The organism is Paraburkholderia sp. J11-2, assembly GCF_905220185.1.
Lineage (GTDB): Bacteria > Pseudomonadota > Gammaproteobacteria > Burkholderiales > Burkholderiaceae > Paraburkholderia.
The window spans coordinates 115,148-170,065 of record NZ_CAJMYY010000018.1 but is presented as its reverse complement, the minus strand read 5'-3'; the positions used below and the strand labels follow the sequence as shown (position 1 = coordinate 170,065).

Here is a 54,918-nt window from a genome sequence, read left to right as displayed (position 1 = left end):
GGCACAGCCGCCAGAAGCTGCGCGACACCGATCACGCCGGCCTGGTAGCCCGCCGTGTTCGCTGCGTCCGCAGCGGAGCCCGCGATCGTGCCGCCCGTGGCGAGCACGGCGATACGCGGCAGCGCCTTGGGCGCCGCCGCGGAAGAGGAAGTGGATGTAGTCATGGCGGCGATTTTAAGCGATCCGCCGCCCGCCGAGAAAATCAGGCCGCTTTTCAGGTTGCCTCACGCAACTGGCTCGCGATCTGCTGTTCTGTGAGTTGCGGCGCGAACATTTCGATGAGCCGGTACGCATACTGGCGCAGGAACGCGCCCTTGCGCAGGCCCACTCGCGTCGTGCTCGCTTCGAACAGATGCTCCGTGTCGAGCGCGACGAGTTCGCTGTCGCGCTTCGGGTCGTAGGCCATTGCCGCGACGATGCCCACACCCATGCCGAGCTCGACATAGGTCTTGATCACGTCCGCGTCGATGGCGGTCAGCACCACGTCGGGCACCACGCCCGCCTTCGCGAACGCCTGGTCGATATGCGAGCGGCCCGTGAAGTCCTGGTCGTAGGTGATGATCGGATATTCGGCCACGTCTTCGAGCGTGAGGTTTTCGCGGCCCACGAGCGGATGCGTCTTCGGCACGACCACCACGTGATGCCACGAGTAGCACGGGAACGTGACGATATCGGGGAAGCGGTCGAGCGCTTCGGTCGAGATGCCGATGTCGGCCTCGCCGTTGATGATCATCTGCGCGATCTGCTGCGGATTGCCCTGGCGCAGCGCGAGGTGGACTTTCGGAAACACTTCGCGGAACTGGTGCACGACCTTCGGCAGCGCGTAACGCGCCTGCGTGTGCGTCGTCGCGACCACGAGGTGACCGCTGTCCTGGTCGGCGAACTGGCGCGCCACGCGGCGCAGGTTCTCGGCGTCGAGCAGCATGCGCTCGATCAGTTGATGCACCGCCTTGCCCGGCTCCGTGAGGCCCGTCAAGCGCTTGCCGCGACGAATGAAGATGTCCACGCCGAGCTCGTCTTCGAGATCCTTGATCTGCTTGGAGACGCCCGACTGCGACGTGTACAGCACGTTCGCCACTTCGGTCAGGTTCATGTTCTGCCGCACGGCTTCGCGCACGAAACGCAACTGCTGAAAATTCATGGTCTTCTCTCCGGGACTGCTGACCGATTGTTCGTTTTTGTCGATGTGAGCACTGTAACGCGCATTGCGCCGCGATTTAAGCCGCGAGTCTAAGCCGGGAATCTAAGCCGGGAAAACGCGCAGCCCGCGCGGCACCGCCGTCACGCCCTGACCCACCGTCAGCCCGAGCGCGCGCCACGACTCGCGGTCGAGCTCGGCTTCGAGCGCGCCGCCGGTGCGGCTTTCCAGCTCCACGCGCACCGAGCCGCCCAGCGTCACCACGCGGCGCACGTCGACGACAATGCCGTCGCGATGCTCGCTCGCTTCGCGGTGCAGCACGAGGTCGTGCGGACGCACGTAGGCGAGCGCCGGGCCTTCGAAGCTCGCGTGCACCGAGATCGGCTGCGCCGCGCCTTCGGCCACGAAGCCGCGTGCATCCACACTGCCGCGCAGCCGGTTCGCGGCGCCGAGAAACTCGTAGACGAAAGCCGTCTGTGGATGATCATAGACGTCCTGCGGGCTGCCCACCTGCTCCACATGCCCATGATTCATCACCACGATGCGATCGGCCACTTCGAGCGCCTCTTCCTGGTCGTGCGTGACGAAGATCGTAGAGATGTGCAGGTCGTCGTGCAGGCGGCGCAGCCATGAGCGCAATTCCTTGCGCACCTTGGCGTCGAGCGCGCCGAACGGCTCGTCGAGCAGCAGCACCTTCGGCTCCACGGCGAGCGCGCGCGCGAGCGCGATGCGCTGACGCTGGCCGCCCGACAGTTCGGACGGGTAACGCTGAGCAAGCCAGTCGAGCTGTACGAGCTTGAGCAGCTCATGCACCTTTTCGCGGATCACAGCCTCCGAGGGCCGCTCGCCGCGCGGCTTCACGCGCAGGCCGAACGCCACGTTCTCGAACACCGTCATATGGCGGAACAGCGCGTAATGCTGGAACACGAAGCCCACCTGGCGCTCGCGCGCGCCCACCTCGCCCACGTCCTGGCCTTGCAGCACGACCTGGCCCGCGTCGGCGTATTCAAGGCCCGCGATCACGCGCAGCAGCGTGGTCTTGCCACAACCGGAAGGTCCGAGCAGCGCAACCAGTTCGCCCGGCGGAAAGTCGAGCGAGACGTTGTCGAGGGCGGTGAAGTCGCCGAAGCGCTTGTGCAGATTGCTGACGGTGATGCCCATGGTTACTGCTCCCCTACTTGAATCGGTTGGCGCACGGCGCGCGCCGTTGCGTGATCTGTCGCGTGTTGTGAAACGGGTTGTGCGGCCACCGGCTGCGGGCCTGCGTAGGCGGGAATGTCATCGGCGCTGCGCAGTTGCGCCGAAAGACGGCGCTCCGCGAGCAGCTTCAGGCCCAGCGTGACGAGTGCGAGCAACGCGAGCAGCGATGCCACGGCAAACGCCGCCGCGAAGTTGTACTCGTTGTAAAGGATCTCGACGTGCAGCGGCATCGTATCGGTCTGGCCGCGAATATGGCCCGACACCACCGAAACCGCACCGAACTCGCCCATCGCGCGCGCATTGCAAAGAATCACGCCGTACAGCAAGCCCCAGCGGATATTGGGCAGCGTCACGCGGCGAAACATCTGCCAGCCCGAGGCGCCCAGCACGTGCGCGGCCTCTTCTTCATCGTTGCCTTGCGCCTGCATCAGCGGAATCAGCTCGCGCGCAACGAACGGGAATGTCACGAAGATCGTGGCCAGCACGATGCCCGGCACCGCGAAGATGATCTGCACGTTATGGTCTTCGAGCCACGGCCCAAGCCACCCCTGCGCGCCGAACAGCAGCACATAGATGAGACCCGAGATCACGGGCGAGACCGAAAACGGCAGGTCGATCAGCGTGGTGAGCAGCGCCTTGCCGCGAAACTCGAACTTCGCGATCGCCCACGAAGCCGCGAGACCGAAGGCCAGATTCAGCGGCACCGCGATCGCCGCGGTGATCAGCGTGAGCTTGATCGCGGAGAGTGCGTCGGGGTCGACGAGCGACGTGAAGTAGAAGCCAATGCCCTTCGAAAGCGCCTGCCAGAACACGGCAACGAGCGGCACCACGAGAAACAGCGCGAGAAACGCGAGCGCGATGCCGGTCAGGAGCCAGCGCACCCACGGCGCTTCGGTGACCGGATCCGGCCGGCGCGTGCTGCGTTGTTGCGGCAGCGTGCTCATTGCGCACCTCCCGCGACGGTTGCGCCCACCACGGCATTCGGCGCGCTGCCGGCCGAAACGCCCCGGCTCGTACGGCGTTGCAAATACCACTGCAGCGAGTTGATGAGAAGCAGCATGACGAACGAAACGCAGAGCATCATCACGGCAAGCGCGGTCGCGCCGGCGTAGTCGTATTGTTCGAGCTTCGTGATGATGAGAAGCGACGTGATCTCCGACTTCATCGGCACGTTGCCGGCGATGAAGATGACCGAGCCATACTCGCCCAGCGCGCGCGCGAACGCGAGCGCGAAGCCGGTGAGCAGCGCCGGCAGCACCGCGGGCAGCACGACGCGGCGGAACGTGAGCCAGCGCGAGGCGCCAAGGCACGCTGCGGCCTCCTCCTGCTCGCGCTCGAAGTCCTCGAGCACCGGCTGCACCGTGCGCACGACGAACGGCAAGCCGATGAAGGTCAGCGCGACGAGCACGCCAAGCGGCGTGAACGCGATCTTCAGACCGAGCGGTTCCAGGAACTGGCCGATCCAGCCATTGCCAGCGTACACGGCGGCGAGCGAGATGCCCGCGACGGACGTCGGCAGCGCGAACGGCAGATCGACGAGCGCATCGATCACGCGTTTGAACGGGAACGGATAGCGCACGAGCACCCACGCGAGCAGGAACCCGAACACCGCGTTGATGAGCGCCCCGCCGAGCGCAGCCGTGAACGTGAGCCGGTACGACGCGATCACGCGCGGCGACCACACGGCGCGCACGAACTGGCTCCAGTCGAGCGTCGCCGTCTTGAGGAAGGTGGCGGCAAGCGGAATGAGCACCACGAGGCTCAGGTAAGCCACCGTGATGCCGAGCGTCACGCCGAAGCCCGGCAGCGCACTGGGCTTGCGCAATCGAAACGTTGTCATGCTCATCGTCCAGACATGGGTTGCGCGCTTGCCGGGTTCGCCGGCGGCGCCGAAAAGCGCGCCCGTGGGCGCGCTTCTTTGTTATGCGGTCGCGTCGCGATCGACTGCCAACCGGTACTGCGGTACAGCGGTGTTGCGTGACTTACTGCGGCTGGTAGATCGAATCGAACACGCCGCCATCTGCGAAATGCGTCTTCTGCGCGTTGGTCCAGCCGCCGAACGTGTCGTCGACCGTGTAAAGCTTCAGCTTCGGAAACTTCGCCGTGAGCGCCGCCGGGACCTTGTCCGAACGCGGACGGTAGAAGTTCTTCGCGGCGATCTCCTGGCCCTCTTCGCTATAGAGGAACTGCAGGTAGGCCTCGGCCTCCTTGCGCGTGCCCTTCTTTTCGACGACCTTGTCCACCACCGCAACCGGCGGCTCAGCCAGAATGCTCACCGAAGGGACCACGATCTCGAACTTGTCCGGGCCGAATTCCTTGAGCGAAAGGAATGCTTCGTTCTCCCATGCGATCAGCACATCGCCGATACCGCGCTGCACGAAGCTCGTCGTCGCACCTCGCGCGCCCGAGTCGAGCACGCCTGCATTCTTGTAGAGCTTCGAGACGAAGTCCTTGGCCTTCTGCTCGTTGCCGCCCGGCTGGTGCAGCGCATAGGCCCACGCCGCGAGATAGTTCCAGCGCGCGCCGCCCGAGGTCTTCGGATTCGGCGTGACGATCGACACGCCCGGCTTCGTCAGATCGTCCCAGTCCTTGATGTGCTTGGGGTTGCCCTTGCGCACGAGAAACACGATCGTCGACGTGTACGGCGAGGCGTTGTCGGGCAAGCGCTTTTGCCAGTCCTTCGCAACGATGCCCTTGTTGGCGAGCGCGTCGATGTCCCATGCGAGCGCCAGCGTCACAACGTCGGCCTGCAGGCCGTCGAGCACCGAGCGCGCCTGCGCACCCGAGCCGCCGTGCGACTGCTTGATGGTGAGCGTTTCGCCCGTCTTCGCCTTCCACTGCTTGATGAAGGCCTCGTTAATGTCCTGATACAGCTCGCGCGTCGGATCGTAGGAGACGTTGAGCAGCGACGTGTCCGCGTGAGCGGCCACGGGCGCCATCGCCGTAACTGCGACGAGCGGCGCAACGCCGATAACCAGTTTTGCCGCCAGTGATTTCAGCCAGCCTGCGCGCCCCGTATGTGTCGTGCCCATCTATCTGTTCTCCGTTTTCGTGTGTGCTCGTTCGCGCTCATCCGTGCGCATCTGCGAATTGCAGCTAACGATGGAGGCCAGTCTAGCGATCCGCTTACATTATTAAAAATGATGTTTTCTCATTTTTTAATACGCAAAAGTGGTAAGGACAGAGGAAGTCGCTGCTAGAGCGCGATTTCGTCCGCACAAACGCGGGAAAACGGCCTGATAGCAATGCTCAGTTGACGAACTTCAAGTAACACTTGAAAAGTGGCGAGTACTGTATAAAAATACAGTTACCTGTTCAAACATACAGTGGCGCCATGACCAAACTCACCGCACGACAGCAGCAGGTTTTCGATCTGGTTCGCCGGGCGATCGAACGCACGGGCTTCCCGCCCACGCGCGCCGAGATCGCGGCGGAACTCGGCTTCAGCTCGGCCAACTCCGCGGAGGAGCATCTGCGCGCGCTGGCGCGCAAGGGCGTGATCGAACTGGCTGCGGGCGCCTCGCGCGGCATCCGCCTCATGCCGGGGCCCGACGACCTGCCGCACCAGTTCACGCTCCCGCACCCGAGCATCATGCAGCTCTCACTGCCGCTCGTTGGCCGCGTCGCAGCGGGTAGCCCGATCCTCGCGCAGGAGCACATCTCGCAGAACTACATGTGCGACCCGGCACTGTTCTCGAGCCGCCCTGACTATCTGCTGAAAGTGCGCGGCCTTTCCATGCGCGACGCCGGCATTCTCGACGGCGACCTGCTCGCCGTGCAGAAGAAGGCCGAAGCGAAAGACGGGCAAATCATCGTGGCGCGCCTTGGCGACGACGTCACCGTGAAGCGGCTGAAGCGCCGTTCGAACGGGCTCGAACTGATCGCCGAGAACCCCGATTACGACAATATTTTTGTCGAGGCTGGCAGCGCGGAATTCGCGCTGGAAGGCATCGCGGTTGGCCTGATCCGCCCCACCGAATTCTAAGCAATCCGTCTGCGCGCGTTGTGCGCTGAGTTTACGCACTACCTGGAGAGAGTCATGGAACGCCTTGCCCGCTTGCTGCCCTTCCGTCAATTCGGCCGTCTTCGCCACCTCCGTGGAATCGCCTCTTGCGCGGTGCGCGAGGTGCGCGACTCGGCCGCCGCACTGAGCGGCTCGCTCTTCGAAGACTCGCCAGAGATGGTGGCCGCCAGCACGGCCGACCTGCCGGCGCTGCCCTCGGCCCAGCCGGCGTTTGCGCGCGTGTCGCTCAACAGCACGCTCAACACCGAGCAGCCCATGCGCCGCGCGCCGGTGCGGGTCTATCAAGGTCAGTCGCGGCTCATTCTCGTCGGCACGGTTGACGCGGTCTGCCGTGCGATCGACCGCTGCATCGCGGAGCAGCACAGCGACCTGCCTGCAGCGCTGGCGAAGTAAGGTCGAATCGAGCGCGAATTCGCCAATACGCGGCTCAAATGTGAGAAGAGGTTACGGTCGGGATCGTTTAATCAAGTTTGCGGTCAACACCCTGTTTGAACGATTTGTCCTATGCCGATGACGGAATCTCCCTCAACCCCTCGTAAAACCCAAGGCTGGAAGAAGCCCGTAGCGATCACCGTTGCGCTCGCCATGATTGTTGGCGCGCTTGGCTACGCGTATGCGTCGCCCTATATCGCGGTGAAACACATGAAAGCCGCCGCCGACGCTCGCGACGCCGCCACGCTCAACGAGTACGTCGATTACCCTGCGCTGCGCCTGAGCCTCAAACAGCAGGTTGGCGAGATGCTGCATCGGCGCATCGAAGGGCAACACAGCAGCAATCCGCTGCTGATCCTCGGCGCCGTAATTGGTGCGGCACTGATCAGTCCGCTCGTGGATGCCTACGCAACGCCAGAAGGCGTGGCCGCCCTGCTGAGCGGCATGCCGCCGACAGGCAAGCCTGGCGACCGGCCGCACGCGCCGCCGCCGACGGAGTCCAGCGAGCAATCGGCGCAATCGGCGCCGTCACCGGCCCCAGCGGCGTCGGGCAATCCCACGCCCGAGGCTCGGCCGGTCACCACGGCCGGCTATCGCGGCCTCAATGAATTCGCGCTCACGTGGGAGCGCGGCAATACGGGCGAGCACTATGCCGCCATCCTGCAGCGTCACGGGCTCTTCTCGTGGAAGCTCGCAGCGGTCGAGCTAGACGAAGGAAACGTCTCGAACTGAGGCAGATTGGGAGCGAACGCGGAAACAGGCCGGTTCCGTGCGAACCGGCCCGCTTGGTCCTGCTTGATCCCGCTCGATCAACTAAGCGGCGGCTTGCTGCTGTTTTTCCTCAGCCGCCGACGAACACGCCACGAGAATGCTGCACGACACGCGGTCGAGCAGCGGCGTATTGCCCGCGCCCATCCACCAGCGCGAAAGCCCCGTGCGGCAGCGGTGACCCACCACCACGAGGTCGGCATTCAGTTCGTTGGCCAGATTTGCGATTTCGTCGATCGGATGCCCGAACGCGAAGTGCCCCTGGGCGCGCACGCCACGCTCGGTTAGCCAGTCCACGCCTTCCTGAAGGATTTCGCGCGCCGTTTCCTCGAAGCGGCCGCAGGCCACATCGGTCAGCAGGCCCGCGCTCTGCGCGATCGTCGAGCGCATGTCGACAACCGAGAGCAGATGCGTTTCCGCCTGCAGATCGAGCGCAAGGTCGGCGCCGCAACGCAGTGCCTTGCGGCCTTCGCGCGAGCCGTCGTAACAGAGCAGAATTTTTTTGTAGCTCGCCATGATCGCTTCTCCCCGCCCGCGTGATTTGCAGGCTGTGCGATTCTCATGATGGTGCGCCGCAATTCCACACGCAAGGGCTGGAAAACGCCAGGTGGGCATCGAAAACCGCCAGATGCGTCTTAGGCAACGCACACCTCTTGTGCATGGCCTGATGCTTGCCGCGACATGCATTCGCCTCGTGCCACGTCGAACGGCCTGGAAGCGCCGCCCAACCCGCCACGCAGCAATGCACTAAAATGGGCCGCCTTGTTTCGCGCGATTGTTCGTTTGCTTTTGCGTTCGCTCTTGCGTGCGCCTCGCGCGACACCCGTTCGACTCACGTTCAACTGGTCCATGTCCGCACCCGCCATCGAATTCGAGCAGGTCATCAAACATTACGGAGACAGGACGGTCGTCAACGGCCTGTCGTTCAACGTCCTCCCCGGTGAATGCTTCGGGCTGCTCGGCCCCAATGGCGCTGGGAAAACCACGACGCTGCGCATGCTGCTCGGCATCGTTTCGCCCGATGCGGGCCGCATCAGCCTGTGTGGCGAGCCGGTGCCCGCTCGCGCGCGTTACGCCCGCCAGCGCGTGGGTGTCGTGCCGCAGTTCGACAATCTCGACCCCGACTTCACCGTGCGCGAGAACTTGCTCGTGTTCGGCCGTTACTTCGGCTTGTCCGCGCGTGAAACGCGTGACCTCGTCGCGCCGCTGCTCGAATTCGCGCGCCTCGAAAGCAAAGCCGATGCGCGCGTAGGTGAGCTCTCGGGCGGCATGCGCCGCCGTCTCACACTGGCGCGCGCGCTCGTGAACGACCCCGACGTGCTCGTGATGGACGAGCCCACGACAGGCCTCGACCCGCAGGCGCGGCATCTGATCTGGGAGCGGCTGCGCTCGCTGCTCGCGCGCGGCAAGACGATTCTCCTCACCACGCATTTCATGGAGGAGGCCGAACGACTTTGCAATCGCGTCTGCGTGATCGAGGAGGGCCGCAAGATCGCCGAGGGTGCGCCCAAGGCGCTGATCGAATCGGAGATCGGCTGCGATGTGATCGAGGTGTACGGCCCGGACCCGGTCTCGCTGCGCGACGAGCTTGCAGCCGATGCGAAGCGTACGGAGATCAGCGGCGAGACGCTATTCTGCTATGTCGACGACCCCGCGCCCGTGCATGCGAAGCTGCGCCACCGCTCGGATCTACGCTACCTGCACCGGCCCGCGAATCTCGAAGACGTGTTCCTGCGGCTCACAGGCCGCGAGATGCAGGATTAATGCGCCAGGATTAATGCGGCAGGATTGACGGCGGCATACGAATCGCCAAGGACACCATGCAGACACGCACCAACAACCCGACGCCCTCGCGCCCCACCCAGGCGCCCATGCGCGAGCCGCGCGCCGCGCTGCCTTCGAACGCCACGCACTGGATCGCCGTGTGGCGGCGCAATTATCTGGTCTGGCGCAAGCTCGCCCTTGCGTCGATGTTCGGCAATCTCGCCGACCCGATGATCTATCTCTTCGGTCTCGGCTTCGGGCTTGGGCTGATGGTGGGGCACGTCGACGGCGTCTCGTACATCGCGTTTCTCGCGGCGGGGACGGTGTCGTCCTCGGTCATGATGTCGGCGAGCTTCGAGTCAATGTACTCGGGCTTCTCGCGCATGCACGTGCAGCGCACGTGGGAGGCGATCATGCACACGCCGCTCACGCTTGGCGACGTCGTGCTAGGCGAAGTCATGTGGGCCGCGAGCAAGTCGATGCTCTCGGGCGCGGCGATCATGGTGGTGGCCGGTTTGCTCGGCTACGCGAGTTTTCCTTCCATGCTGCTCGCGCTGCCCGTGATCGCGCTTGCGGGCCTCGCGTTCGCGAGCTGCGCGATGATCGTCACCGCGCTCGCGCCGTCCTACGACTTCTTCATGTTCTATCAAACGCTCGTGCTCACGCCCATGCTGCTGCTCTCGGGCGTGTTCTTCCCGATCGCACAGTTGCCCGCGGCCGCGCAGCACATCACGCTGATGCTGCCGCTCGCGCACGCCGTCGCGTTGATCCGCCCCGCCATGCTCGACCGGCCTGTCGAGCAGGCCGGGCTGCACCTGCTCGTGCTCGCGATTTACGTGGTGGTGCCGTTCGCGATCGCTTCGGTGCTGTTTCGCCGGCGCATGATGCGTTGAAGGACGTTTAAGCACATTAAGGCACGCCAAGGCATCGCGAGGCACTCAGTCCTCGTCGTCTCCCCAGGGAATATCGACGTCCGAAATAAACGCGACCGTCGCGAACGGGCCGCCTTCCTGGCGGCCGATCTTGCCGTCGGCGCGATGCCATTCCACGCGAAACATCGTCGATTGGGTCTGGGCGAGCAAACGCACCGTGCGGATCTCTTCCGGGTCCGACTCCTCCACCGGGCCATCGAGCGAAACCAGCAGCGACTGCGGCCACAGACCGTCTGCCGGGTCGTAAATGCGATCGCCGTCAGGAATCGAGGTGTCCGCTTCGACGCCGATGGTGGCCGAAGCCTCGACGATCATCTTGCCGAGCGCGCGCAGCACCGCCGTGGCGCGGGCCGAATTGGCCTGGCGGATGGCGAGGTCGCCGCGCGTGAGCGCCTGCTCGAGTTTCGGATTGGTTTTCTGCTTTGCCATGCTGGTTTTCGGGCCGAGGCCCGCTCCGTGGCGGACGGCGAACCGCCCGCGTATTACAAGAATGCCGACGCGGGACGCATGGCGCTTGCCTCGTCCCGGCGTCGCTAGAAGCCCAGGGTCACCGCCGCGAGCCCCGCGACGATGCCGAAGAACACCACCGTCGTGCCGACGATTGCCAGCATGCGCGGCCGGAACGAGCCCGCCAGCATCGCGAACGACGGCACGCTCACGGGCGGCAGCGTCATCAGGAGCGCGCCCGCGGGCCCCACGCCCATGCCGAGTGCGAGCATCGCCTGGATGATGGGGACTTCGCCGGCCGTGGGGATCACGAACAGCATGCCGACCACGGCGAAGGTGACGATCCAGCCAAGGCTGCTCGTCACTTCCGGGCCGATATGCGGAAAGAGCCACGCGCGCGCGGCGCCGAGCAGCAGCACGAGCACGATGTACTCCGGCACGAGACGCACGGCCATGCGCGCGAAGATGCGCACCCAGCGCACGAAGACGTTGCCGCCTTGCGCCTGTTGCTCAGTGAGAAGCGCCAGGCGGTCTTCGGCGGCACGCGACTCTTCAGGCGTGACGAGCCGGTTGCAAACCCAGCCAAGGCCGAACACCATCAACAGGCCCAGCGCGAGGCGCAGCGCGCTCCACTGCCAGCCCAGCACGAAGCCCATGAACACGAGCGTGGCGGGGTTGAGCACGGAGTTGCCGAGCCAGAATGCAATCGCGCCGCCTGCCGACGCATTGCGTGCGCGCAGGCCCACGACCACGGGCGCGGCGCAGCAGGTGCACATCATGCCGGGCACCGCGAGCAGGCCTCCCGCCGCCACGCTGCCAAAGCCGCGCCGGCCGAGTACGCGCGCGACCCATTGCACGGGCAGGAGCGCCTGCACGCCGGAGCCGAGCAGCAAACCGAGCACCATGGCCTGCCAGATCGCCTTGCCATAGGCGAAGGCGTAATCGAGCGCGGCGGAGAACGAGGGATCCGGCGCTGTGGACGCGCCGCCCATCAGGATCGATTTGCCGATGGAGTGGGTTTCCTCGGCGGTGAATGCGCGGTGATAGTACGGGAACCACTTCACGTAGAAGAGACCGGCCACCGCAAGCAAAATAAAAATGGGCCAGCCATAGGACGGAGGTGATTGCGCTGGACGTGCGCTCGTCATTTTGAATTCTCCGGGCTTGAGCGTATGGACGGCCGGTCGGGGCGCCGTCACACGAAGCGTGATGGTGCCCCAACCAGCGCATGCTGGATCGTAGTGTATGCCTTGCGAATCGCCAACGACTTTGCCGAGTTAGCCGCTAACGCGGCGCAGCGCAGCGCGGCCCGGAAGGGACCGCGCTGCGCCCTGCTATTCCGCTTAAGGGGCAGGATTAGGCTGCTGCTCGTGCAGCACGTCGATCTGCGCGAGCAATTCGGGGGTGAGCTTGACGTTGGCGCTGGCGATGTTTTCCTTCAACTGCTCGAGCGAGGTCGCGCCGATCAGATTGCTGGTGAGGAACGGCCGGCTGTTGACGAAAGCGAGCGCGAACTGCGCGGGCGTATAGCCGTGCGCCCGGGCGAGTTCCACGTAGCGCGTGGTCGCGGCCACCGATTCCGGCTTGCTGTAGCGCTTGAAACGCTCAAACCGCGTGATGCGCGCGCCTTCCGGACGCGCCCCGCCCTCGTACTTGCCCGACAGCCAGCCAAACGCGAGCGGCGAATACGCGAGCAGGCCCACGCCTTCGCGATGTGCGAATTCGGACAGGCCGCTTTCGAACGTGCGATTGAGCAGGCTATACGGATTCTGAATGCTGACGATGCGCGGCAGCCCCAGCTTTTCGGAGGCGCGCAGGAACTGCGCAACACCCCACGGCGTTTCGTTCGACACGCCGATATGGCGGACCTTCCCGGCCTTCACGAAATCGGCGAGCACGCTGAGCGTTTCCTCGATCGGCACCGTGTACGCGTCGTCGAGATACGGATACATGTTGCGGCCGAACGTCATCGTGCTGCGGTCGGGCCAGTGCAGCTGATACAGATCGACGTAATCGGTCTGCAGGCGCTTCAGGCTGCCATCGAGCGCCTCGGTCAGATTCTTGCGGTCGAACTGGTTCTGCGGCCCGCGAATGTGCTGCGGATTGTGCGGCTGGCGAGCCGGGCCCGCAATTTTGGTGGCGAGCACGATGCGCTCGCGTGCCGCGCGATGCTGCGCGAGCCAGGTCCCGATGAAACGCTCGGTCTGCCCTTGCGTCTCCGGGCGCGGCGGCACGGGGTACATTTCAGCCGCGTCGATCAGCGTGACGCCCTGGTCGAGCGCGTAGTCGATCTGTTCGTGCGCCTCGCGCTCCGTGTTCTGCTCGCCCCACGTCATCGTGCCGAGCCCGATCAGGCTCACCTTGACGTCGGTATCGCCGAGTGTGCGGTATTCCATGGAAACGTTATCCGTCAGTTCGGTTGGGGAAACGCTGACGCTATCACGCCGCGGGAATTTTTTCAGGGAATGCTGAATGCGGCCAGAATCCGCTGAATGTGCTGCGGCCGGCCGCTTCCCGAACCAGGACAACGCCTTCGACGCCGCTTTCGACCGCATTCGCGAGGCCATCGACCAGCGTGTTCGCGGCGCCTCCTGAGAAGGCGCTCGCCTCAAAAGCAAAAAAGCCGGACGTCGAAACGACATCCGGCTTCTTCAGGCCGCCCGACTGGCGAGCGGCCCGGCAACTTCAGTGCGGCTTACTGGCCGAAGAAGACCGATTGCGGGCCCGTGGCCTTCGCGTGGCTGCCCGACTGCGAAGCCGAACCGGCGACGCCGCCGTATGCCGTTTGGGCGCCTTGTTCCTGGACGCGCTCGGCGGCCACGGTCTGAACGCTCTGGCCACGCTGCGAAGCCGGCGCGCCAACGTCCGGGCGATAGAACGGTGCCGGACCATAGCCGCTGGCGAACGCCGGAGCGGCAACAGAAGCGGTAGCTGCGACCAGCAGCGCTGCGATGAGTTTGGTCTTCATGGTGGACTCCAATATCAGGTTCAATTGCGGATCGGGAAGGCGCCGCGCCTGGGAGGTCAGTGCCCACGAGCTGCGTCAACGAAACTCAGTGTATACACCTACTATCAGAAAATAATCGCGATACTCCGAATTTACTATTCTCCATTCCACAACAATCGCGTCAGGCAATTCTGACAAGGCTGAGCGACGAACAGACCCTAAAAACACGCTCAAAAAAATTTGCGCGACGCAGCAAATTGCTTGGGAATTACATAATTGAAGTAGGGTTTTTCGGCCGAAAATGGCCATCAGGCGCGCTTCCTGCATGGGCATTTGGCAAATTGGCGCAGTGCGCAAAGGGTACGAAGAGCCGCGCCCGTATGCGTTAAAATGCAAGGTTGATCCACGCCAGCCGTTACTCACCGGTTTCCCATCGCCATGTCCGCCAACCGTCAAGCCAGCCCCCGCCGCGTTTCCGTCGCGCCGATGATGGACTGGACCGATCGCCACTGCCGCTCGCTGCATCGCTTCATCTCCCGGCACGCGTGGCTGTATACGGAGATGGTGACGACGGGCGCCCTTCTCCACGGCGACGTGCCGCGCCATCTCGCGTTCACGCCGGCCGAAGCGCCGGTCGCGCTCCAGCTGGGCGGCAGCGAACCCGACGACCTCGCGCGCGCCGCGAAGCTCGGCGAACAGTGGGGTTACGACGAAATCAACCTGAACTGCGGCTGCCCGTCCGAGCGCGTGCAGCGCGGCGCATTCGGCGCGTGCCTGATGAACGAACCGCGACTCGTGGCGGACTGCGTGAAGGCGATGCGCGACGTCGTCTCCGTGCCCGTGACGGTCAAGCACCGCATTGGCGTGGATGCGGTCGAGGACTATGCGTTCGTGCGCGACTTTGTCGGCACGATTGCCGAAGCGGGCTGCGACGTTTTCATCGTCCACGCGCGCAACGCGATTCTGAAGGGCTTGAGCCCGAAGGAAAATCGCGAGATCCCGCCGCTCAAGTACGACTACGCGTACCGGCTCAAGCGCGACTTCCCGCAGCTCGAAATCATCATCAACGGCGGCATCAAAACGCTCGACGAAGTCGAGCAGCACTTACAGCATGTCGATGGCGTGATGCTCGGCCGCGAGGCTTATCACAACCCCTATGTGCTCGCCGACGTCGATGCGCGCTTCTATGGCGCAACCGAAGTCGCGCTCACGCGCGAGGAAGTGGAAGCGAAGCTCATCGAGTACTGCGCAAGCGAGATCGCGCGCGGCACTTACCTCGGCTCGATCGTGCGCCATGCGCTGGGTCTCTATCGCGGCGTGGCAGGCGCGCGCGGATGGCGCCGCATCCTCTCGGACAACCGCAAGCTCGCGAAGGCAGATCTCGCGATCTTCGACGAGGCGCGAGAATATTTGCGCGTTGCGGATGAAATTCTTGAATAAAGGGCTAGGCAAGTCTGCTTTGGTGTGTATATAATCTTGCTTCTTGATTGACGCCGCTTCCAAAGCAGCGCTGATTGAGAAAAAACAGCGGTGGCTGTAGCTCAGTTGGTAGAGTCCAGGATTGTGATTCCTGTTGTCGTGGGTTCGAGTCCCATCAGCCACCCCAAAGAATTCAAGCACTTATAAGTGCTCGCAGCGCAGAAACTGAATTTTTGGAAGATGTCATTTCAGATTCTGGAAGATGCGATGCAAAATGAAGCCCGCTTTATGCGGGCTTTTTTGCATTTGCGCTTGTGAATTCGAGCTCGCAAATCGCGGGGAAGAAAATGAAAAACGGGTAAAGCCGACTTTCGATTGGCTGATGACGCCGGTTTTTTGGATGAGGCGCGCCAAGCCCCTCTTTCCGCCACCCGCTGCATAAGGCTTTGAGCGATTGAGTCTGGCACAGTGCTGCCCCAACCCGTAGTCGAGCAGCACGACGACCATCGCTTAGGGAGCGCAGCCTACGCTAGCGCGAATGACAAGGAAGTCTCTATGCGCGGCGACTTCCTCAGCAATCAGAGCGCGTATTAAATCGTCGTCTGGCAATTCAAGGATCAGGCGCGGGAGTTCTCTGGCAACCTTTTCGCGAGCGATAACCCACGCCTCGTGGGCGGCTCCCACCTTATCCCTTGTATCCATTGTCTGTCCCCGGCGATTGGCAAAGTTTCTTCTGACTATCCGGCCGACATCGCTTGTCGTGCCTGCTTTTCGAGTGAAATCCGGAAGGAGTTAACCACAGACCGGCAACAAAACCGCACCCGAAACCTAGAGGCAGCGTTCAATTCATCCTCGGATCCCTATGGCGCCCACCACTGGACGCCTTGGTGCACGTCGAGCACATCGTAACGGCCACGCGGGTTAATGAATGCTCCTTCCCACGAAGCGATCGCCGACGACTTTCATGTCCGCTTGACGTGCTGATCGAGGAATGGCCGTGGCGCTTCCGTGGGTCGGCACGCCGGTCTGGCACCTGCACGAATCACTCAGCCGCCTGGAACGTCTAGCCCTGGCGTGACCGAGCGTCTGCCTTGGCAGCCCCGGAGAGTACGCCGCAGTCGGCACGGAGCTGTGGCATCGGCGCATGGCCGAGGTGGTGGGCGTCGTATGCGATCGCGGCGGACGCCCCGTCTGCAAGCTCCACGACCTGCGCACGCTCAACCCAAACGTGTTCACGCGCTTCCCGTTCACCAGCGCCGACAGCACGAACGTCGGCCAGAACGTCGGCATCGACAGCAAAAGGCGCAGCCCATACTGGCCGCCCACGAAAGAGGCGTGCGCCTGTCACGCCGCTCCCGTGGCCCCCTGCTGCGACCCAGCGAGCGAACAGGTTTGGAAACCGCCGTGGGCTTATCCACAGATTCGGTCGCACGGTTGTCCACAAAAACGGTGGACAAACCTGTGCAAAGGGCTAGCGACGCGGAGCGCGCTAGAGGCAGCCAATGCGCGCGACGCGCCTAGCCCATCAAGATTTCATCGACCTTCGCGCGCCCCCAAGCGAACCCGGCGCTTTCCGCATCGTCCCGAGTCCTGTGGCCCGTCTCCAGGTCTTGCGTCGAAGCAATGTCGCGTTCTGTGCCCCTGCTCACTTTCGCGCGCCAAACCCACATTTCATTGGGGCACTCAATGGTTTCCGAATGAAGGTCATAACCACGGTAGTCGGCAAAGCGCATGTTCCAACCCATCAGCAGTCTCCTTTCAAATTGAAAGGAAATAGTAGCATGGCCGACGCTCTCGTTCCGCGACGTGAAGCCGGGACTCAGCACCGACACCACAGCAACGAAATATGACAATGGGCCGAACCTCCAGGCATTCGCCTAAAACCGCGGGCAAAAGCGAGCCAAGCGGATTCGAAATCCGTCCTTGCGGTGGCTGGCGCGAGATAAGCAAACCTTGGATTAGGCTTCCACGGCAGCTAAGCTTCACCTCGTCTGACGAAATGTCGACTTGTCCCGCACAGAAAGAGACAAAGCTGGTCAACCCATTGGCGGAGCGCTCAGCGCCAAGCCGAACTTCGCGACTCGCCTTGCAGCGGCACCTCGGCTTTCAGACTTTCATCCGGTTGTGCGGTCCGCCAACGAGTCTGTTCATTCTCTCGTGGAGGCACCATGCACCGCCGTGAACTTTTGGCTCTGGTAGCCGCGGGGGCGCTCGTTGAGGGGGGAACCCGCCACGCGCAGGCGAGCCAGGCTAAATACACCAATGAAATCGCACTGCCCAAGCCCACCTTCGCGGGCACCGTTTCCCTGGAAGAAGCCATTTCGCGACGCAGATCCGTGCGCACCTTCGGCACAGAACCGTTGCCAGTCGAGACGGTCGGCCAGTTGCTGTGGGCTGGACAGGGCATCACCAGCCCAGACGGCAAGCGTGCGTCTCCTTCGGCAGGCGCTTTGTACGCGCTTGAGCTCTACGCGGTGAGCGCCACTGAGGTCATGCACTACCTGCCACAGGGCCACCGGGCCGAGACGCGCACCACGCCCGACCTGCGACCCAAGTTGAAAGCCGTTGCACTCGGGCAAGCGTCTGTCGGGGCAGCGCCGCTCGTCATCGCGGTGGCCGCCGACCCCAGTCGGCTTTCCCAGCGGTATGGCGCCCGGGACCTTCCCTACTCCCAGCAAGAGGCCGCGCATGCCGTCCAGAACATGCTGCTTCAGGCCGCCGTCCTTAAGCTTGCCGCCGTGCCCGTTGGGTCCGTCGACGGGTACAAAGCCGCGCAAGCGCTTGCCCTGCCTGCTGGCCAGACTGTCGTCTATCTCATCCCGGTAGGCCCTCCCGCCTGAACACAGCGAAAGACGCCAGTACAACGAGGCGTCATGCTGAGCTGCGCATCGGACAGCTTCCGCAGCTTTTCTCGAAGCTGTAGCGCTGGCGCTACGTCTACGATGCCGGCTAAAATGCATCGGAATTTCGGAACACGTCGCTGCAAACGCGCGCCAGTGTTGGGTCGACAAAGTGCGATATATTCCGAAATCGAAATCCTAGGGCTTGGATTTTTAACCTGAATTGGCTGTTCGGCGACTCGATTCTGAATCCTGTTGTCGTGGGTTCGAGTCCCATCAGCCCCCCAAAGAATTCAGCAGTGAACAAATGAGCCCGCACTGGTTGCGGGCTTTTTTGCGTCTGTGCACGAGAGACACCCGGGAACGCCCTTGAGCTTCGAGGAATATTACAGGCGGCTGCAGCTGCCGGAGACTGCGTCGCCGGCGGAGATCAAGCGCGCGTACCGTCATTTGCGCGCGAAGTACCACCCCGACCGCAACAAGGGACGCGAGGCGACGGTCGAGCCGGTGTTCAAGCTCATTCAGGAAGCCTTCGAGATTCTGAGCGGCAGGCGCGTCGCGCCAACAGACAGGACAACTGGCGCCGCAAACCCGGCCAGCAAAACCCGCACCGGAGAAGCATCGACGCGACACCGCCGTGCGACGCCGCCCATGCGCGGCGCGAACTGTCTCGTCGAGCTATTCGTGCCGCTCGAAGTCGCACTCGACGGCGGCGGCGTTCAAGCCCACTACCCTGTCAAAGGTCCCTGTCCGGCGTGTGAGCAGGAAGATCGCGGCGCGCTTTGCGAGCAGTGTCACGGCACAGGCGTGAAAACGTGGCGCAAATCGCAAGCTGTCGAGATTCCTCGCGGAGCATGGGACGGTCAGCGTCTGGTGGTGCCAGGCGGCGGCCATCCCGGCGTGAATGGCGGGCCGCCCGGCGACGCCACGTTTTCCGTTTCCATCGTTTGCGCCCCGGGCTTCACGCGCAACGGGCTCGACCTTGCCTGCGACCTGCAGATCGACTTCGTGACTGCCATGCTGGGCGGCGGCCTCCAGGCGAAGGTCCTCGGCCGCACGTTCGAGGTGAAGATTCCAGCGAACGCAAATGCGCGCACGGCAATCCGTCTGCCCGGCCAGGGGCTCGCGGACCGCAACGGCACGCGCGGCATCCTCACGCTGCACCTCGTGCTCACCATGCCGGCCGCCGCCGCACATCTGAGCGGCGCCGAGCGCCAGCAACTCCGCGACATGTTCGCCGCTGCCGAGCGCCGGGCCAGCCAGTCGCCTGCCTCGGGCTCGCAAGGCAAACGCTAGCCAGCTTGCGCGCCGCGCGCATCGATCCACGCGCGCGCGGCGTCGAAGCCCGCCTGGGCCGCCGCGTGCTCAGTGGACCAGAGTCGCGTGATATGCACGAGCTGCCAGTCCTCTACAACGGTATCGCCCTTCAGCACGCGAAAGTGCGCCTTCACACCCGTGAGCACCTGCTCGACCGCGACTTCGATGTCGTAGTCCTTGTAGCGCTCCTGGTAGTCGCCCATGTCGTTGCCCTTCGGCTCCATGATCGCCTCTCCGTCTTCTGCTGACGGTTCATGCTAGCACTTCGCCCCTGTGCGGCTCGCAGGCGGGCCCGACGCGCGATCCGCTTCACAGGCGCGCGATCGACACCTCCGTGGACTTCACCAGCGCGACCACTTCCGATCCTACTTTCAACTCGAGTTCGTCGATCGAGCGCGTGGTAATCACCGAAGTCACGATGCCGAACGCCGTGTCGACATCGACTTCCGAAACGACGGGCCCGCGAATGATCTCCTTGATCTTGCCGCGAAACTGGTTGCGCACGTTGATGGCGGTAATGCTCATAAGTTAGGCTCCGGGAGTTCGAGTATAAAAAGAGGATTCCTGATAAACGATTCAAGCCGCCGCGCCCGAAGGCCGCCCGGTGGCTGGCTGCGCGCCGTGGCCGAGCACGCGCTGCAGAACGCTCTCCTCGAGCGCAGCGAAGCGCGCGTCCACTCGCGCACGCGGGCGTTCGAGCGGCACGGTCTGATCGAGCGCGATACGCCCCGCCTCGACGAGCAGAATGCGGTCGCCCAGCGCGACGGCTTCGTGCACGTCATGCGTCACCAGCAGCGCGGTGAAGCGGTGCTCGCGCCACAAGCGCTCGATCAATGCATGCATCTCGATACGCGTGAGCGCGTCGAGCGCACCGAGCGGCTCGTCTAGCAGCAACAGGCTCGGACGATGCACCAGCGCGCGGGCAAGCGCCACGCGCTGCCGCTGGCCGCCCGAGAGTCGCGCGGGCCACTCGTCGGCGCGCGCAAGCAGGCCCACCTCGTCGAGCACAGCGCGGGCGTCGTCGCGCGCACGTCGCCCGAGGCCGAGCATCACGTTCTGCAACACGGTTTTCCACGGCAGCAGGCGTGCGTCCTGGAACATGATGCGCGTGTCGAGCGGCGCGCCACCCGCGCCGCGCCGTTGCACCTCGCCCTCGTCCGGCGCTTCGAGACCTGCGATCAGACGCAGCAGCGTGGACTTGCCGCAACCGCTGCGTCCGACGATGGAAACAAAGCTGCCGCGCTCGATCGCAAGGTCAAAGCCGCTCAGCACGGCACGCTCGCCGTAGCGTTTTCCCACGCCACGCAGTGCAACGGCGGCGTCCGCTCCCTGCGAATTCGTGCGCAATGCCACGCCTTCGCGGGCGACCTGCGCACGGCCGTTGCGTTCGCGCGCCGGCTCGCGTTCAAAGCCGTCCCGGCCTGCGCCGTAGTTCGATGCCAACTGGCTCACGCTCATGCTTCGTTCTCCTGTTGATAGGCGGGATGCCAGCGCAGCGCCACGCGCTCGAGCCACTTCGCCAGCCAATCAGCGAGTTTGCCGAGCGCCGCGTATAGCAGGATGCCGACCACCACTACGTCGGTTTGCAGGAATTCGCGCGCATTCATCGTCATGTATCCGATGCCCGATTGCGCGGAAATCGTTTCGGCCACGATCAGCGTCACCCACATCAGGCCAAGCGCAAAGCGCACGCCAACGAGTATCGACGGCAACGCCCCCGGCAATATCACTTCGCGATAGAGCGCGAAACCCTTGAGCCCGTAGCTGCGCGCCATCTCCACGAGGTTGGCGTCCACCGAGCGGATGCCGTGGAACGTATTCACGTACACCGGGAAGAACACGCCCAGCGCCACGAGAAAGACCTTTGCTTCCTCGCCAATGCCGAACCACAAGATCACGAGCGGAATCATGGCGAGCGCCGGAATATTGCGGACCATCTGCACGGTCGAGTCGAGCGCGGTTTCAACGGGCTTGAAAAGTCCCGTAGCCAGTCCAAGCACGAGCCCGATGCCGCCACCGATCGCGAACCCCGAAAGCGCGCGCCAGGTGCTCACGCGCACGTCGGCCCACATCTCGCCCGACTCGATCAGCGACCAGGCGGCCCGCAGCACGGCGAGCGGCTCGGGCAGCACACGCGTCGAGAGCGCGCCGCTTTTGGCGGCGACCTCCCAGATCACCAGCACCGCCAGCGGCACGAGCCAAGGCGCGATCCGCCGCCGGCTCGCCCGCACAAATGCCCGCATACCGCGCAGTGCGCCGTCGGGGCTTGCGGGACCGCGGGTGGGCGCGGCCGTTACTACGGATTGCGTCATCGTTGCATTCTCCACGATTGCTGCGTTTGTCCAGTGCCTCAGCTCTGGCTCACCTTCGGCAGATAGTGATTGCCGACCACTTCGCCGAACGGCCCCGAAAGCGGGCCGCCCGCGCCCTTCGCCGCGCGCCCCGGCAGCAGCGGGAATACAAGCTCCGCAAAACGATAGGATTCCTCCAGATGCGGATAGCCGGACAAAATGAAGGTCTCGATGCCAAGCGCCGCATATTCCTTCATGAGCGCCGCCACCTGTTCAGGATTGCCGACGAGCGCCGTGCCCGCGCCACCACGCACGAGACCCACACCCGCCCACAGGTTCGGATACACCTCGAGGTCCTTGCGCGTGCCGCGCTTGCCGCCGTGCAGCGCAGCCATGCGGCGCTGCCCTTCCGAGTCCATCTTCGCAAACGCAGCCTGAGCGCGCGCAACCGTCTCGTCGTCGAGGTGGCTGATGAGCTTGTCGGCTGCGGCCCACGCTTCCTCTTCGGTCTCGCGCACGATCACATGCAGGCGGATGCCGAAGCGGATCGTGCGCCCATGCTCGGCCGCGCGCGCACGAATGTCGGCGATCTTGCGCGCGACGGCTTCGGGCGGCTCGCCCCACGTCAGATACGTGTCGATGTGCGCGCCCGCCATGGCGTGCGCAGCCGGCGAAGAGCCGCCGAACCACAGCGGCGGATGCGGATGCTGCACCGGCGGGTACAGGACCTTGCCGCCGACCGAGCGCAGATGCTGCCCTTCGAAGTCGATCGCCTCGTTCGTGTGCGATGCCGCGAGCAGCTGGCGCCAGATATGCAGGAACTCGTCGGTGATTTCGTAGCGGGTGTCGTGATCGACGAAAAAGCCATCGCCTTCCAGTTCGGCCGTGTCGCCGCCCGTCACGACATTGATGAGCAGACGGCCATTGGAGAGCCGGTCGAACGTGGCGGCCATGCGCGCGGAAAGCGCCGGCGACGAAAGACCTGGGCGGATCGCCACGAGAAACTTCAGGCGCCGCGTCGCGGCGATGAGGCTGGACGCCACGACCCATGCGTCCTCGCACGAGCGCCCCGTGGGCAGCAGGACGCCCTCGTAGCCGAGCGTATCGGCGGCCACGGCGATCTGCTGGAAGTACGCGAGATCGGCCGCGCGCGCGCCCTGGGTCGTGCCCAGATAGCGGCTGTCGCCGTGGGTCGGAATGAACCAGAAAACATTCATGCGTAGCTCCTGCCAGGAATTTCGAAACATGGGGCGCAACTTGCAGCAGACGCGCGCGGGCGCGCCGCGCAAACGAACGCGCCGCTCATGGCTCAATTGAAAGGATTGGACAGCTGACGGATTGCGCCGGCGCGTTCGCGGTACGCCACGCGCGGCGCCCGGCGACGGCGGCGCCGTCTTCATGGGGAACCAGTCTAGGGACGGCCCTCGCCCTTTAGAACGATTTTTTTGAGCTTAGGTTTTCCACTTTCGTGCTTTGCCCGACGCTTTAGCATACGGCGCGCCTCGCGCGCACCGCGCGCCGATATAATGGCGCACGCACCCACAAAAACACCGGCGCGCCGCGCGCGAGAACGCTCCCACAGGCTCATTGCGCGGTGAGGCCAAGCAAGCTCTCGCACGATTTCATGCAAAAACTGATTCTGCCGTTCATCTCCGGCTTTCTGGCGTCGCTCTTTTTTCGCGAGGCAACGCTCGCGCTCCTGCATGCCGCGCAGGTTACCAACGCGGCCGGATTTTCGACGGACCCGTTCCTGCCACTCGGGCTGCCCGAGTTCCTCGTGAACGCGATCTGGAGCGCCGTCTGGGCCATTCTGATGGCGTGGCTGCTGCGCGTGTCGCCTGCGCGGCCCGCGCCGTGGGTTCAGGCGTTCGTGTTCGGCGGCATCGTGCTCACCGCGGCAATGGTGTTCGTCGTCGATCCGCTGCGCGGCATCTGGCCGAGCGGCAACATGCTGCCGCGGCTGGCCACGGGCTTCGCCTCGAATGCGATGTGGGGCTGGGGCGCGCTCGTTTTCATGCGCGCGTTCATGAGCGAAACTGCCGAAGACTGACCCCGCCTGCGGGCCGTGCACGATGCGCGGCCCGTGTTTGACCGCCGCGCTTTTCCCTCCCGCTTTCCTCCCCTGCTCCCGCGCCAGCCAGCTCAACCCATCAGTTCGCGCAGCGGATGGTCCGCCGGACTCCAGGGACTCTCGAACATCCGCTCGACGTCTTCGCGGCGCACATCCTCGATATTCGCAAAGCGCCACTGCGGATGATTGTCCTTGTCGATAATGCGTGCGCGTATGCCCTCCATGACGTCGCCGATCGCGAAGCTCGAGCGCGTGAGATCGAGGTCGCGGCGCAGGCAGTCGGCCATCGTGCCTTCCGCGCGCGACACAACCTCCAGCGACACCGCCATCGAAAGCGGCGAGCGCTCGCGCAGCACCTCCACCATCTGCCCTGCCCATTCGGCTTGCGCACCTTCGCCCGTGCGCTGCGCGGCTGCGAGCGAAGCCAGCATGGCTGGCACATCGGCAAGCGAGAAATGCCGGTCGATCCAGCCGCGAACCGCAGCCAGCGACGAACCTTCGGCGAGGCGCTGCAACTCGGCCGCGGGCAGCGCCGCCTGTCGGATATGCGCGACCAATTCCGCGCCACTTGCGAACGGCTCGCTCTCGAGCGCATCGAGCAGCGCGGGCCACGCGGCCTCGTCTAGCGACGCGTCGGCGAGGCCCGCATAGACCCCGCTCGCCTGGTCGAGCGTCTCGCCGGTCACCGCGAGATACCGGCCAATCGCGCCAGGCGTGCGCGCAAGGAACCAGCCCATGCCGACATCGGGAAAGAGGCCAATGCGCGTCTCCGGCATCGCCATGCGCGTGCTCGACCCCACGAGCCGCAGGCCGCCCGTGCGATGCGCGCCCTGCGAGATGCCCATGCCGCCGCCCATGACCACACCGTTGAGCAGCGCGATATACGGTTTCGGAAACGTGAAGATGGCGTGATTCAGGCGATATTCGTCGGAGAAAAACGTGTCGAGCGCCGCCTGATCGCCCGCGCGGTACGACTCGTACAGGAATCGAATGTCACCGCCGGCGCAGAACGCGCGCGCATGGCGCGTGCGCACGATCACTGCGAGCACGCCCGGGTCGTCGCGCCAGCGATCGAGCGCCGCGTGCATCGTGCGGACCATGCCAGTGGTGAGCGCATTGAGCGCCTGCGGGCGTTCGAGTTCGATAAAGCCGATACGGTTCGCTACGCGTGTCACCACGTGCGCGTCGGTATCGGTTGCGGTCGGGCTTGCGTTGGCTTCGTGTGACATGGCGATTGGCAAGGCGGAACGATGAGCGGCATCTTCAGATCGCGTGAGGTGCGGTCACAGACTGCTTGAGGCTATCACGTCGCCACCCGAGGCGCTGGCGCGGTCGACGGCGTAGCCGCGGCGGCGCGCGTGCCGAACCAGGCATCGAGCGTGGCGTCGATCAACGGACCGGGTGCGGCGTGCTGAAAGCCGGCACGTGCGAGCGTGAGCATCACCACGCCGTGCAGCGTTGCCCAAAGCGACTGCGCGAGCACGGCGCTGTCGACACGCGCCCCGCTCGCCGGTGCGAGTGCGGAGAGCGTAGCGGCAAAGAGCTGCGCGCCGCAGGCCGGCGCGGCGTCTGTGTCAGGTTCATCAACCGCAACAGGCGCGTCGTTCTGACGGCGCGCGGCCGGCTCCGCATGCGCCGGGCGCGCCTTGCGCGCCATGAAGATGAGTTCGTAAGTCTGCGGATGGTCGCAGCCATAAGCCACGTAGGCGTGTGCGAGCGCATGAAGCCGCTCGCGCGCGTCGGCGATCAGCGTGAGTGGTTCGAGCTGCGCAAGCAGTTGCGCGCAACCCTCTTGACCGAGCGCCTCGGCAATCTCGTCGCGGCCCGAGAAATGCAGGTAGAGGGACGCTGGCGAATATCCGATCGCGTCGGCGATCTTGCGCATCGAGAGCGCGGCGAGGCCTTCGCGCATGACGATGCGGCGCGCAGCATCGAGAATGCGCTCGCGCCGGTCGTGCGCGCGCGCTGCTTGCCTGGCTGGCAGTTCGCGATGCTTGCGTTCGACGATTCCCATGACGACGCCTGGCGGTTGCCGTAACCGAAATGTCCTGTGACGCCCGGGCGGGCGCGCCCTGCACTACGAATCCAGGCGTCCGGGCGGAAAGTGTCCGCTCTTGAGCAGCACCGGCGTGCCATTGCTGAGTTCGAGATGGGCGCGTGCCACGGCCTCGATGCGCGGACGACCCGCGTCGAACGCCTGCATCGACGCGTCGCGGCTCGCCGGCAGCGCGCCGAAATGGTCCTCGAGCGCCTCGACGGAAATCGCGCACGGTACGCGTGTGCCGTCGACGAGTGCGGGGAAGACCACGGTCAGATTGGCGTCGCGATAGAGCGGCGCGTCGGCGGGAAAACGAATGATCATGTCCAGCCCCAATGGGGAAAACCAGCAGAAAGCACTGCCGCCGCAGGACCACGCGGTGCGCGGCGGTAACCGGCCATACTACGCGCGAGACGCGATGTCTGGCGCGAATGTGGCCGCAGCAGCGTCAGCTTTCAGTGCGCCTGCATCTTCGAGAACAGATTCAGCACGACCACGCCGGCCACGATGAGGCCGAGCCCGAGCACGGCCGGCAGATCGGGCACCTGCCGATAGAGCGCCATCGCCACCAGCGTGATGAGCACGATGCCCACGCCCGACCACACCGCGTAGACGATGCCGACGGGCAAACTGCGCAAGGTGAGCGAGAGCCCATAGAACGCGATGCCATACCCCACCACGACGATCGCCGAGGGCACGAGCCGCGTGAAACCATCCGAAGCGCGCAGTGCAGAAGTGGCGATGACTTCCGCGACGATCGCGATGACGAGCCAGGTCCAGGCTGAGAGTGCGGGAAAGCGCATCGTTTTAGACCTTCGCGAGCGCGAGTTGCGCATAGTCGACGTCGAGTTGCGCACAAAGCGCCTCGACCACCAGTTCATGATCGGCGCGCTGTGGCAGCCCCGAGACGGTGACCGAGCCGATCACGCCCGCGCCCGCGACCGTAAGCGGGAACGAGCCGCCATGCGGTGCGAAATCGGTGATGGGCAAGCCGTGCTTGTCGGCGAGCGTCGTGCCGGTTTGCTGCATGCGCAAGCCGATCGCATAGGAGCTGCGCCGAAAGTGCTCGACCACGCGCGACTTGCGGCGCACCCAGTCGGCGTTGTCGGGCGTGGCGCCGTCGAGCGCGCAGAAAAAGAGCTGCTGGCCGAACGTGCGCACGTCGATGGCGACGGGCACCGCGCGGGCACGCGCAAGTTCATGCAGATGCGAGCCGAGCTGCCAGGCGCGATCGGCGTCGAAACGGGGAAACACCAGCGCGTGCTCCTGCGCGGCTATCGATTGCAGGTCGAGGGGAATGTCCATGGAAGAAGCGTGTGAAGCGCGGTGCGCATGAAGAACCAAGGCGCAGCGTGAACGTTGCGCCGACCGAGCCCCGATTCTATCCTGACGGCCTCGCAAGCCATGGCACGTGCGCCCCGCAAACATTTTGCAAACGCGTGGAAAGGCGACCGTCATTTGTTGTTGCAACGCGGCGCGAACTGTCATATAATCTTTTCTTCGACGGACGCGGGGTGGAGCAGTCTGGCAGCTCGTCGGGCTCATAACCCGAAGGTCGTAGGTTCAAATCCTACCCCCGCAACCAGCAGAATTCGAAAGGGTTACAGGTCATCGGCCTGTAACCCTTTTTCCGTTTACCGCCTTCGCAGCGCGACCTTCAAGGCACGCACTCCAAAGCGCGATCCTCACGAGGTGGCATTCTTGCCATTTCCCTGCGAGCACATGAGCGACGATCTGAGCGGTGATAAACTCGCATCACCCATCCCCCTATCGTGCCCATGAAATTCTGCTCGACTTGCGGTCAGGCGGTCAGCCTGCTCATTCCGCCCGGCGACAATCGCGAACGCTACGTCTGCTCACACTGCGGCACCATTCACTATCAGAATCCGCGCAACGTGGTCGGCACGGTTCCGGTCTGGGAAGACAAGGTGCTGTTGTGCCGCCGCGCCATCGAGCCGCGCTACGGCTACTGGACGCTGCCCGCCGGCTTCATGGAGATGGGCGAGACGACCGCCGAAGCCGCGGCGCGCGAAACGCTGGAAGAAGCCGGCGCGCGCGTCGAGGTGCAGAACCTCTTTTCACTCCTGAACGTGCCGCGCGTGCACCAGGTGCATCTGTTCTATCTCGCGCGCCTGCTCGACCTCGATATCGCAGCCGGTGAAGAAAGCCTCGAAGTGCGGCTATTCGAAGAGCACGAGATTCCCTGGGACGAGATTGCGTTCCCAACGGTCGGGCAGACGCTGCGCTGTTTCTTCGCCGATCGCCAGTCCGGCAGCTTCGGGCTGCACACCGGCGACGTCCTGCGCTCGCTGCGCGACGGCTGACTGTTCTTCCGACTGCGCCCGCGACGATGGTCCCCTGGCTTTCGCCCGACGAACCGTTTCCCGCCGTCGAGCGCGCGCTCGGCGCGTCGAGCGGCGCGCCGGGCCTGCTCGCCGCCAGCGCCGATCTGCTGCCCTCGCGCCTCATCGACGCCTACCGGCGCGGCATCTTCCCGTGGTATTCCGACGGCCAGCCGGTGCTCTGGTGGAGCCCCGACCCGCGCATGATCCTGCGTCCCGACGAGTTCAAGGTCTCGCCTTCGTTAAAGAAGACGCTCAAGCGCGTGCTGCGTGAGGACACGTGGGAAATTCGCGTCGACAACAATTTCGCAGCGGTCATGCGTGCGTGCGCGAATGCGCCGCGGCACGGCCAGCGCGGCACCTGGATCACAGGCGACGTCATCGACGCCTACTCGACCCTGCACCGCATCGGCGATGCGCACAGCATCGAAGCCTGGTTCGGCGGCGAGCGCGTGGGCGGGCTCTACGGCGTGGCGCTCGGCACGATGTTCTTCGGCGAATCGATGTTCGCCTCCGTCACCGACGCCTCGAAGATCGCGCTCGCGGCGCTCGTCGCGCATCTGCGCCGCCACGGCGTCGAATTGATCGATTGCCAGCAGAACACCGCGCATCTCGCCTCGCTCGGCGGGCGCGAAATCTCGCGCAAGGCATTCATCGCCCATGTGCGCACGCATGTGAACGCCGCGCCGATTCCGTGGAAATTCGACAAAGGCGTGCTCGCCGATCTGCTCGGCGGTCGAGGCACGCCCGACGCGTTTCTGCCCGCTGCGTGAATGGCCGGCGAGCCGCAAATGAGTGGCATATGAGCGGCGCGGGACGCCCGCGTGCGCGCTTGCTACAGCCAGCGCAATTCGATGGATACATGTTCGGCGTCAATGTTAGACTGAATAGAGAACCCGTCGCCGCGTGATCTGGCAAGGCTTACGCGCGCGCCACGCGACGATCCGAACTGCTACGAGAGCTGCCAACGTGACGCATCCAAACGAGCTGCCGCTTTCACCGCTTTCCGCGCTGCAATTCTATGCAACGGCGCCCTACCCCTGCAGTTACCTGGAGGGGCGCATCGCGCGCTCGCAGGTGGCAACGCCCAGTCATCTCATCAACTCCGACGTCTATACCGATCTCGTGAAGGCCGGCTTCCGGCGCTCGGGCGTGTTCACCTATCGCCCCTACTGCGACGGTTGCCGCGCGTGCGTGCCGGTGCGTGTGCCAGTCGAGCGCTTCACGCCGAACCGCACGCAGCGCCGCGCCTGGAAGCGCCATGACGCGCTCGTCGCCACCGTCGCGCCGCTGCACTACGACGAGTCGCACTACGCGCTCTACATGCGCTATCAGTCGGCGCGCCACGCGGGCGGCGGCATGGACCGCGACAGCCGCGACCAGTACGAGCAGTTCCTGCTGCAAAGCCGGATCAATTCACGCCTCGTCGAATTCCGCGAGCCGAACCCCGCGCACCCGGACGAGCCCGGCACGCTGTGCATGGTGAGCATGATCGACATCCTCGGCGACGGACTCTCCTCGGTCTACACGTTCTTCGACCCCGATACGCTCCACACGAGCTACGGCACGTACAACATCCTCTGGCAGATCGAGCAGGCCCGCAGCCTTCAGCTGCCTTACGTGTACCTCGGCTACTGGATCCGCGAGAGCCCGAAAATGGCGTACAAGGCGCGCTTCCAGCCGCTCGAAGGCCTCTTCGACGGTGCATGGGCCGCACTCACGCCCGAAGCCTGAGCCCCCGGCACATCGCCCCGGGCTCGCGTTGCCGGTAAAATAGCGGGTTCCCATTTTCCGGCGCCCGCGCCTTCTTCCCGTGTTCAGCACCCTTTATCCGTTCGTCCGCGACCAGCTCTTTCGCATGGACGCCGAAGACGCCCACCACCTCTCCCTGCGCATGATCGGCGCCGCGGGCCGCACCGGCATGGCCGGCCTGCTCGCGCCGCGCGTGCCCGATTCGCCGCGCACCGTCATGGGCCTCACCTTCCGCAATCCTGTGGGCCTCGCCGCAGGCCTCGACAAGGAAGGCGCCGCGATCGACGGTTTCGCCGCGCTCGGCTTCGGCTTCATCGAGGTGGGCACGGTCACGCCGCGCCCGCAGCCCGGCAATCCGCGTCCGCGCATTTTCCGGCTGCCGCAGGCGGGGGGCATCATCAACCGCATGGGGTTCAACAATCACGGCGTCGAGCAGTTCGTGAAGAACGTGCAGGCCGCGCGCTATCGCGGCATCCTCGGCCTGAACATCGGCAAGAACGCCGACACGCCGATCGAGCGCGCCGCCGAGGACTATCTCTTCTGCCTCGAGCGCGTCTACCCGTTCGCGAGCTACGTGACGATCAATATCTCGTCGCCGAACACGAAGAACCTGCGCCAGCTACAAGGCGGCGGCGAACTCGACGCGCTCCTCGCGGCGCTCAAGGACAAACAGCAGCGCCTGGCCGACATGCACGGCAAGCTCGTGCCGCTCGCGCTCAAGATCGCCCCCGATCTCGACGACGAGCAGGTCAAGGAAATCGCCGACACGCTCCTGCGCCACAAGATCGAAGGCGTGATCGCGACCAACACCACGCTCTCGCGCACGGCGGTGGAAGGCATGCCGAATGCGAACGAAACCGGCGGCCTCTCGGGACGCCCGGTATTCGACGCCTCGAACAACGTGATCCGCAAGCTGCGCGCCGAGCTGGGCGGCGACGTGCCGATCATCGGCGTGGGCGGCATTTTTTCGGGCGACGACGCGCGCGAGAAGATCGCAGCCGGCGCCTCGCTCGTGCAGATCTATACGGGCTTCATCTATCGCGGTCCGGCGCTCGTCGCCGAATGTGCGCGGGCGCTGGCCTCGGGCCGCGCCTGAAGCTATAGTGGCAGGCTAGTCATGGCGCATCGGAGGCGCTGTGCACTAGCACTAGAATCGCAGCAGCAGAACAAGAGGAAAACATGAAAGCCGGTTTGCTGAAAAAACTCCTTGCACTTGCAATCGTTGGCGCATCGTTCGTCGCAGCGAGCGCCCACGCCGACGACCTGCTCGATCAGGCCAAGGCGCGCGGCACGCTGCGCATCGGTCTCGAAGGCACGTTCCCCCCGTTCAATTCGAAGGCGCCGAGCGGCGAGCTGGTCGGCTATGACGTCGACATCGCCAAGGCTGTGGCCGCGAAAATGGGCCTCAAGCCCGAATTCGTCACGACCGAATGGAGCGGCATCATCGCGGGCCTGCAGGCAGGCAAGTTCGACGTGATCGTGAACCAGGTCGGCGTGACCGACCAGCGCAAGGCGGTGCTCGACTTCTCGCCGGCGTACACGTACTCAGCCGCGCAGCTCATCCAGCGCAAGGACGACACGCGCCAGTTCAAGACGCTCGAAGACCTGAAGGGCAAGAAGCTCGGCGTCGGTCTCGGCACGAACTACATGGACATGGCCAAGTCGGTGCCGGGCATCGACGTGAAGACCTATCCGGGCGCGCCCGAGTATTTGCGCGACCTCGCAGCGAACCGTCTCGACGCGGCGCTCAACGACCGCCTGATGCTCGCTTACCTGCTGAAGAACTCGCAGCTGCCGCTGCGCACGGGCGCGATCGTCGGCAACGGCAACCCGTCGGCTATCCCGTTCAAGAAGGGCAATCCGAAGTTCGCCAAGGCGATCGACGACGCGATGACGCAGCTCGAAGCCGACGGCACTTTCACGAAGATCTCGGACAAGTGGTTCGGCATCGACGTGACCAAGCCGATCACGCAATGATCCTGAGGGACGCTCAGTCCGGCTGACGCGAAGGGCGGCATCGCACGATGCCGCCCTTCGCACATGTGCGTCCATTGCAAAACGCGCCACTCCACCTCGTTACCTACGCCCATGCCCATCTATACGCTCATCATCCAGTCGCTGCCGGTGCTCGCACAGGGCGCGGTGCTGACGGTCAAGTTCGCCGTGCTTTCGATGATCTTCGGGCTCATCGGCGGCGCCGTGCTCGCGCTCATGGGCATCAGCTCGAACCGCCCGCTCGTGTTCATCGCGCGTGTGTACGTGAGCCTGATGCGCGGCACGCCGCTGCTCGTGCAGATCTTCGTCATTTACTACGGATTGCCGAGCATCGGTATTTCGCTCGATCCGACGCCCGCGGGCGTGATCGCGCTTTCCGCGAACGTGGCGGCGTATCTCTCGGAGAGCATGCGTGGCGCGATTCTCGGCATACACAGCGGGCAGTGGCTCGCGGCTTACAGCCTTGGCCTTTCGCGCACCCAGACGCTGCGCTACGTGATCGCGCCGCAGGCGCTTCGCATCGCCGTGCCGAGTCTCTCGAACAGCCTCATCAGTCTCATCAAGGACACGTCGCTCGTTTCGGTCATCACCGTGACGGAGCTGCTGCGCAGTGCGCAGGAAATCATCGCTTCGACGTATCAACCGCTGCCGCTCTATCTCGCGGCGGCCGCCATTTACTGGGTGCTCTGCCAGGTGCTCGAATGGGTGCAGCACTGGTACGAAAAACGCCTCGCGCTGCCTTCACGTCACTGATACCAGGCGCGTTTCAAACACGGCCCGCACGAGCGGGCCGTTTTGTTTTCAGGCGGCTTCCTGACGCGTCATTCGCAGGGGAAACGCAGTCCGAGCGCCGCGCGCGCGGCGTCGGCCATCGCGAGCATGCGGCGCGAAGTGTCGTGCGTCATCACCGGGCTTTCGAGCGCGCCCGCGCGCAGCAATTCGCAGAAGTGCGCAGTCTCGTAGTTGAGGCCGCCGCCCTCGAACGGCTCGTCGAGCTCGACGACGCGGCCATCCACATAACGCACCGTCGCACGCGCCGGATTCCACCAGTTCGCGTGGATCGTCACGTTGCCGAGCGGCCCCGCGAGCAGCGCGTCGCCATAGCCGTGCAGATCGAGCCCGCAGAACAGCTGCGCAATGCCGCGCTCATGCTGGCAGTTCAGGCTCGCGAAGGTGTCCACGCCTGTCGAGCCGAGGCGCCCGACCGTCTGCACCTCACGCGGCGCGCCGAGCCAGTCGACCGCGAGAAACATCTCGTACACGCCGATATCGAGCAGCGCCCCGCCCGCTTGCTCGAATGAAAGCGAAGGATGGTCGGTGGGCACACTGGCCACTGAACAGCCCGCGCGCACGAGTCCGACCGGACCGATGGGATCGGCATCGAGTTGCGCGCGCAACTTTCGATAGAGGGGGTAGAACGGCGGTTTCATCGCCTCCATGAAGAGGCGCTGCGCGCGGCGCGCCGCGTCGAGCACACGTTCGAGCTGCGCGCCGTTCACGGTGGCGGGTTTTTCGCACAGCACGGGCAGCCCCGCTTCGAGCGCGGCAATCGCGTAGTGGGCGTGAGTATCCTGCATCGTGGCGATATACACGGCGTCGATGCCGCTTGCGAAGAGCGCATCCACGCTCTCGCACGCCTTCGCGCCGCAGGTGGCGGCAAGCGCCTGAGCAGTCGTTGCGCGGCGCGACCAGACCGCTTCGACGCGCGCGTGCGCGACGCGCGCGTGCGCGACGTGCGCGACGCCCTGCGCGAAGCGGTGCGCAATGCGGCCCGCGCCGACGATGCCCCAACGTATCGTTTGTGTTTCGCTCATGTGCTGCGTGCTCCGGCTGTGAAGTCGAGGGCCGCCGCGCGGTGTACGTAACGTACGACACACGCGGCGCACCCAAAGACACGCACGATACCGGCCCGCGCAGCGCGCCGCAATGCGCTCGCATCAATCCGCGCGCAGCAAGCGCATTGATGTGAGCGAATCGACGCTGCCAACGGCCTTAGCGCTGCTCCAACGCCTCGGGCGCGAGCGCGCGAGTGAGTTCGTCGGCGGTGTATTCGATCATCGCGAGCGCGGCCGCTTCGGCCTCTTTCGGCGCACGCCGCTCGATTGCCTCGACGATGCGCCCATGCGCCGCTACGACATTGTTCCAGCCGCCGTCACGCGTGTTGAGAATCGGATTCACGAGCGAGAGTGCGCCGCGAATGATCGCCGCCATCTGCTGATAAAACTGATTCCCGCTCGCCGCGAGGATGCGCGTGTGCAGAAGAGCGTCGGCAGTCTGGAAATTCGGATCGTCGGTGCTCGTCTGGCGCAGGACCTCGAACGCCTCGCGAATGCCCGCAATGTCCGCCGCGCTCGCGCGCGTGGCGGCGAGTGCGCACGCCGCCGGTTCGATCAGGCCGCGAAATTCGATCACGTCGCGCAAAAACGTCTTGTCCGGTTTCGACCGGAAACGCCAGTTCACGACGTCCTCGTCGATCATGCGCCAGTCGCGCATGGGCCGGATGCGCGTGCCTATCTTCGGCCGCACGTCGAGCATGTGGCGCGCGAGCAGCATGGAGAGCGCCTCGCGCATGACCGTGCGGCTCACGTCGAACTCCTTTGACAGGATGTCCTGCGGAGGCAGCACTGCGCCGTAGCGCTCCTCGACGATGCCTGAAATCAGCCCGTCCATCACCTTGCTGACGAGCGAGCGTTCCTTGTTCCCCAGTTCCATGACCCTACCCCCCCGATGTGGACGTTATCGCCCATGTTTGCCGGATACTGCGCGGGCCCTCGTGCGTCGTCGAACTTAGGTGTTACGTTGCCATGCGTTTCGCATAATTCGCCAGCCAGGATATCTCCTGACATGATGCTTGCGCGCATGCGCATTGTTCGTATGTACGCGTGTTACGTCGGCCCTTGCGCTGCTCTTTTTGTAAGGCGATCGTATGGACCGCCCACTTACTTCAATCAACGCGCTTTCAATCTGCTTTTGAATCCGCTTCCGGATCGATCGGCATTCCCTGGCTGTGCATATGCAGCGATGCCGGCGTGCATGTTTCTTCTGCGTACGCTTTTCGCACGCTGACCCACGTCGTGCTTTTCAACGCTGCACTCGTTCAACGTTGTATCCGCCCATACTCATCGTCAAAGCGGACGATGTCGTCCTCGCCCAGATAACCGCCCGACTGCACCTCGATGATCTCGAGCGGCGTCTTGCCGGGATTCTCCAGCCGGTGCTTCACACCGAGCGGAATGTAGGTCGATTCGTTTTCCGAAAGCAGGAAAATTTCCTCGCCGCGCGTGACACGTGCCGTGCCACGCACCACGGTCCAGTGCTCCGCGCGGTGGTGATGCATCTGCAGCGACAGCCGCCCGCCCGGCTTCACGACGATGCGCTTGACCTGGAAGCGCTCGCCCTGATCGAGCGAGTCGTAGCAGCCCCACGGCCGCTCCACACGCCGGTGATGCTGCGCAACCGCGCTGCGCTCCTGCCTGAGCTTGCCGACGATCGCCTTCACGTCCTGCACCCGATCCCTCGCCGCGACGAGGACTGCGTCGGCCGTCTCGACCACCACCACGCCGTGCACGCCCACGCAGGCAACGAGCCGTCCGTCCGAGTGTGCGAACGTGTCAGTCACGTCTTCGAACATCACACGGCCGCGCGCCACGTTGCCGCTTGCGTCCTTGTTCGATACCTGCCACACCGCGTCCCATGCGCCGACATCGGACCAGCCGGCCACGAGCGGCACGACCACGCCCGCGAGCCGCGCGTCCGCGCCGAGCGACTCCATCACCGCGTAGTCGATCGAATCGGACGGGCAGGCGGCGAGCGCCGCCGCATCGAGATGCACGGTGCCGTCGGCATCAACTGCGGCCGCCTCGAACGCCGCCGCGCATTGCGCCGCGATGGCCGGCCGGCAATGCGCGATCGCGGCGAGCCAAACCGATGCGCGCACCACGAAAATGCCGCTATTCCAGAGGTAATCGCCCGAGGCCACGTAACTCGCCGCGAGTTCGGCGCCCGGTTTTTCCACGAAACGCTCGATCACGCGCGCGCCGCTGGCGCCGAGCGCCGCCCCCGCGCCGATGTACCCGTAACCGGTTTCCGCGCGCTGCGGCGGCACGCCCAGCGTGACGATCGCGCCCCGCGCCGCGTAGCCCACCGCTTCTTCGAGCGCGGCGGCAAACGCCGCGCGATCGGCGATCAGGTGGTCGGCCGGCATGGCGATGAGCACCGGGTCGCTGTCGCACACGCCACCGGCGCCGTTGCTGGCCAGTGCCGCCTCGTGCCCGGCGCGCGCCGCCAGCGCCGCCACCGTGAGGGCCGGCGCCGTGTTGCGCGCGACCGGCTCGAGCACGACCCGCGCGGGCATACCGCTGCGGCCGAGCCGGTCGACGGTCATGAGCCGCAACTCCTCGCTGCTCACAACAACAGGCGCGGCCTTGCGGATTGCGTCGCCCGCCTGGGCGTACACGCCGTCGAGCCGCCGCACGGTGGCTTCGAGCAGCGACTCGCCGTCGAGCAGATCGATCAGCTGTTTCGGACAATGCTCGCGCGAGAGCGGCCAAAGCCGCGTGCCCGAGCCCCCGGCCAGCAACACGGGCTGAACGATGAGCGCGACTTCGGGTTCATTGGCTGCCGCGATCAAGCCGGCTGGCGTCACGAGCTGGTTCATACAGTGAGCTCCCCGTTGAAATACGTCGGGTCACGTCGACGAACGCCGCGCCTGCCTGCCGGCGGGCTCGCCCGAAGCGTCACGCGCCTCCCGGACCTCTCAGGCCTCACGCATTCATGAGACCTTTTCCGGACCCCATTGGAGCAAACCTCGGCATGCCAATCTGTACGCATACCCACACTGATCGCATGCGCCCGGCCAAGCGCGCGGCAAAGCGGCTCACACGTGAGGTTTCAACACCGAACGCTTTTCCGCCGGCTACGTCTGCGTTGCAACAGAACTGAATCAAAAACACTTGTTTTTTGGCCTGGGGCACGCGTCGCCCCGAATGCATGTTTCACGCAGGAGCCATTTCTGAATGCCCCTGTTACCGAGGTAAATAACTCAATTGAATCATCAACTTGCGGCTTTCAAAAATGCGATGCGCGGTGCCTCGATGCGCAAAGTCGCCGTACAAAACTGAAACAAAAATGCTGCGTTATGCCGCGCTGCCGCATGGCCAACACTCGCTTAGCCGCTTGAATGCGTGCTTTCGCACCAACTGGCACACACCCTGCTAAAGAGAGATCACCGCAAAGACGCGAGACGCGGACAAGCGATACCGCGCACACAAGCGCACGCGAGTGGGACCGGGCAGGACAGAGCGGGGACGCAGTAACAAGCGCAGTAACAAGCGCAGGAAAAACGCAGAAAGAAGTGCAGGAACAAGCAGGAAAGAGCACGAACAAGCGGGACTATGGGGCCGGCACGACGAACGCAAAAGCCGCACGGGAAACGGCAAACAACAACGAGTTCGGCGTACGGAATCAAAAAACAGGAGGCGGCTCGCGCCGCTTCGCACGAGGACCAGTCATGTTAACCCTTCAATCCGATCTTCACGGCAACCATTTGCTGGGCGCCCTCCCGTCGCATGAATGGCAGGCTCTCGCCCCGCACCTCGAACTCGTTCATCTGCGCACCGAGCAGTTGATCTGCGATTCGGGCCAGCGCATTCATCACGTGTACTTTCCGACTACGGCGATCGTCTCGCTGCTCTCGACGATGGAAGACGGCAGTTCGGTCGAAATCGCAGCGGTCGGCCGCGAGGGCATGACGGGCGTGCCCGTGCTCACCGGCGGCGAAACGATGCCGAACCGCGTGCAGGTGCAATGCGCGGGCTTCGCTTATCGCATGAGCGCGCAAGCCCTCAAGCAGCAGTTCGCGCGCTCGGACTTCCTGCGCCGCCTCATGCTGCTCTATATGCACGCGCTGCTCACGCAGGTCGCACAGACCGCCGCGTGCAATCGTCACCATTCGCTCAACAAGCAGTTGTGCCGCTGGCTGCTGATCGAAGTGGACCGCGTGGCTTCCAACGATCTCAACGTCACGCAGCAACTGATTGCCGACATGCTCGGCGTGCGCCGCGAAGGCATTACCGAAGCGGCCGGCAAGCTGCATGACGAAGGCCTGATCCACCACAGCCGCGGTCATATCCGTGTGCTCGACCGCGAAGGTCTCGAAGCCCGCGCCTGCGAGTGCTATGGCCTCGTGCGCCGCGAATTCGACCGGCTTCTGCCGCGCCTGCACCAGGCGGAAACGGTCGAGTGAGTACGTAGTCGTCGCGCGCTCGCGGTTCGCGCCGCGAGTTCGCTTGCGAGTCGTCCCCGAACAAAGCGTGCCCTGGCGGCACGCTTTTGCGCGCCTGTTCGCTTTGCCTGCGCTTTCGCGGAACCGTTCACGCAAATTCGCAGACACCGAGAGCATACAGGATACCGAATCAATTATGTCTTTCCGCTTGAGCTGGAGAGAACAGGCGCGCGCCCTCTTCTCTTCAGCCTCGCGCGATTCAATGAGCCGAAGGCACGAGCGCCTGCGCAAGCGGCAACGCAGGCAAGTGCTCGCGTTCGCGCACGAACGGGTCGGTCGGCTCCTGCAGCTTCGGATCCGGGCTCGTGTCGGCGTTGCGCAATTGCACGGGCGCGCCATCGTTCTTCGCGACCTTGCGATTGTCGCCGCACGGATGATCGGTGAGCGCGGCCGCCTCGCGAAAGTCGTCTTCCTGACACATGATGTTGAACGCAATGTCCTTGCGGTCCATGCGCCACGCCACGGCCGCATTCAGGCGCTTGTTGCAGTCCATGTCCTTGATGGTGCCCGCGGCCGTCGCGCCCACGCCCACCACCGACACCGCAGCAGAAATACTGCCCCAGCAGGTCTCGGTCACCGAGGCCGTCAAGGCCGGCGCATAGACCGTGGGCGTCGTGCGCACATCGTAAGAACCGTGATACGTCACGTCTGACGCGCCGCCGCTCGGCAGTACCACGGTATTGGAGACGGTGCTCGTCTGGCTCGACGTGGACGTGGTCCCCGACGTCATCGTCGGCGTGGTTTGCGCCCACGCGGCGCCTGCGAACAGCAACACCCCGGCAACGGCGATTTTTTGTTTCAGCTTGCTCATTCTTCTCTCCGTGAACGGAAAAGGGGGCAGCGCCCCCTCTCCGACGCGCTAGTGAACGGCTGACCCGTTCGGATTACCAGTGCATACCGCCCGTGAGCGAACCCGAACCGCCCGCCGCGACGATGCCGACGCCGCCGTCCGCATTGGCCGTGCCGCTGCCGTTCGCCGTTGCGTTCGACGTAAAGCCCGAGCCGCCGTAGCTGCCGCTCGAACCGTTGAACGACGTGTTGATCACCGACGAATTGAAGTTCTGCGAACCCGACTGCGTCGCGCTCGTGAAGCCGAGCGTCGACGAATTCTGGTTCGTGGTCGTCGTGCCGGTCTGGCCGACGTAGCCGTTAGCCGTCTGGCCGTAGGTTTGCGAGTTGCCGTTTTGCGCCGTGTAGCTCGAACCGAACGTGAGGCTCGCGTTCGAGAAGGACTGATTGCCTTGCGACACCGTGGCGTCGATATGGCCCGGCACCGTCAGCGCCGAGGTGAAGCTGCCGTTGACCGACGACGTCGAGTTCGACGTGAGCGCCGAAGCGCCAAAGCCGACGCCCGCTGCGCCCACCGCCGACGTGGTGGAGGACGACGGCGCGCCCACACCGCCGGCACCGCCTGCAAATGCGGCAGCCGAACCGAGAGAGAGCATGGCGGCGAGCGAAATGGCCTGAATCTTCTTCATGATTGTGGTCTTCCTGATAAAACAGGGGAGCGTTGGATGAATGCGCGCGCACTCCCCCTGATAGCGCGGGCGCATTTAACACGATTTCAATTGCAATGCTTATAAAATCACTGCATTTACGACGCGCGAATATCCCCGCGAGCCACCCGATATCGGGAGGACCGTTTAAACCGGAATTACCAGATTAATAATCGCGCGCAGAACGCCCTTACGTGTTTTCGTAAATCAGGCGATCATGCAGAATTGAAAATCCGGAGAACAGAAAGAAATGCCCCGCAAGACTCCGCACCTTCACGGACCCTATTGCATAGCAGTCCGACACAAGTTGCTCAACACCTGCTGTTGTCATTATTACCCCGCGTACCGCCCGACAGAAACCCTCGGGCCGCTGCGCATTTTCGCGCGCCGCCCTTCCCCTGCCCGGTTGCTTTCGACGTCTCTTTTAGCGAACTGCTTGCATAACATCGCCGGACGGTGAATTTATAACTCAGACAGTAAGACTATTGCTACGCCATTCGCATGTTTTATGTGCGGTTCTCAACGTAGTAAATAGACATGTCCTTGAATATGGGGATTTTCTTTCAAAACCAATTGAAAGGCTTCAAATAGATGCACGCACAACCAGATACAGAAAATCGCTTTCTTTTAATGATTAATCGCGATGTTCGGTTCGGCAGGCCACGCAGACCTGCCAGAAAAAAGAGCGGCAACGCACAGGCAAAAGCAGACTAATGCCGGTGGAACGTGCCGCTCGCGCGAGACCGCTCAGGCCTTGCGGTATTCGATACGCTCGACGCCGGTTTCACCGCCAAGGAGGCAGAGGTCCGCGCCGCGGGCGGCGAACAGACCCACCGTCACCACGCCCGGCCAGGCGTTGACAAGCGCTTCAAGCGTGCGCGGATCGCTGATGCGCAAGCCCTTCACGTCGAGAATCTCGTTGCCGTTGTCGGTGATAAAGGGCGAACCGTCCTTCTGCACGCGCAACACCGGCACGCCGCCGAGCGCCGTCACGCGACGGCCGATGGCGGTGCGCGCCATCGGCACGACTTCGATGGGCAGCGGGAACTGGCCGAGCACGTCGACACGCTTGCTCGCATCGGCGATGCAGACGAACACGTCCGACACCGAAGCGACGATTTTCTCGCGCGTGAGCGCGCCGCCGCCGCCCTTGATCATGGCGCCTGCGCCGTCGATTTCGTCGGCGCCGTCCACGTACACGGGCAGCGATTCGATCTCGTTGAGGTCGAAAATCTTGAAGCCGTGCGCTTCGAGGCGCGCGGTGGTCGCAACCGAGCTCGACACGGCGCCGCGGTAGCGGCCCTTGCTGGCCGCGAGGGCGTCAATGAAGCAGTTCGCGGTGGAGCCCGTGCCGACGCCGATTACGGCGCCTTCCGGCACGTTTGCATTGACATAGTCGGCGGCGGCCTGGCCGACCAGTTGCTTGAGTTCGTCTTGAGTCATGGGAGTACAGCCCGAGGAGGAGAAAAACGCGGAATTCGCATAGTTTACCGGAGATGCGGGCACGGGCTGCCCGCACTCACAGGATCGCGCGCTGGGCAACGCGCGATCGGCCGGCGATCAGCGCGCAGCCGAGCGTTGGCGCACCGCCTCGAACAGGCACACGCCCGAAGCGACCGAAACGTTCAGGCTCTCGACCGTGCCCGCCATCGGAATCTGCATGACTTCGTCGCAGGTTTCGCGCGTGAGGCGGCGCATACCTTCGCCTTCGGCGCCCAGCACGAGCGCAACGGGGCCGTCGAGCTTTGTCTCGTAGAGGCTCGCGCTCGCGTCGCCGGCGGTGCCCACCACCCACACGCCCGCGTCCTTGAGTTCGCGCAGCGCACGCGCCAGGTTCGTCACGGTGATGTAGGGCACGGTGTCGGCGGCGCCGCTCGCCACCTTCGCGGCCGTGGCGTTCAGACCCACGGCGCGGTCGCGCGGGGCGATCACGGCGTGCGCGCCGGCCGCATCGGCCACACGCAGGCAGGCGCCGAGATTGTGCGGATCGGTCACGCCGTCGAGCACGAGCAACAGCGGCGATCCCTGGATGCCGTCGAGCAGTTCCGCGAGGTTCTGCGCAAGCGCCAGATCGTGCACGCGGGCCACGACGCCCTGATGGCGCTCCGTGTGCGCGAGACCCCAGAGGCGCGTTTCGTCGGCTGCGATCACGCGCGCGCCCGCTTCCTTCGCGGTGTGCAGGAAATCCTGCATGCGGCGGTCGCGGCGCGTCGGATCGTAGTAGACATCCTCGACCGTGGACGCGTCGTGCCGCAAGCGTGCGATCACCGCATGAAACCCGTAAAGAACCTTGAGACGTGACATGACTGAGACAACCCCTGATGAACGTTTTGCGGCGCAAACAACGCGCCGCCAGCAACGAAAGTCAGCCGGCCGCGTCGTGCGGTCCGGCATCTGCAAACCGCGCGCCTGTGTGGCAACTCCCGACGCGGCATGCAAGTGAAAAAACCGGGCACGCGCACGACGGCGCGGCCCGGATACATAACGGCGGCGGAGCGCATCTGGCGCCCCGCACGGCGCTCAACGCTTCTTGCGCGGCGCCTGCTTCTTGGGCGTGGACTTCACGGCCGAGCGCTTCTTCGCGGTCTTGGCGGCACCGCGCGCCGCGCGTGCTTCCTTCACCGCCACGCTTGGCGCCGGCGCGGCCTTTCTCTGGCGCGCCATGTCGCCGCCCGGCAGCGCACGCACGCGCGGACCGCCATCCACACCGCCCTTGTCGACCGGCATCGGCCGGTTGCCGCCCGGCTTCACGGGCGTATCGCGCACGAGGCGGAAGTCGATCTTGCGCGCATCGAGATCCACGCGGCTCACCTGCACGCGCACACGATCCGATAGACGGTAGCGAATGCCGGTGCGCTCGCCGCGCAGTTCGTTCTTGATCTCGTCGTACTGGAAGTAATCCGAGCCCAGTTCCGTCACGTGCACGAGACCTTCGATGAAGAGCGCATCGAGCTGAACGAAAATGCCGAACGACGTCACGCCGCTCACCATCCCGCCGTACTCTTCGCCGAGCTTGTCGCGCATGAAGTAGCACTTGAGCCAGGCTTCGACGTCGCGCGAGGCTTCGTCAGCGCGGCGCTCGTTCGCCGAGCAGTGCAGGCCCAGCTCTTCCCAGATTGCCGTGTTGGCACCGCGGGCGCGCTTGCCGCGCTTCTCTTCGTCTTCGGCTTGCAGCGCGCGGGCGCGCGGCGAAAGCGCGGTATTGAGTTCGACGCCCTCGGGCGCCTGCGGCTGATACTTCTTGCCCTGCAGGATCGCGTAGATCGCGCGGTGCGTGAGCAGGTCGGGATAGCGGCGAATCGGGCTCGTAAAGTGCGCGTAAGCCTCGTAGGCAAGCCCGAAGTGACCGATATTGTCCGGGCTGTACACGGCCTGCTGCATCGAGCGCAGCAGCATGGTCTGCAGCATCTGCGCGTCGGGCCGGTCGCGGATGTGCGCCATCAGCGCCGCGTAATCGCTCGCGTGCGGCGTGTCGCCGCCGCCGAGCGAAAGGCCCATGCCACGCAGGAAGGTGCGCAGGTTCTCGAGCTTTTCGGCCGTCGGTCCCGCGTGCACGCGGTACAGGCCCGGGTGCTTGTGGCGCTTCATGAAGTCCGCCGCGCACACGTTGGCCGCGAGCATGCACTCTTCGATCAGCTTGTGCGCGTCGTTGCGCTGGCGTGGCACGATCTGCTCGATCTTGCCCTGCGCATTGCAGACGATATACGTCTCGGTCGTGTCGAAATCGATCGCACCGCGCTTCTGGCGCGCGGCGAACAGCGACTTGTACACGCCATAGAGATTCTGCAGCTGCGGCAGCAGCGCCGCGCGGCGCGTCGCCTCGGGCCCCTTGGTGTTGGTGAGCACCGCCGCGACTTCGGTATACGTGAGCCGCGCCGCCGAGTGCATGACGCCCGGATAGAACTGGTACGCCTTGATCTCGCCGCGCGCGGTGATCACCATGTCGCACACGAGCACGCAGCGATCGACGTGCGGATTGAGCGAACAGAGCCCGTTCGAGAGCTTCTCGGGCAGCATCGGAATCACGCGGCGCGGGAAGTACACCGACGTGCTGCGCTCGATGGCGTCCACATCGAGACCGCTGCCGGGCAGCACGTAATGCGAGACGTCGGCGATGGCGACGATCAGGCGGAAGCCCTCGCCCTTACCGACCTGCATCGGCTCGCAATACACGGCGTCGTCGAAGTCGCGTGCGTCTTCGCCGTCGATGGTGACGAGCGGCACGTCGCGCAAGTCCACGCGATAGCGGATGTCCGAGGGACGCACGGCGTCGGGCAGCTTCGCGGCTTCGTCGAGCGCGGGCTTGCTGAATTCGTGCGGCACGCCGTACTTGCGCACGGCGATCTCGATCTCCATGCCCGGATCGTCGATATCGCCGAGCACTTCCAACACGCGGCCAAGCGGCTGCGAGTGGCGGCTGGGGAAATCGGTGAGTTCGACGACCACGACCTGGCCGACCTTGGCTTTCTTGGGATTCTGCGTGACGAGAATGTCGTGGCCGATGCGCTTGTCTTCCGGCGCGACGATCAGCGCACCGTTCTCGTTGAGCAGGCGCCCAATCACGCTGCGGTTCGCACGGTCGGTGACTTCGACGATATGCCCTTCCGGCCGCCCGCGCCGGTCATAGCCGACAATGCGCGCGAGCACGCGGTCGTTGTGCATGACCTTCTGCATTTCGCCTTGCGGCAGGAACAGATCGTCCTGCCCGTCGTCGCGCACGAGGAAGCCGTAGCCGTCGCGATGCCCCTGCACGCGCCCGGCGACGAAATTCGAAGGATGCGCGAGCTGGTAGTGGCCGCGCGAATCGAGCCGGATCTGCCCGTCGCGCTCCATGGCGGCGAGGCGCCTGAAGAACCCTTCACGCTCCTGGCGCTTGATGGCGAGCGCCTCGGCGATATCGTTCGCGGTGCACGGCGAGTCGCTGGTCCGCAGCACGCCAAGAATCTCTTCGCGGCTGGGAATCGGGTACGGATATTTGCTCAAGGGCTTGTCGATGGTTGTTCTCGTTGCGTGGACGTCGGATTTTGCGCGGCCCGAATGTGCAGTACATGCGGGCGGCGCCCCGTCTTCGAGTGCTGCAATCTGCCGGCCCGTACGTGGACTGCCTGACCGCTCGCACTGCGTGCGCCACGCTGCACGCAGCACCTGAACCCCGTACTTGTGCCGGCGGAACTTCTGCGAGGCATTCTAACACCCGCATCGCACCCTACGAGCCGTGGGAGCGGCCTCACAGCGCGATCGGACGGCCACGCCACGCGCCCGGCAACGCTCGCGCAGCCGCGCTTGATTGCCTCTCACAAAACGCTTGACAGGCGTTCTGGGCCCGCTATAATTTCGGTCTTTGCTGCACAACACGTTGAACAGCAAACGACACCTTGCCCAGGTGGCGGAATTGGTAGACGCACCAGGTTCAGGTCCTGGCGGTGGCAACACTGTGGAGGTTCGAGTCCTCTCTTGGGCACCAGATTCAAAAGGCCGGCTTCATGCCGGCCTTTTTCATTTCCAGAGCAGCAGTGAGTACAACTGCCCCGCTATCGCGTCAATCGCAGCAGCCGCGTTCCCGAGATGAAGTTTTTTTGAAAAGATCTATTGACAGGTACGCTAAATCGCGTCATAATTTCCTTCTAGCTTGAAGACGTGCCCAGGTGGCGGAATTGGTAGACGCACTAGGTTCAGGTCCTAGCGGTGGCAACACTGTGGAGGTTCGAGTCCTCTCCTGGGCACCACGTCTCATCAAGCAGAACTAGCAGCACACAGGATTCATCAAAAAAGCCCGCAATTTGCGGGCTTTTTTGTTTTCCAGCTTCCATTTTGCTGCGGCGAACCTACTGGAGGCACGACTCGATATATTTCATGGTATACATTGCCGGGAGCCGTGGATAAGCTGATCGAGGAATACAGAATGGAATTCGTTGTCGTCGCTGCGATCATCGCCGTCAGCTTTGGCGCCGCGGCGACCTGGCTGCTCGCAACCCGGTTGCCGGAGCGTTGGCTCGACAAGAGCGCCAGCGAAGGCCGTTATGCGCATCTCGGGCTGGACAGCGAGCGAGCCGCCGAAACGGACCCGCGTCGCGAGCAGACCCGCGTCGATATGCGGCGCGTACGGCGCGCACGCGTGCGCGCGCGACTCCAGGGCGCGGCACGCATGATGCGGGCGTTGCGCGCCGCGACCGCTCGCCACGATCACGACCGCACCGCCCGCCCGTAACGCTCAGGCGCGACATCCACCGCGCTTACTCGTGCGACCCCAGCGGTGAAGGGATGAACGCCGAATCGGCAACCTTCGCCTCCTCTGCCGACTGAAAGATCCAGCGCCGGCGCATGGGCTGCAAGATCACCTTCGCGCTCACGCCCGCGATCATCGCGACACAAGCGACCATATCGAACACCATGTTCCAGCCGCCGTGGAGCGCGAGCAGCGTAGCGACGGGTACGAGCAGCGCCGCGGTCCCCTTCGCGGTGTAAAGCGTGCCTGCGTTGCCAGCCGCGTATTTCGCGCCGAACGTGTCGGCGCAGGTCGCCGGGAAGTTCGAGAAGATGTCGCCGTAAAACAGGAACACGAGCCCCGAGAAAAGCACGAAGAGATAGGGGTCGTGGCCAAACGCCCGCAAGCCCAGCAGCGCGAGCCCCTCGCCGAGAAACGTGATGAACATCGTATTCTCGCGGCCGATGCGATCCGAAATGAGCCCGCACAGCGGCCGCGTAAAGCCGTTGCAGAGATTGTTGATCGAGAGCGTCATCGTGAGCAGCGGCAGCGTCGCGGCCACGAGCGTAACCGGCATCGAGGCAAAGCCGTAGCTCTTCGCGATCGGGCCGATCTGCGCCGTCGCGATAATGCCGCCCGCGGCCACGCACACGAACATCGCGTACATCACCCAGAATACGGGCGCACGAACCATCTGCTTTGTCGTGTAGTCGGTTTTCGTCGCCACGATGCGCTTCATGCCGGCTGCGTGCGCCGGCGGCTTCGGGCGCACCATGACGAGGGCGAGCGCCATGATGCACGCACCCTGCAGGAGTCCGAAGAACACGAACGCGCGCTCATAGCCCGAATGCTGGATCATGTTCGAAATCGGAATGACCGTGAGCGCCGCGCCCGCGCCGAAGCCCGCCGCTGTCATGCCGGCAGCGAGGCCACGGCGGTCGGGAAACCATTTGAGCGCGGTGCCAACGCACGTGCCGTACACGCAGCCCGCACCGATGCCCGAGATCACCGCCGCGACGTAGAGCACCGGCAGCGCGGGCGCCCACGCATCGAGCACCCAGCCGAGCGCCACGCAGCACGCACCGCCCATCACCACGGGGCGCGGGCCAAAGCGATCGACCAGCCAGCCCTCCACGGGCACGAGCCAGGTTTCCGTCACGATGAAAATGGAGAAGGCGAGCTGGATCGCAGCCTGCCCCCAGTGATGCCGTGCGTCCATTGGCACGACGAAGAGCGTCCACGCGTACTGCAGGTTCGCCACGAGCCCCATGCAGAGAATGCCCGCCACGAGCTGCACCCAGCGGTTGTGCCACCGGGACGTGTAGCCGCCTTCGATACGATCGGTGTGTACCACGTTGTCTGTCTCCATCCGTAGTGATTGCCCGCGGGATTTGCGCCATCGCCTCTTTCCCGCGTTACAGCCGGCGCGGCAGATGTTCGTTCGCCGCGCCTGACGTTGAATGTCACGCCGCTTCGAGCTGCCGCAGCAACGCGTCGACGCTGCCCTTCGCATCGCCAAACAGCATTCGTGTGTTGTCCTTATAGAAGAGCGGATTGTCCACGCCCGCATAACCCGTCGCCATGCTGCGCTTGGAGACGACCACGGTGCGCGCCTTCCACACCTCCAGCACCGGCATGCCGGCGATCGGGCTACCCGCATCCTCCTGCGCGCCCGGGTTGACGATATCGTTCGCGCCGATCACGAGTACGACGTCGGTGCTCGTGAAGTCTTCGTTGATCTCGTCCATTTCGAGCACGATGTCGTACGGCACTTTCGCTTCCGCGAGCAGCACGTTCATGTGGCCCGGCAAACGCCCCGCAACCGGGTGAATGCCGAAACGCACACGTATGCCGAGCGCACGCAAGCGCCGCGTGATCTCGCTGATGGTGCCCTGCGCCTGCGCCACCGCCATGCCATAGCCCGGCACGATCACGACCTCCTGAGCGTCGCGCAGGAGCGACCCCACTTCGTCCACGGTGGTCGCTACGACCTCACCTTCCGGTGTCGCGCTGGCCGTGGCGCTCACGGCGCCAAAGCCGCCGAGGATCACCGAAACAAAGCTGCGATTCATCGCGCGGCACATGATGTAGCTGAGAATCGCACCGCTCGATCCCACCAGCGCACCCGTCGTGACGAGCAGATCGTTATCGAGCATGAAGCCCGTTGCCGCTGCCGCCCAGCCCGAATAGCTGTTGAGCATCGAGACCACCACGGGCATGTCCGCGCCGCCGATCGCCATCACGAGATGCACGCCGAGCGCCGCCGCCAGCACGCACATGACGATGAGCGCGTACAGCGCGTCGCCACCATCAGGAGCACTGACGAAGCGATACCCGATCGCGATGCACGCGCCCAGCACCACTGCGTTGAGCAAATGCCGCGCGGGCAGCACGAGCGGCTTGCCGCTCACCGTGCCCTGCAGCTTCAGGAACGCGATAATCGAGCCGCTGAACGTGACCGTGCCGATGAACGCGCCGACATAGATCTCGGTGTCGTGAATCGCACGCTCGACGCCGCTCATCGCGGCCTGGGGCGAGAGAAAGTTCGCGAAGGCGATCAGCGTGGCCGCGAGGCCGACGAAGCTGTGCAGCACCGCGACGAGCTGCGGCATCTGCGTCATCTCCACGCGGCGCGCAAGAATCGCGCCGAGCCCACCACCAACCAGCGCGGCGACGAGCGCGATCTGCAGGCCCGCGCCACCGGTGACGAGCAGCGTGGCGAGCACGGCGATCACCATGCCGGTCACGCCATACAGGTTGCCGCGCCGCGCACTCGCGGGATGACTCAGCCCGCGCAGGCTGAGAATGAAGAGCGTTGCCGCGCCGAGCCACGCCATGTTGCCGATTCCATTGAGCATGACGTCTCCTCAGGTCCGTTGGAACATCTTCAACATGCGCTGGGTGACGAGAAAGCCACCCGCGATGTTGATGGTCGCGACGACGAGCGCAATGCCCGCCAGCACGGTCACGATCGTGCTGGCGTTGCCCGGATGCAGCAACGCGCCGATCACGATGATCCCGCTGATCGCATTCGTCACGCTCATGAGCGGCGTATGCAGCGAGGGCGTGACATTCCAGACCACCTGATAGCCGACGAACACAGCGAGCACGAACACCGTGAAGTGCGCGACGAACGCCGGCGGCGCGACCGCGCCGAGCGCGAGCAGCAGCAACGCGGCCGCGACGAGCGCCGCGAGCGACCAGGCGCCATTGCGGCGAGCGGCTTGCGCGGTGTCTTCTTTCGCGTGGCCGGTCGCGGCGACAGCGGGCTTCGTCTGCGCAGACGCCTGCGGTGCGGCGCTGACCTGTACCGGCGGCGGCGGCCAGCACACCTGCCCGCGCTGCATGACCGTGGTGCCGCGCTGCACGACGTCGTCCATGTCGAGTTCGAGTTCGCCGTTCTTCGCGGGCGTGAGATCGGTCAGCAGATGGCGGATGTTGGTCGCGTAAAGCTGGCTCGACTGGTTCGCCATCCGGCTTGGCAGATCCGTGTAGCCGATCACGGTCACGCCGTTCGCATTCACGACTTCGCCCGCTCGCGTGAGTTCGCAGTTGCCGCCCTGCTCGGCCGCCATGTCGACGACCACGCTGCCCGCGCGCATGCACGCCACCGTCTTCGCGTCGATCAAGCGCGGCGCCGGCTTGCCCGGAATGAGCGCCGTCGTGATGATGATGTCGACCTCGCGGGCCTGAGCCTCGAAAAGCGCCATCTCCGCTTCGATGAACTTCGCGCTCATCTGTTTGGCGTACCCGCCTGAGCCGCCGCCCTCCTCCTCGATGTCGATGCTCAGGAACTCCGCACCCATGCTTTCGACCTGCTGGCCGACTTCGGGGCGCGTATCGAACGCGCGCACAATTGCACCAAGACCGCGTGCGGCGCCAATCGCGGCCAGCCCGGCCACGCCCGCACCGATCACGAGCACCTTGGCGGGCGGCATCTTGCCGGCCGCCGTGATCTGCCCTGTGAAAACGCGGCCGAAATGCTGGGCCGCCTCGACCACCGCGCGATAGCCGGCCATGTTAGCCATCGAGCTCAGGGCGTCGAGCTTCTGCGCGCGCGAGATGCGCGGCACGCAATCCATCGCGAGCACCGTGACCTCGCGCGCCGCCAGTTGCTCGAGCAGCGCCGCGTTTTGCGCAGGCCAGATGAAGCCGATTAGCGTCGCGCCCGGCTTGAGACGCAGTACCTCGTCGCTCGAAGGCGGGCGCACCTTGATGACGATATCCGCGGCGCTCAGGAGCGCGTGCGCATCGTCCACGACGCGCGCACCTGCCGCGCGGTAGGCGTCGTCCGGGTAGGACGCGCTCACACCCGCTGCCGTTTCGACTTCCACGGCATAACCGAGTTTGATCAGTTGTGCGACGCTTTCGGGCGTCGCCGCTACGCGTCGTTCGCCTTCATATGTCTCGCGGGGGACCGCAATTGTCATCGCCATGATGCGCCTCCGTGCTTCACAACCTGGAGCGCCGCGGCGCAAACAAACGGAATCGGCGGCGCGCCAATGCATCTGGCGCGCCGAAAGCGTAGCCACGACTTCATGAAACGTCTCCTGCTGATGTTGGAATGCTTTTTGTGCCGCGGCTCGATGAGGGCTTTGCCCTATGACACGCCCAGTGTGGGCGAATTGCCGCTCTTGAGATAAGCGATCGCCGCCTCGCGCGCACCGGCAATGGCGGCGGCCTCGCTTTCGAATACGGTTTCGTCGACCACCCATTGACGGGGCAATACAGCGGCCGCCGGTTCATCGGCAGCGGCCTCGACCGCGTGAATGGCGGCGAACGCAGCCCAGCCGCCGTTGTGGATCATCTGACGGGCCGAGAGTTCGACCTCGAAATGTCCGAGTCTTTCGGTGTGCATCGAAGAGCTCCCGAGGTTTCAGGATTGCTGTGCCTGTGCTTCGAGTTCGGTGATGCGTTTCTTGAGCGCGCGCTCTTCCTGGAAGCGCGCCGTTTCGTCGCGAATCACAGCGACGATACCGTTGAGTTCGCCCTGCGGCGAGTGCAGCAGCGCCACGGTGAAGGCGATGGAAAGCGCCTTGCCCGCCTTGTCCACGGCCGGCACGCGCAGCACGTCGTTGCCGTAGCGCGTCTGTCCGGTCGCCATCGTCTTGTGATAGCCCTCCCAGTGGCGCCCGCGCAGCCGCTCGGGAATGATCAGGTCGAGCGTCTTGCCGAGCGCTTCTTCCTGCGTATAGCCGAACATGCGCGTAGCCGCCGGATTCCAGTATGTGATGTCGCCTGCTGCGTCGGAGATGACAATGGCGTCCCCAATGGCGTTTGCGAGCTGCTCGAAATCGATGGCGGATTGCATGGCGATGACTATGTGGGGTAAGTCGTTTGTCGTCGTCGCGCGGCATGCATTGCTCATGCCGCGCGGCGTCCTGCCTGCCAGTCTGGTATTGCAGTGTTGCGCGGGTGCGGCGTTGGCCGCGCCCGCTTTCTACGTACTGCGTTCAGCTTGGGGAACGCACAGCGGACCTCAAACTGCGCGCGTCTCGTGCAGCGCCGCGATCTGCTGCGGCGTGTAGCCGAGGCCGGCCAGCACCTCGTCGGTATGCTCGCCGAGCAGCGGCGAACCCGTGATCTCCGGCTTCAGGTCCGAGAACTTGATCGGGCTGCCCACCGTGAGGTACGAGCCGCGCTCCTTGTGCGGCACTTCGACAATAGTACCGCTAGCGCGCAGCGAAGCGTCATCCGCAATTTCCTTCATGCTGAGCACCGGGGCGCACGGAATGTCGAACTTGCGCAGAATGTCGACCGCTTCGTACTTGGTCTTGTCGGCGAGCCAGGCTTCGATCGTCGCGAAGATGTCGAAGATATGCGGCTGGCGCGCCTGTGCCGTGTTGTAGTTCGGGTCGTCGATCCACTCCGGCTTGCCCAGTGCGCGGCAGATCGGCTCCCACGCGTGGCCCTGCACCGTGAAATAGATGTACGCGTTCGGATCCGTTTCCCAGCCCTTGCACTTGAGCACCCAGCCCGGCTGGCCGCCGCCGCCTGCGTTGCCGCCGCGCGGCACCACGTCGCTGAACGAGCCGTGCGGATACTGCGGATATTCCTCGAGGTAGCCCACGCGGTCCAGGCGCTGCTGGTCGCGCAGCTTCACGCGGCACAGGTTGATCACGCTGTCCTGCATCGACACGGCCACCTTCTGGCCCTTGCCGGTTTTGTCGCGGCCGATCAGCGCCGTGAGAATGCCGATGGCGAGGTGCATGCCGGTGTTGCTGTCGCCGAGCGCCGCCGCGCTGACCGTGGGCGGACCGTCCCAGAAGCCCGTGGTCGAAGCTGCGCCGCCTGCACATTGCGCGACGTTCTCATAGACCTTGAGGTCGTCGTAGTGGTGGCCTTCGCTGAAGCCCTTCACCGAAGCGACGATCATCTTCGGGTTCAGTTCGTTGATGCGCTCCCACGTGAAGCCCATGCGGTCCAGCGCGCCGGGGCCGAAGTTCTCCACCATCACGTCCGACTCGCGAATCAGCTTTTCCAGCACTTCCTTGCCTTCGGGCTTCTTCGTGTCGAGCGTGAGCGAGCGCTTGTTGCTGTTGAGCATCGTGAAGTACAGCGCGTCTGCGCCGGGAATATCGCGCAATTGCGAACGCGTCACGTCGCCTGAACCCGGGCGCTCTACCTTGATCACGTCCGCGCCGAACCACGCGAGCATCTGCGTGCAAGCGGGACCGGCCTGTACGTGCGTGAAGTCGATGATCTTGATTCCGTCGAGGGGCTTGCTCATTTCTCGTATCTCCTGGTCTATCTGATCTACCTGATCGATGGGGGCTTATTTCTTCATGGCCGCGCTTTGCGGATTCAGATTCGTGAGGCGACCGCTTTCGGTCCCGGCCGATTCGTCGATGACTGCGTTGATCAACGTGGGCTTGCCCGACGCGATGGCTTCGAGCAGCGCGCTAGTCAGCTCTTCGGGCGTGGTCGCCTGATAGCCGATGCCGCCGAAGGCCTCGATCATCTTGTCGTAGCGCGCGTTCTTCACGAACACCGTGGGCGCGACGTCGCAGCCGCCGCTCGGGTTGACGTCGGTGCCGCGATATACGCCGTTGTTGTTGAAGACGATCGTGCAGACCGGCAGGTTGTAGCGGCAGATCGTTTCGAGTTCCATGCCCGAGAAGCCAAACGCGCTGTCACCTTCGATCGCCACGACCTGCGTGCCGCTCGTCACCGCTGCGCCGACCGCGAAGCCCATGCCGATGCCCATGATCCCCCACGTGCCCGAGTCGAAGCGCTTGCGCGGCTGATACATGTCGATGATGCTGCGCGCGTAGTCGAGCGTGTTCGCGCCTTCGTTGACGACGTTGATGTCGGGGCGCGTCTTGAGCACGTCGCGGATGGCGCGCAGCGCGCTGTGGAAGTTCATCGGCGACGGATTCTTCGCGAGCGTCGCGGCCATCTTTTCGAGGTTCTTGTTCTTGCGCTCGGCCACCGCATCGAGCCACTCTGCCGGCGGCTTCGGGAAGTCGTTGCCGAGGCCTGCAACGAGCGCTTCCACGCACGAACCGATGTCGCCGATCACGGGCGCTTCGATGGCGACGTTGCTATCGATTTCGGTCGGCGCAATGTCGATCTGCACGAACTTTTTCGGTCCGGCTTCCGCGCCCCAGGTCTTGCCCTTGCCGTGCGAGAGCAGCCAGTTCAGGCGCGCGCCGATCAGCACCACGGCATCCGACTCGGCCAGCACGAACGAGCGCGCGGCCGATGCCGATTGCTCGTGCGTGTCGGGCAGCAAACCCTTGGCCATCGACATCGGCAGATACGGAATGCCGCTCTTTTCGACCAGTGCGCGGATCTGCGCATCGGCCTGGGCGTAGGCGGCGCCCTTGCCGAGCAGGATCAGCGGACGCTTCGCATTCCTGATGACGTCGAGTGCACGCTGCACGGCATCCGGTGCGGGAATCTGGCGCGGCGCGGCGTCGACCACCTTGATGAGCGACTGCTGGCCCTTCACGGCGTCGATGGTCTGCGCGAGCAGCTTGGCCGGCAGGTCGAGATACACGCCGCCCGGGCGGCCCGAGACCGCAGCGCGAATCGCACGCGCCACGCCAACGCCGATGTCTTCCGCGTGCAGCACACGGAACGCAGCCTTGGCATAGGGCTTCGCGGCGTTGAGCTGGTCCATCTCTTCGTAGTCGCCCTGCTGCAGGTCGACGATCTCGCGCTCGCTCGAGCCGCTGATGAGGATCATCGGGAAGCAGTTCGTGGTCGCGTTGGCCAGTGCCGTCAGGCCGTTCAGGAAGCCCGGCGCGGAAACGGTCAGGCAGATGCCCGGCTTCTTCGTCATGTAGCCCGCCACGGCCGCGGCGTTACCGGCGTTCTGCTCATGCCGGAAGCCGATGAAGCGCATGCCCTCGGCCTGCGCGAGACGCGCGAGATCGGTAATCGGAATACCGACGAGACCGAAGATCGTGTCGATATCGTTGAGTTTCAGCGCGTCGATGACGAGATGAAAACCATCGGTCGTTTGCTGCGCTTGCGGCACAGGGTTCTGCTGTGCCTCGTTGATGCCTGCTTCTGCCATGACGTCTCCTCTTTGGCGGGGCGTAGTGTGATTCGTGATATACAATATTCCACACACAATATTAGTCAAGACGTTTTTTTACGGATGCTACGTTTGCTGCACTGCGTCGCACCGCGCTGCCCCGATGCCGGCTCACGCGATCGCTCGCAAAGCGGCAAACTTTGATGCGGCACACCATGGGCGAGTTCTTTCAATCAACCCAAACGTCCCAACGAATTTGTTACGGACTCCATACTTTTCTTTCAGCATCGCGACGCTCATTCAAACGAACCGCGGATCGATGCCGCTTACTCATGCGCCGAGCCGATGTATATCGGCGGCTCGACACGGCGCACGCTACGCTTCAGTCCAGAAAATCGCAGTTGGCTTCCACGAACAGCGCGAGTTCTATCGAGTGCTGCCGCACGAGTTGCTCGACGCGCTCGGTGTCGCGCGCCTCGAGCGCTTCGATAATGCGCATATGCTCCACGATCGAGCGCGACGCGCGATCACTCTGCGCGATCGTCATGCGCCGGATCGCGCGCACATGCATGAAGATGTTCTTGATGGTGTCGACGATGATGGGCGACTTCGAAAGCTCCACCAGCGACTGGTGGAACATGATGTTCGCCTCCGAGTACTCCTCTATGTGGTCCGAGGGCGTCGAATCGCCGAAGGTCGCGAACATGCGCCGCAGACCTGCAATGTCGTCGT

At 64.4% G+C, this 54,918-nt stretch carries 57 protein-coding genes and 4 tRNA genes (2 of these 61 only partly in view); 22 read left to right on the top strand and 39 right to left on the bottom strand.

The window, feature by feature from the left end:
• The 6 genes from U5A57_RS24965 to U5A57_RS24940 all read right to left on the bottom strand — a co-directional run.
• Window positions 1-164: the 5' end (the start) of an asparaginase gene (locus U5A57_RS24965; RefSeq protein WP_321914298.1), read on the bottom strand. Its footprint begins 865 nt before the window's first position; 164 of the gene's 1,029 nt are visible here — the first part of the coding sequence; it begins with the start codon at window positions 162-164; its stop codon lies off the left edge, out of view.
• A gap of 50 nt (window positions 165-214) precedes the next feature.
• The gene (locus U5A57_RS24960) at window positions 215-1,141 is read right to left on the bottom strand and encodes a CysB family HTH-type transcriptional regulator (RefSeq protein ID WP_321914297.1); all 927 of its coding nucleotides are present in this window, start codon (window positions 1,139-1,141) and stop codon (window positions 215-217) included.
• Window positions 1,142-1,243: 102 nt separating this feature from the next.
• Window positions 1,244-2,299 (bottom strand): sulfate ABC transporter ATP-binding protein, encoded by a 1,056-nt coding sequence (locus U5A57_RS24955; protein ID WP_321914296.1) that lies wholly within the window; start codon window positions 2,297-2,299, stop codon window positions 1,244-1,246.
• Between the two features lie 2 nt (window positions 2,300-2,301).
• Window positions 2,302-3,282: a sulfate ABC transporter permease subunit CysW gene (cysW, locus tag U5A57_RS24950; RefSeq protein ID WP_321914295.1), complete on the bottom strand. Its 981-nt coding sequence runs from the start codon at window positions 3,280-3,282 to the stop codon at window positions 2,302-2,304.
• Window positions 3,279-4,178: a sulfate ABC transporter permease subunit CysT gene (cysT, locus tag U5A57_RS24945; protein ID WP_321914294.1), complete on the bottom strand. Its 900-nt coding sequence runs from the start codon at window positions 4,176-4,178 to the stop codon at window positions 3,279-3,281. The genes cysW and cysT overlap by 4 nt, the downstream gene beginning before the upstream one ends.
• Before the next feature lie 142 nt (window positions 4,179-4,320).
• Window positions 4,321-5,370 carry a sulfate ABC transporter substrate-binding protein gene (locus U5A57_RS24940; protein WP_321914293.1) on the bottom strand — a complete coding sequence of 350 codons (1,050 nt, stop codon included), beginning with the start codon at window positions 5,368-5,370 and terminating at the stop codon, window positions 4,321-4,323.
• A 302-nt stretch (window positions 5,371-5,672) separates the two neighbouring features.
• Between U5A57_RS24940 and lexA the strand changes: the two genes are divergently transcribed.
• From lexA to U5A57_RS24925, 3 genes are all read left to right on the top strand, one after another.
• Window positions 5,673-6,323 (top strand): transcriptional repressor LexA, encoded by a 651-nt coding sequence (lexA, locus tag U5A57_RS24935; protein WP_158757930.1) that lies wholly within the window; start codon window positions 5,673-5,675, stop codon window positions 6,321-6,323.
• 54 nt (window positions 6,324-6,377) lie between these two features.
• Entirely contained in the window at window positions 6,378-6,755 is a 378-nt protein-coding gene (locus tag U5A57_RS24930; RefSeq protein ID WP_321914292.1) for a hypothetical protein, read from the top strand.
• Between the two features lie 111 nt (window positions 6,756-6,866).
• Window positions 6,867-7,526: a DUF2939 domain-containing protein gene (locus U5A57_RS24925; RefSeq protein ID WP_321914291.1), complete on the top strand. Its 660-nt coding sequence runs from the start codon at window positions 6,867-6,869 to the stop codon at window positions 7,524-7,526.
• 81 nt (window positions 7,527-7,607) lie between these two features.
• Here U5A57_RS24925 and U5A57_RS24920 read toward each other — a convergent pair whose 3' ends face one another.
• Window positions 7,608-8,078, bottom strand: a complete 471-nt coding sequence (locus U5A57_RS24920; RefSeq protein WP_069267551.1) for a universal stress protein — start codon at window positions 8,076-8,078, stop codon at window positions 7,608-7,610.
• Between the two features lie 333 nt (window positions 8,079-8,411).
• On the opposite strand from U5A57_RS24920, the gene nodI reads away from it, so the two are divergent.
• Together nodI and U5A57_RS24910 are read left to right on the top strand one after the other, a co-directional pair.
• Complete coding sequence (nodI, locus tag U5A57_RS24915; protein WP_321914290.1) at window positions 8,412-9,326, top strand: nodulation factor ABC transporter ATP-binding protein NodI; 915 nt, start codon at window positions 8,412-8,414, stop codon at window positions 9,324-9,326.
• A 56-nt stretch (window positions 9,327-9,382) separates the two neighbouring features.
• Entirely contained in the window at window positions 9,383-10,219 is an 837-nt protein-coding gene (locus U5A57_RS24910) for an ABC transporter permease (protein WP_415774055.1), read from the top strand.
• Window positions 10,220-10,264: 45 nt separating this feature from the next.
• Here U5A57_RS24910 and U5A57_RS24905 read toward each other — a convergent pair whose 3' ends face one another.
• The 3 genes from U5A57_RS24905 to U5A57_RS24895 form a co-directional block, all read right to left on the bottom strand.
• Window positions 10,265-10,687: a hypothetical protein gene (locus tag U5A57_RS24905; protein ID WP_321914289.1), complete on the bottom strand. Its 423-nt coding sequence runs from the start codon at window positions 10,685-10,687 to the stop codon at window positions 10,265-10,267.
• Between the two features lie 104 nt (window positions 10,688-10,791).
• Entirely contained in the window at window positions 10,792-11,853 is a 1,062-nt protein-coding gene (locus U5A57_RS24900; protein ID WP_321914288.1) for a permease, read from the bottom strand.
• Window positions 11,854-12,048: 195 nt separating this feature from the next.
• Window positions 12,049-13,101, bottom strand: coding sequence for an NADP(H)-dependent aldo-keto reductase (locus U5A57_RS24895; RefSeq protein ID WP_321914287.1), 1,053 nt, complete (start codon window positions 13,099-13,101; stop codon window positions 12,049-12,051).
• A gap of 76 nt (window positions 13,102-13,177) precedes the next feature.
• Here U5A57_RS24895 and U5A57_RS24890 point away from each other — a divergent pair, with 76 nt between their 5' ends.
• A complete protein-coding gene (locus tag U5A57_RS24890) occupies window positions 13,178-13,300 on the top strand; it encodes a hypothetical protein (protein WP_321914286.1) in 123 nt (40 codons plus the stop codon).
• Window positions 13,301-13,400: 100 nt separating this feature from the next.
• Here U5A57_RS24890 and U5A57_RS24885 read toward each other — a convergent pair whose 3' ends face one another.
• Window positions 13,401-13,673 carry a hypothetical protein gene (locus tag U5A57_RS24885; RefSeq protein ID WP_028204875.1) on the bottom strand — a complete coding sequence of 91 codons (273 nt, stop codon included), beginning with the start codon at window positions 13,671-13,673 and terminating at the stop codon, window positions 13,401-13,403.
• Between the two features lie 417 nt (window positions 13,674-14,090).
• Between U5A57_RS24885 and dusA the strand changes: the two genes are divergently transcribed.
• Both dusA and U5A57_RS24875 read left to right on the top strand, forming a co-directional pair.
• The gene (gene dusA / locus U5A57_RS24880; protein WP_321914285.1) at window positions 14,091-15,092 is read left to right on the top strand and encodes a tRNA dihydrouridine(20/20a) synthase DusA; all 1,002 of its coding nucleotides are present in this window, start codon (window positions 14,091-14,093) and stop codon (window positions 15,090-15,092) included.
• A 90-nt stretch (window positions 15,093-15,182) separates the two neighbouring features.
• Window positions 15,183-15,258: transfer RNA gene (locus tag U5A57_RS24875), tRNA-His, on the top strand.
• Window positions 15,259-15,314: 56 nt separating this feature from the next.
• Here the strand turns inward: U5A57_RS24875 and U5A57_RS24870 are convergent.
• Together U5A57_RS24870 and U5A57_RS24865 are read right to left on the bottom strand one after the other, a co-directional pair.
• Complete coding sequence (locus U5A57_RS24870; RefSeq protein ID WP_321914284.1) at window positions 15,315-15,569, bottom strand: hypothetical protein; 255 nt, start codon at window positions 15,567-15,569, stop codon at window positions 15,315-15,317.
• Window positions 15,570-16,588: 1,019 nt separating this feature from the next.
• Complete coding sequence (locus U5A57_RS24865) at window positions 16,589-16,924, bottom strand: hypothetical protein (protein ID WP_321914283.1); 336 nt, start codon at window positions 16,922-16,924, stop codon at window positions 16,589-16,591.
• Between the two features lie 315 nt (window positions 16,925-17,239).
• On the opposite strand from U5A57_RS24865, the gene U5A57_RS24860 reads away from it, so the two are divergent.
• On the top strand, window positions 17,240-17,911 hold the full coding sequence (locus tag U5A57_RS24860) for a SagB/ThcOx family dehydrogenase (RefSeq protein WP_321914282.1): 672 nt from the start codon (window positions 17,240-17,242) through the stop codon (window positions 17,909-17,911).
• 369 nt (window positions 17,912-18,280) lie between these two features.
• On the top strand, window positions 18,281-19,207 hold the full coding sequence (locus U5A57_RS24855; protein ID WP_321914281.1) for a DnaJ C-terminal domain-containing protein: 927 nt from the start codon (window positions 18,281-18,283) through the stop codon (window positions 19,205-19,207).
• Here the strand turns inward: U5A57_RS24855 and U5A57_RS24850 are convergent.
• The 5 genes from U5A57_RS24850 to ssuD all read right to left on the bottom strand — a co-directional run bounded on the left by U5A57_RS24850 (window position 19,204) and on the right by ssuD (window position 22,736).
• Complete coding sequence (locus U5A57_RS24850; RefSeq protein WP_321914280.1) at window positions 19,204-19,452, bottom strand: DUF6566 family protein; 249 nt, start codon at window positions 19,450-19,452, stop codon at window positions 19,204-19,206. The two genes, U5A57_RS24855 and U5A57_RS24850, sit on opposite strands and share 4 nt — an antisense overlap.
• A gap of 85 nt (window positions 19,453-19,537) precedes the next feature.
• The gene (locus U5A57_RS24845; RefSeq protein ID WP_028204871.1) at window positions 19,538-19,753 is read right to left on the bottom strand and encodes a TOBE domain-containing protein; all 216 of its coding nucleotides are present in this window, start codon (window positions 19,751-19,753) and stop codon (window positions 19,538-19,540) included.
• A gap of 51 nt (window positions 19,754-19,804) precedes the next feature.
• Complete coding sequence (locus tag U5A57_RS24840) at window positions 19,805-20,686, bottom strand: ATP-binding cassette domain-containing protein (protein WP_321914279.1); 882 nt, start codon at window positions 20,684-20,686, stop codon at window positions 19,805-19,807.
• Entirely contained in the window at window positions 20,683-21,471 is a 789-nt protein-coding gene (gene ssuC, locus U5A57_RS24835) for an aliphatic sulfonate ABC transporter permease SsuC (RefSeq protein WP_321914324.1), read from the bottom strand. Before ssuC ends, U5A57_RS24840 begins: the two co-directional genes overlap by 4 nt.
• Before the next feature lie 107 nt (window positions 21,472-21,578).
• Window positions 21,579-22,736, bottom strand: a complete 1,158-nt coding sequence (gene ssuD / locus U5A57_RS24830; RefSeq protein ID WP_321914278.1) for an FMNH2-dependent alkanesulfonate monooxygenase — start codon at window positions 22,734-22,736, stop codon at window positions 21,579-21,581.
• Window positions 22,737-23,143: 407 nt separating this feature from the next.
• Here ssuD and U5A57_RS24825 point away from each other — a divergent pair, with 407 nt between their 5' ends.
• Complete coding sequence (locus U5A57_RS24825) at window positions 23,144-23,569, top strand: hypothetical protein (RefSeq protein WP_321914277.1); 426 nt, start codon at window positions 23,144-23,146, stop codon at window positions 23,567-23,569.
• A gap of 92 nt (window positions 23,570-23,661) precedes the next feature.
• On the opposite strand, the gene U5A57_RS24820 is transcribed toward U5A57_RS24825, so the two are convergent.
• The 5 genes from U5A57_RS24820 to U5A57_RS24800 form a co-directional block, all read right to left on the bottom strand.
• Window positions 23,662-24,819: an enoyl-CoA hydratase/isomerase family protein gene (locus U5A57_RS24820; protein ID WP_321914276.1), complete on the bottom strand. Its 1,158-nt coding sequence runs from the start codon at window positions 24,817-24,819 to the stop codon at window positions 23,662-23,664.
• A 74-nt stretch (window positions 24,820-24,893) separates the two neighbouring features.
• Entirely contained in the window at window positions 24,894-25,604 is a 711-nt protein-coding gene (locus tag U5A57_RS24815; RefSeq protein WP_321914275.1) for a TetR/AcrR family transcriptional regulator, read from the bottom strand.
• Window positions 25,605-25,667: 63 nt separating this feature from the next.
• Window positions 25,668-25,952: a DUF1488 domain-containing protein gene (locus U5A57_RS24810; protein ID WP_321914274.1), complete on the bottom strand. Its 285-nt coding sequence runs from the start codon at window positions 25,950-25,952 to the stop codon at window positions 25,668-25,670.
• 131 nt (window positions 25,953-26,083) lie between these two features.
• Window positions 26,084-26,431: a DMT family transporter gene (locus tag U5A57_RS24805; RefSeq protein ID WP_158757954.1), complete on the bottom strand. Its 348-nt coding sequence runs from the start codon at window positions 26,429-26,431 to the stop codon at window positions 26,084-26,086.
• Window positions 26,432-26,435: 4 nt separating this feature from the next.
• Window positions 26,436-26,933 (bottom strand): heme-degrading domain-containing protein, encoded by a 498-nt coding sequence (locus U5A57_RS24800; protein ID WP_321914273.1) that lies wholly within the window; start codon window positions 26,931-26,933, stop codon window positions 26,436-26,438.
• A gap of 203 nt (window positions 26,934-27,136) precedes the next feature.
• On the opposite strand from U5A57_RS24800, the gene U5A57_RS24795 reads away from it, so the two are divergent.
• The 7 genes from U5A57_RS24795 (at window position 27,137) to U5A57_RS24765 (ending at window position 32,470) form a co-directional block, all read left to right on the top strand.
• A tRNA-Met gene (locus tag U5A57_RS24795) sits at window positions 27,137-27,213 on the top strand.
• Window positions 27,214-27,406: 193 nt separating this feature from the next.
• A complete protein-coding gene (locus tag U5A57_RS24790) occupies window positions 27,407-27,952 on the top strand; it encodes an NUDIX hydrolase (RefSeq protein ID WP_321914272.1) in 546 nt (181 codons plus the stop codon).
• Window positions 27,953-27,978: 26 nt separating this feature from the next.
• A complete protein-coding gene (gene aat / locus U5A57_RS24785) occupies window positions 27,979-28,743 on the top strand; it encodes a leucyl/phenylalanyl-tRNA--protein transferase (protein WP_321914271.1) in 765 nt (254 codons plus the stop codon).
• A 196-nt stretch (window positions 28,744-28,939) separates the two neighbouring features.
• On the top strand, window positions 28,940-29,704 hold the full coding sequence (locus tag U5A57_RS24780; RefSeq protein WP_321914270.1) for an arginyltransferase: 765 nt from the start codon (window positions 28,940-28,942) through the stop codon (window positions 29,702-29,704).
• Window positions 29,705-29,783: 79 nt separating this feature from the next.
• On the top strand, window positions 29,784-30,818 hold the full coding sequence (locus U5A57_RS24775) for a quinone-dependent dihydroorotate dehydrogenase (RefSeq protein ID WP_321914269.1): 1,035 nt from the start codon (window positions 29,784-29,786) through the stop codon (window positions 30,816-30,818).
• An 83-nt stretch (window positions 30,819-30,901) separates the two neighbouring features.
• On the top strand, window positions 30,902-31,699 hold the full coding sequence (locus tag U5A57_RS24770; RefSeq protein ID WP_321914268.1) for a transporter substrate-binding domain-containing protein: 798 nt from the start codon (window positions 30,902-30,904) through the stop codon (window positions 31,697-31,699).
• Between the two features lie 111 nt (window positions 31,700-31,810).
• A complete protein-coding gene (locus U5A57_RS24765; RefSeq protein ID WP_158757960.1) occupies window positions 31,811-32,470 on the top strand; it encodes an amino acid ABC transporter permease in 660 nt (219 codons plus the stop codon).
• A 68-nt stretch (window positions 32,471-32,538) separates the two neighbouring features.
• Here the strand turns inward: U5A57_RS24765 and U5A57_RS24760 are convergent, their stop codons facing one another.
• The 3 genes from U5A57_RS24760 to U5A57_RS24750 all read right to left on the bottom strand — a co-directional run bounded on the left by U5A57_RS24760 (window position 32,539) and on the right by U5A57_RS24750 (window position 36,374).
• Window positions 32,539-33,531, bottom strand: a complete 993-nt coding sequence (locus U5A57_RS24760; RefSeq protein WP_321914267.1) for a Gfo/Idh/MocA family oxidoreductase — start codon at window positions 33,529-33,531, stop codon at window positions 32,539-32,541.
• A 178-nt stretch (window positions 33,532-33,709) separates the two neighbouring features.
• Entirely contained in the window at window positions 33,710-34,429 is a 720-nt protein-coding gene (locus U5A57_RS24755) for a FadR/GntR family transcriptional regulator (RefSeq protein ID WP_321914266.1), read from the bottom strand.
• 385 nt (window positions 34,430-34,814) lie between these two features.
• A complete protein-coding gene (locus U5A57_RS24750) occupies window positions 34,815-36,374 on the bottom strand; it encodes a mannose-1-phosphate guanylyltransferase/mannose-6-phosphate isomerase (RefSeq protein ID WP_321914265.1) in 1,560 nt (519 codons plus the stop codon).
• A gap of 852 nt (window positions 36,375-37,226) precedes the next feature.
• Between U5A57_RS24750 and U5A57_RS24745 the strand changes: the two genes are divergently transcribed.
• Window positions 37,227-37,961, top strand: coding sequence for a Crp/Fnr family transcriptional regulator (locus U5A57_RS24745; protein ID WP_321914264.1), 735 nt, complete (start codon window positions 37,227-37,229; stop codon window positions 37,959-37,961).
• Window positions 37,962-38,199: 238 nt separating this feature from the next.
• Here U5A57_RS24745 and U5A57_RS24740 read toward each other — a convergent pair whose 3' ends face one another.
• The 5 genes from U5A57_RS24740 to rnr all read right to left on the bottom strand — a co-directional run bounded on the left by U5A57_RS24740 (window position 38,200) and on the right by rnr (window position 44,479).
• Entirely contained in the window at window positions 38,200-38,811 is a 612-nt protein-coding gene (locus U5A57_RS24740) for a hypothetical protein (protein WP_321914263.1), read from the bottom strand.
• Between the two features lie 73 nt (window positions 38,812-38,884).
• Window positions 38,885-39,478: a hypothetical protein gene (locus U5A57_RS24735; RefSeq protein WP_321914262.1), complete on the bottom strand. Its 594-nt coding sequence runs from the start codon at window positions 39,476-39,478 to the stop codon at window positions 38,885-38,887.
• Between the two features lie 765 nt (window positions 39,479-40,243).
• Entirely contained in the window at window positions 40,244-40,939 is a 696-nt protein-coding gene (gene rpiA / locus U5A57_RS24730) for a ribose-5-phosphate isomerase RpiA (RefSeq protein ID WP_321914261.1), read from the bottom strand.
• Window positions 40,940-41,056: 117 nt separating this feature from the next.
• The gene (gene rlmB / locus U5A57_RS24725) at window positions 41,057-41,800 is read right to left on the bottom strand and encodes a 23S rRNA (guanosine(2251)-2'-O)-methyltransferase RlmB (RefSeq protein WP_321914260.1); all 744 of its coding nucleotides are present in this window, start codon (window positions 41,798-41,800) and stop codon (window positions 41,057-41,059) included.
• A 216-nt stretch (window positions 41,801-42,016) separates the two neighbouring features.
• Window positions 42,017-44,479 (bottom strand): ribonuclease R, encoded by a 2,463-nt coding sequence (gene rnr, locus U5A57_RS24720; protein WP_321914259.1) that lies wholly within the window; start codon window positions 44,477-44,479, stop codon window positions 42,017-42,019.
• Window positions 44,480-44,873: 394 nt separating this feature from the next.
• Between rnr and U5A57_RS24715 the strand changes: the two genes are divergently transcribed.
• From U5A57_RS24715 to U5A57_RS24705, 3 genes are all read left to right on the top strand, one after another.
• Window positions 44,874-44,960, top strand: a tRNA-Leu gene (locus U5A57_RS24715).
• Between the two features lie 175 nt (window positions 44,961-45,135).
• Window positions 45,136-45,222 (top strand) — tRNA-Leu (locus U5A57_RS24710).
• A 176-nt stretch (window positions 45,223-45,398) separates the two neighbouring features.
• Entirely contained in the window at window positions 45,399-45,704 is a 306-nt protein-coding gene (locus U5A57_RS24705) for a hypothetical protein (RefSeq protein ID WP_321914258.1), read from the top strand.
• A 25-nt stretch (window positions 45,705-45,729) separates the two neighbouring features.
• On the opposite strand, the gene oxlT is transcribed toward U5A57_RS24705, so the two are convergent.
• The 8 genes from oxlT to U5A57_RS24665 form a co-directional block, all read right to left on the bottom strand.
• Window positions 45,730-47,070: an oxalate/formate MFS antiporter gene (gene oxlT / locus U5A57_RS24700; RefSeq protein ID WP_415774656.1), complete on the bottom strand. Its 1,341-nt coding sequence runs from the start codon at window positions 47,068-47,070 to the stop codon at window positions 45,730-45,732.
• Between the two features lie 94 nt (window positions 47,071-47,164).
• Entirely contained in the window at window positions 47,165-48,559 is a 1,395-nt protein-coding gene (locus tag U5A57_RS24695; protein ID WP_321914256.1) for an NAD(P)(+) transhydrogenase (Re/Si-specific) subunit beta, read from the bottom strand.
• Window positions 48,560-48,568: 9 nt separating this feature from the next.
• The gene (locus U5A57_RS24690; protein WP_321914255.1) at window positions 48,569-50,137 is read right to left on the bottom strand and encodes a Re/Si-specific NAD(P)(+) transhydrogenase subunit alpha; all 1,569 of its coding nucleotides are present in this window, start codon (window positions 50,135-50,137) and stop codon (window positions 48,569-48,571) included.
• Window positions 50,138-50,301: 164 nt separating this feature from the next.
• Entirely contained in the window at window positions 50,302-50,559 is a 258-nt protein-coding gene (locus U5A57_RS24685) for a hypothetical protein (protein WP_321914254.1), read from the bottom strand.
• 18 nt (window positions 50,560-50,577) lie between these two features.
• The gene (locus tag U5A57_RS24680; protein ID WP_321914253.1) at window positions 50,578-51,012 is read right to left on the bottom strand and encodes a PAS domain S-box protein; all 435 of its coding nucleotides are present in this window, start codon (window positions 51,010-51,012) and stop codon (window positions 50,578-50,580) included.
• Between the two features lie 168 nt (window positions 51,013-51,180).
• On the bottom strand, window positions 51,181-52,431 hold the full coding sequence (gene frc / locus U5A57_RS24675; RefSeq protein ID WP_321914252.1) for a formyl-CoA transferase: 1,251 nt from the start codon (window positions 52,429-52,431) through the stop codon (window positions 51,181-51,183).
• A 45-nt stretch (window positions 52,432-52,476) separates the two neighbouring features.
• A complete protein-coding gene (gene oxc, locus U5A57_RS24670) occupies window positions 52,477-54,225 on the bottom strand; it encodes an oxalyl-CoA decarboxylase (protein WP_321914251.1) in 1,749 nt (582 codons plus the stop codon).
• Window positions 54,226-54,568: 343 nt separating this feature from the next.
• Window positions 54,569-54,918: the 3' end of a GntR family transcriptional regulator gene (locus U5A57_RS24665; protein ID WP_321914250.1), read on the bottom strand. It continues 370 nt past the right edge of the window; the window shows 350 of its 720 coding nt (coding positions 371-720); its start codon lies beyond the right edge, outside the window — the gene reads right to left on this strand; it ends in the stop codon at window positions 54,569-54,571.

Bases quoted from the DNA above. Each gene is read 5' to 3' on its own strand.
- U5A57_RS24820 (WP_321914276.1), bottom strand. From the start codon at position 24,819: ATGTCACACGAAGCCAACGCAAGCCCGACCGCAACCGATACCGACGCG.
- cysT (WP_321914294.1), bottom strand. From the start codon at position 4,178: ATGACAACGTTTCGATTGCGCAAGCCCAGTGCGCTGCCGGGCTTCGGC.
- rlmB (WP_321914260.1), bottom strand. From the start codon at position 41,800: ATGTCACGTCTCAAGGTTCTTTACGGGTTTCATGCGGTGATCGCACGC.
- U5A57_RS24905 (WP_321914289.1), bottom strand. From the start codon at position 10,687: ATGGCAAAGCAGAAAACCAATCCGAAACTCGAGCAGGCGCTCACGCGC.
- U5A57_RS24895 (WP_321914287.1), bottom strand. From the start codon at position 13,101: ATGGAATACCGCACACTCGGCGATACCGACGTCAAGGTGAGCCTGATC.
- U5A57_RS24685 (WP_321914254.1), bottom strand. From the start codon at position 50,559: ATGCACACCGAAAGACTCGGACATTTCGAGGTCGAACTCTCGGCCCGT.
- U5A57_RS24770 (WP_321914268.1), top strand. From the start codon at position 30,902: ATGAAAGCCGGTTTGCTGAAAAAACTCCTTGCACTTGCAATCGTTGGC.
- U5A57_RS24740 (WP_321914263.1), bottom strand. From the start codon at position 38,811: ATGAGCAAGCTGAAACAAAAAATCGCCGTTGCCGGGGTGTTGCTGTTC.
- U5A57_RS24910 (WP_415774055.1), top strand. From the start codon at position 9,383: ATGCAGACACGCACCAACAACCCGACGCCCTCGCGCCCCACCCAGGCG.
- U5A57_RS24920 (WP_069267551.1), bottom strand. From the start codon at position 8,078: ATGGCGAGCTACAAAAAAATTCTGCTCTGTTACGACGGCTCGCGCGAA.
- U5A57_RS24805 (WP_158757954.1), bottom strand. From the start codon at position 26,431: ATGCGCTTTCCCGCACTCTCAGCCTGGACCTGGCTCGTCATCGCGATC.
- U5A57_RS24925 (WP_321914291.1), top strand. From the start codon at position 6,867: ATGCCGATGACGGAATCTCCCTCAACCCCTCGTAAAACCCAAGGCTGG.
- lexA (WP_158757930.1), top strand. From the start codon at position 5,673: ATGACCAAACTCACCGCACGACAGCAGCAGGTTTTCGATCTGGTTCGC.
- rpiA (WP_321914261.1), bottom strand. From the start codon at position 40,939: ATGACTCAAGACGAACTCAAGCAACTGGTCGGCCAGGCCGCCGCCGAC.
- U5A57_RS24790 (WP_321914272.1), top strand. From the start codon at position 27,407: ATGAAATTCTGCTCGACTTGCGGTCAGGCGGTCAGCCTGCTCATTCCG.
- frc (WP_321914252.1), bottom strand. From the start codon at position 52,431: ATGAGCAAGCCCCTCGACGGAATCAAGATCATCGACTTCACGCACGTA.
- U5A57_RS24940 (WP_321914293.1), bottom strand. From the start codon at position 5,370: ATGGGCACGACACATACGGGGCGCGCAGGCTGGCTGAAATCACTGGCG.
- U5A57_RS24845 (WP_028204871.1), bottom strand. From the start codon at position 19,753: ATGAGCATTACCGCCATCAACGTGCGCAACCAGTTTCGCGGCAAGATC.
- U5A57_RS24890 (WP_321914286.1), top strand. From the start codon at position 13,178: ATGCGGCCAGAATCCGCTGAATGTGCTGCGGCCGGCCGCTTCCCGAAC.
- U5A57_RS24840 (WP_321914279.1), bottom strand. From the start codon at position 20,686: ATGAGCGTGAGCCAGTTGGCATCGAACTACGGCGCAGGCCGGGACGGC.
- ssuC (WP_321914324.1), bottom strand. From the start codon at position 21,471: ATGCGGGCATTTGTGCGGGCGAGCCGGCGGCGGATCGCGCCTTGGCTC.
- U5A57_RS24765 (WP_158757960.1), top strand. From the start codon at position 31,811: ATGCCCATCTATACGCTCATCATCCAGTCGCTGCCGGTGCTCGCACAG.
- U5A57_RS24735 (WP_321914262.1), bottom strand. From the start codon at position 39,478: ATGAAGAAGATTCAGGCCATTTCGCTCGCCGCCATGCTCTCTCTCGGT.
- aat (WP_321914271.1), top strand. From the start codon at position 27,979: ATGGTCCCCTGGCTTTCGCCCGACGAACCGTTTCCCGCCGTCGAGCGC.
- U5A57_RS24755 (WP_321914266.1), bottom strand. From the start codon at position 34,429: ATGGAACTGGGGAACAAGGAACGCTCGCTCGTCAGCAAGGTGATGGAC.
- U5A57_RS24705 (WP_321914258.1), top strand. From the start codon at position 45,399: ATGGAATTCGTTGTCGTCGCTGCGATCATCGCCGTCAGCTTTGGCGCC.
- U5A57_RS24815 (WP_321914275.1), bottom strand. From the start codon at position 25,604: ATGGGAATCGTCGAACGCAAGCATCGCGAACTGCCAGCCAGGCAAGCA.
- U5A57_RS24745 (WP_321914264.1), top strand. From the start codon at position 37,227: ATGTTAACCCTTCAATCCGATCTTCACGGCAACCATTTGCTGGGCGCC.
- U5A57_RS24850 (WP_321914280.1), bottom strand. From the start codon at position 19,452: ATGGAGCCGAAGGGCAACGACATGGGCGACTACCAGGAGCGCTACAAG.
- U5A57_RS24825 (WP_321914277.1), top strand. From the start codon at position 23,144: ATGCAAAAACTGATTCTGCCGTTCATCTCCGGCTTTCTGGCGTCGCTC.
- dusA (WP_321914285.1), top strand. From the start codon at position 14,091: ATGTCCGCCAACCGTCAAGCCAGCCCCCGCCGCGTTTCCGTCGCGCCG.
- nodI (WP_321914290.1), top strand. From the start codon at position 8,412: ATGTCCGCACCCGCCATCGAATTCGAGCAGGTCATCAAACATTACGGA.
- oxlT (WP_415774656.1), bottom strand. From the start codon at position 47,070: ATGGAGACAGACAACGTGGTACACACCGATCGTATCGAAGGCGGCTAC.
- U5A57_RS24930 (WP_321914292.1), top strand. From the start codon at position 6,378: ATGGAACGCCTTGCCCGCTTGCTGCCCTTCCGTCAATTCGGCCGTCTT.
- U5A57_RS24960 (WP_321914297.1), bottom strand. From the start codon at position 1,141: ATGAATTTTCAGCAGTTGCGTTTCGTGCGCGAAGCCGTGCGGCAGAAC.
- U5A57_RS24900 (WP_321914288.1), bottom strand. From the start codon at position 11,853: ATGACGAGCGCACGTCCAGCGCAATCACCTCCGTCCTATGGCTGGCCC.
- U5A57_RS24695 (WP_321914256.1), bottom strand. From the start codon at position 48,559: ATGCTCAATGGAATCGGCAACATGGCGTGGCTCGGCGCGGCAACGCTC.
- U5A57_RS24885 (WP_028204875.1), bottom strand. From the start codon at position 13,673: ATGAAGACCAAACTCATCGCAGCGCTGCTGGTCGCAGCTACCGCTTCT.
- U5A57_RS24680 (WP_321914253.1), bottom strand. From the start codon at position 51,012: ATGCAATCCGCCATCGATTTCGAGCAGCTCGCAAACGCCATTGGGGAC.
- cysW (WP_321914295.1), bottom strand. From the start codon at position 3,282: ATGAGCACGCTGCCGCAACAACGCAGCACGCGCCGGCCGGATCCGGTC.
- U5A57_RS24760 (WP_321914267.1), bottom strand. From the start codon at position 33,531: ATGAGCGAAACACAAACGATACGTTGGGGCATCGTCGGCGCGGGCCGC.
- U5A57_RS24690 (WP_321914255.1), bottom strand. From the start codon at position 50,137: ATGGCGATGACAATTGCGGTCCCCCGCGAGACATATGAAGGCGAACGA.
- U5A57_RS24955 (WP_321914296.1), bottom strand. From the start codon at position 2,299: ATGGGCATCACCGTCAGCAATCTGCACAAGCGCTTCGGCGACTTCACC.
- U5A57_RS24750 (WP_321914265.1), bottom strand. From the start codon at position 36,374: ATGAACCAGCTCGTGACGCCAGCCGGCTTGATCGCGGCAGCCAATGAA.
- U5A57_RS24800 (WP_321914273.1), bottom strand. From the start codon at position 26,933: ATGGACATTCCCCTCGACCTGCAATCGATAGCCGCGCAGGAGCACGCG.
- U5A57_RS24860 (WP_321914282.1), top strand. From the start codon at position 17,240: ATGCACCGCCGTGAACTTTTGGCTCTGGTAGCCGCGGGGGCGCTCGTT.
- ssuD (WP_321914278.1), bottom strand. From the start codon at position 22,736: ATGAATGTTTTCTGGTTCATTCCGACCCACGGCGACAGCCGCTATCTG.
- U5A57_RS24810 (WP_321914274.1), bottom strand. From the start codon at position 25,952: ATGATCATTCGTTTTCCCGCCGACGCGCCGCTCTATCGCGACGCCAAT.
- oxc (WP_321914251.1), bottom strand. From the start codon at position 54,225: ATGGCAGAAGCAGGCATCAACGAGGCACAGCAGAACCCTGTGCCGCAA.